Annotated in this window: 48 protein-coding genes, 1 tRNA gene and 1 pseudogene (1 of these 50 running past the window's edge); 37 read left to right on the top strand and 13 right to left on the bottom strand. The window is 62.2% G+C overall.

All coding sequences use genetic code 11. From position 1 onward, the window contains the following. From ACF8O8_RS20295 to ACF8O8_RS20275, 5 genes are all read left to right on the top strand, one after another. Positions 1 to 2,262, top strand: the 3' portion of a protein-coding gene (locus tag ACF8O8_RS20295) for a hypothetical protein (RefSeq protein ID WP_392510338.1). The gene continues 93 nt to the left of window position 1, outside the view; 2,262 of the gene's 2,355 nt are visible here — the last part of the coding sequence; its start codon lies off the left edge, out of view; the stop codon is at positions 2,260 to 2,262. 4 nt (positions 2,263 to 2,266) lie between these two features. After that, positions 2,267 to 5,158 carry a hypothetical protein gene (locus ACF8O8_RS20290; RefSeq protein WP_392510337.1) on the top strand — a complete coding sequence of 964 codons (2,892 nt, stop codon included), beginning with the start codon at positions 2,267 to 2,269 and terminating at the stop codon, positions 5,156 to 5,158. Then, positions 5,155 to 5,664 carry a hypothetical protein gene (locus ACF8O8_RS20285; RefSeq protein ID WP_392510336.1) on the top strand — a complete coding sequence of 170 codons (510 nt, stop codon included), beginning with the start codon at positions 5,155 to 5,157 and terminating at the stop codon, positions 5,662 to 5,664. The genes ACF8O8_RS20290 and ACF8O8_RS20285 overlap by 4 nt, the downstream gene beginning before the upstream one ends. 26 nt (positions 5,665 to 5,690) lie before the next feature. Then, positions 5,691 to 7,655, top strand: coding sequence for a hypothetical protein (locus ACF8O8_RS20280; protein WP_392510335.1), 1,965 nt, complete (start codon positions 5,691 to 5,693; stop codon positions 7,653 to 7,655). Positions 7,656 to 7,747: 92 nt separating this feature from the next. Next, positions 7,748 to 9,559, top strand: a complete 1,812-nt coding sequence (locus ACF8O8_RS20275; RefSeq protein WP_392510334.1) for an RHS repeat domain-containing protein — start codon at positions 7,748 to 7,750, stop codon at positions 9,557 to 9,559. Positions 9,560 to 9,607: 48 nt separating this feature from the next. Here the strand turns inward: ACF8O8_RS20275 and ACF8O8_RS20270 are convergent, their stop codons facing one another. The 6 genes from ACF8O8_RS20270 to ACF8O8_RS20245 form a co-directional block, all read right to left on the bottom strand. Next, positions 9,608 to 10,702: a fimbrial protein gene (locus tag ACF8O8_RS20270; protein ID WP_392510333.1), complete on the bottom strand. Its 1,095-nt coding sequence runs from the start codon at positions 10,700 to 10,702 to the stop codon at positions 9,608 to 9,610. A gap of 56 nt (positions 10,703 to 10,758) precedes the next feature. Continuing rightward, entirely contained in the window at positions 10,759 to 13,254 is a 2,496-nt protein-coding gene (locus ACF8O8_RS20265) for a fimbria/pilus outer membrane usher protein (protein ID WP_392510332.1), read from the bottom strand. Between the two features lie 33 nt (positions 13,255 to 13,287). Further along, positions 13,288 to 14,040 carry a molecular chaperone gene (locus tag ACF8O8_RS20260; protein WP_049586910.1) on the bottom strand — a complete coding sequence of 251 codons (753 nt, stop codon included), beginning with the start codon at positions 14,038 to 14,040 and terminating at the stop codon, positions 13,288 to 13,290. 80 nt (positions 14,041 to 14,120) lie between these two features. Further along, complete coding sequence (locus ACF8O8_RS20255) at positions 14,121 to 14,660, bottom strand: fimbrial protein (protein WP_010952918.1); 540 nt, start codon at positions 14,658 to 14,660, stop codon at positions 14,121 to 14,123. Between the two features lie 219 nt (positions 14,661 to 14,879). Further along, positions 14,880 to 15,290, bottom strand: a complete 411-nt coding sequence (locus tag ACF8O8_RS20250; protein WP_010952919.1) for a PA2817 family protein — start codon at positions 15,288 to 15,290, stop codon at positions 14,880 to 14,882. A gap of 68 nt (positions 15,291 to 15,358) precedes the next feature. Beyond that, positions 15,359 to 17,806, bottom strand: a complete 2,448-nt coding sequence (locus ACF8O8_RS20245) for an acyl-CoA dehydrogenase (RefSeq protein WP_392510331.1) — start codon at positions 17,804 to 17,806, stop codon at positions 15,359 to 15,361. A gap of 378 nt (positions 17,807 to 18,184) precedes the next feature. Between ACF8O8_RS20245 and ACF8O8_RS20240 the strand changes: the two genes are divergently transcribed. The 3 genes from ACF8O8_RS20240 (at position 18,185) to ACF8O8_RS20230 (ending at position 20,650) form a co-directional block, all read left to right on the top strand. Continuing rightward, entirely contained in the window at positions 18,185 to 18,808 is a 624-nt protein-coding gene (locus ACF8O8_RS20240; protein WP_003247126.1) for a glutathione S-transferase, read from the top strand. Between the two features lie 133 nt (positions 18,809 to 18,941). After that, complete coding sequence (locus tag ACF8O8_RS20235; protein WP_010952922.1) at positions 18,942 to 19,874, top strand: ABC transporter ATP-binding protein; 933 nt, start codon at positions 18,942 to 18,944, stop codon at positions 19,872 to 19,874. After that, entirely contained in the window at positions 19,871 to 20,650 is a 780-nt protein-coding gene (locus tag ACF8O8_RS20230; protein WP_010952923.1) for an ABC transporter permease, read from the top strand. The genes ACF8O8_RS20235 and ACF8O8_RS20230 overlap by 4 nt, the downstream gene beginning before the upstream one ends. A 9-nt stretch (positions 20,651 to 20,659) precedes the next feature. Here the strand turns inward: ACF8O8_RS20230 and ACF8O8_RS20225 are convergent. Further along, positions 20,660 to 21,166 (bottom strand): annotated as a pseudogene (locus tag ACF8O8_RS20225) (DUF2062 domain-containing protein); the annotation flags it as partial. A 142-nt stretch (positions 21,167 to 21,308) separates the two neighbouring features. On the opposite strand from ACF8O8_RS20225, the gene ACF8O8_RS20220 reads away from it, so the two are divergent. The 8 genes from ACF8O8_RS20220 (at position 21,309) to murB (ending at position 28,171) form a co-directional block, all read left to right on the top strand. After that, on the top strand, positions 21,309 to 23,522 hold the full coding sequence (locus ACF8O8_RS20220; RefSeq protein ID WP_392510330.1) for a DNA internalization-related competence protein ComEC/Rec2: 2,214 nt from the start codon (positions 21,309 to 21,311) through the stop codon (positions 23,520 to 23,522). A 110-nt stretch (positions 23,523 to 23,632) separates the two neighbouring features. Further along, positions 23,633 to 24,268 carry a MotA/TolQ/ExbB proton channel family protein gene (locus tag ACF8O8_RS20215; RefSeq protein ID WP_026031862.1) on the top strand — a complete coding sequence of 212 codons (636 nt, stop codon included), beginning with the start codon at positions 23,633 to 23,635 and terminating at the stop codon, positions 24,266 to 24,268. Then, positions 24,265 to 24,699 (top strand): biopolymer transporter ExbD, encoded by a 435-nt coding sequence (locus tag ACF8O8_RS20210; protein WP_010952926.1) that lies wholly within the window; start codon positions 24,265 to 24,267, stop codon positions 24,697 to 24,699. The genes ACF8O8_RS20215 and ACF8O8_RS20210 overlap by 4 nt, the downstream gene beginning before the upstream one ends. Further along, on the top strand, positions 24,699 to 25,700 hold the full coding sequence (gene lpxK, locus ACF8O8_RS20205) for a tetraacyldisaccharide 4'-kinase (protein WP_392510329.1): 1,002 nt from the start codon (positions 24,699 to 24,701) through the stop codon (positions 25,698 to 25,700). The genes ACF8O8_RS20210 and lpxK overlap by 1 nt, the downstream gene beginning before the upstream one ends. Before the next feature lie 44 nt (positions 25,701 to 25,744). Next, positions 25,745 to 25,930: a Trm112 family protein gene (locus tag ACF8O8_RS20200; RefSeq protein WP_003247142.1), complete on the top strand. Its 186-nt coding sequence runs from the start codon at positions 25,745 to 25,747 to the stop codon at positions 25,928 to 25,930. After that, complete coding sequence (kdsB, locus tag ACF8O8_RS20195; RefSeq protein ID WP_003247143.1) at positions 25,927 to 26,691, top strand: 3-deoxy-manno-octulosonate cytidylyltransferase; 765 nt, start codon at positions 25,927 to 25,929, stop codon at positions 26,689 to 26,691. The genes ACF8O8_RS20200 and kdsB overlap by 4 nt, the downstream gene beginning before the upstream one ends. Then, the gene (locus ACF8O8_RS20190; RefSeq protein WP_004575950.1) at positions 26,691 to 27,155 is read left to right on the top strand and encodes a low molecular weight protein-tyrosine-phosphatase; all 465 of its coding nucleotides are present in this window, start codon (positions 26,691 to 26,693) and stop codon (positions 27,153 to 27,155) included. Before kdsB ends, ACF8O8_RS20190 begins: the two co-directional genes overlap by 1 nt. Beyond that, positions 27,152 to 28,171 (top strand): UDP-N-acetylmuramate dehydrogenase, encoded by a 1,020-nt coding sequence (gene murB, locus ACF8O8_RS20185; protein WP_392510328.1) that lies wholly within the window; start codon positions 27,152 to 27,154, stop codon positions 28,169 to 28,171. Before ACF8O8_RS20190 ends, murB begins: the two co-directional genes overlap by 4 nt. Positions 28,172 to 28,287: 116 nt before the next feature. Here murB and rne read toward each other — a convergent pair whose 3' ends face one another. Next, complete coding sequence (gene rne / locus ACF8O8_RS20180; protein ID WP_392510327.1) at positions 28,288 to 31,581, bottom strand: ribonuclease E; 3,294 nt, start codon at positions 31,579 to 31,581, stop codon at positions 28,288 to 28,290. A 797-nt stretch (positions 31,582 to 32,378) separates the two neighbouring features. Here rne and rluC point away from each other — a divergent pair. The 3 genes from rluC to ACF8O8_RS20165 are packed head-to-tail and all read left to right on the top strand — an operon-like array spanning position 32,379 to position 35,009. After that, positions 32,379 to 33,335 carry a 23S rRNA pseudouridine(955/2504/2580) synthase RluC gene (rluC, locus tag ACF8O8_RS20175; protein WP_049586857.1) on the top strand — a complete coding sequence of 319 codons (957 nt, stop codon included), beginning with the start codon at positions 32,379 to 32,381 and terminating at the stop codon, positions 33,333 to 33,335. Between the two features lie 3 nt (positions 33,336 to 33,338). After that, positions 33,339 to 34,013 (top strand): HAD family hydrolase, encoded by a 675-nt coding sequence (locus tag ACF8O8_RS20170; protein ID WP_010952931.1) that lies wholly within the window; start codon positions 33,339 to 33,341, stop codon positions 34,011 to 34,013. 6 nt (positions 34,014 to 34,019) lie between these two features. After that, positions 34,020 to 35,009: a S49 family peptidase gene (locus ACF8O8_RS20165; RefSeq protein WP_010952932.1), complete on the top strand. Its 990-nt coding sequence runs from the start codon at positions 34,020 to 34,022 to the stop codon at positions 35,007 to 35,009. 281 nt (positions 35,010 to 35,290) lie between these two features. Here the strand turns inward: ACF8O8_RS20165 and ACF8O8_RS20160 are convergent, their stop codons facing one another. Continuing rightward, the gene (locus ACF8O8_RS20160) at positions 35,291 to 35,869 is read right to left on the bottom strand and encodes a Maf family protein (protein WP_392510326.1); all 579 of its coding nucleotides are present in this window, start codon (positions 35,867 to 35,869) and stop codon (positions 35,291 to 35,293) included. 96 nt (positions 35,870 to 35,965) lie between these two features. On the opposite strand from ACF8O8_RS20160, the gene ACF8O8_RS20155 reads away from it, so the two are divergent. From ACF8O8_RS20155 to ACF8O8_RS20080, 16 genes are all read left to right on the top strand, one after another. Beyond that, positions 35,966 to 36,493, top strand: coding sequence for a YceD family protein (locus ACF8O8_RS20155; protein ID WP_010952934.1), 528 nt, complete (start codon positions 35,966 to 35,968; stop codon positions 36,491 to 36,493). Between the two features lie 13 nt (positions 36,494 to 36,506). Beyond that, on the top strand, positions 36,507 to 36,689 hold the full coding sequence (rpmF, locus tag ACF8O8_RS20150; RefSeq protein WP_003247154.1) for a 50S ribosomal protein L32: 183 nt from the start codon (positions 36,507 to 36,509) through the stop codon (positions 36,687 to 36,689). Between the two features lie 3 nt (positions 36,690 to 36,692). Further along, entirely contained in the window at positions 36,693 to 37,703 is a 1,011-nt protein-coding gene (plsX, locus tag ACF8O8_RS20145; protein ID WP_010952935.1) for a phosphate acyltransferase PlsX, read from the top strand. 127 nt (positions 37,704 to 37,830) lie between these two features. Continuing rightward, positions 37,831 to 38,769 (top strand): ACP S-malonyltransferase, encoded by a 939-nt coding sequence (gene fabD, locus ACF8O8_RS20140; RefSeq protein ID WP_010952936.1) that lies wholly within the window; start codon positions 37,831 to 37,833, stop codon positions 38,767 to 38,769. A gap of 15 nt (positions 38,770 to 38,784) precedes the next feature. Then, the gene (fabG, locus tag ACF8O8_RS20135; RefSeq protein ID WP_003247160.1) at positions 38,785 to 39,525 is read left to right on the top strand and encodes a 3-oxoacyl-ACP reductase FabG; all 741 of its coding nucleotides are present in this window, start codon (positions 38,785 to 38,787) and stop codon (positions 39,523 to 39,525) included. A 203-nt stretch (positions 39,526 to 39,728) separates the two neighbouring features. Continuing rightward, complete coding sequence (gene acpP / locus ACF8O8_RS20130) at positions 39,729 to 39,965, top strand: acyl carrier protein (protein ID WP_010952937.1); 237 nt, start codon at positions 39,729 to 39,731, stop codon at positions 39,963 to 39,965. A gap of 187 nt (positions 39,966 to 40,152) precedes the next feature. Further along, positions 40,153 to 41,397, top strand: coding sequence for a beta-ketoacyl-ACP synthase II (gene fabF, locus ACF8O8_RS20125; protein ID WP_010952938.1), 1,245 nt, complete (start codon positions 40,153 to 40,155; stop codon positions 41,395 to 41,397). Beyond that, positions 41,397 to 42,212: an aminodeoxychorismate lyase gene (gene pabC, locus ACF8O8_RS20120; RefSeq protein WP_010952939.1), complete on the top strand. Its 816-nt coding sequence runs from the start codon at positions 41,397 to 41,399 to the stop codon at positions 42,210 to 42,212. Before fabF ends, pabC begins: the two co-directional genes overlap by 1 nt. 4 nt (positions 42,213 to 42,216) lie before the next feature. Further along, entirely contained in the window at positions 42,217 to 43,452 is a 1,236-nt protein-coding gene (mltG, locus tag ACF8O8_RS20115) for an endolytic transglycosylase MltG (RefSeq protein ID WP_392510325.1), read from the top strand. Between the two features lie 9 nt (positions 43,453 to 43,461). Next, entirely contained in the window at positions 43,462 to 44,094 is a 633-nt protein-coding gene (gene tmk, locus ACF8O8_RS20110) for a dTMP kinase (protein WP_012053289.1), read from the top strand. Next, positions 44,087 to 45,073, top strand: coding sequence for a DNA polymerase III subunit delta' (locus ACF8O8_RS20105; RefSeq protein ID WP_392510324.1), 987 nt, complete (start codon positions 44,087 to 44,089; stop codon positions 45,071 to 45,073). The genes tmk and ACF8O8_RS20105 overlap by 8 nt, the downstream gene beginning before the upstream one ends. 30 nt (positions 45,074 to 45,103) lie before the next feature. Further along, complete coding sequence (locus tag ACF8O8_RS20100; protein WP_010952986.1) at positions 45,104 to 45,886, top strand: TatD family hydrolase; 783 nt, start codon at positions 45,104 to 45,106, stop codon at positions 45,884 to 45,886. A gap of 389 nt (positions 45,887 to 46,275) precedes the next feature. Further along, on the top strand, positions 46,276 to 46,911 hold the full coding sequence (locus ACF8O8_RS20095; RefSeq protein ID WP_003247170.1) for a TetR/AcrR family transcriptional regulator: 636 nt from the start codon (positions 46,276 to 46,278) through the stop codon (positions 46,909 to 46,911). Positions 46,912 to 47,067: 156 nt separating this feature from the next. Next, on the top strand, positions 47,068 to 48,036 hold the full coding sequence (locus ACF8O8_RS20090; RefSeq protein ID WP_392510323.1) for a GTP 3',8-cyclase MoaA: 969 nt from the start codon (positions 47,068 to 47,070) through the stop codon (positions 48,034 to 48,036). Between the two features lie 66 nt (positions 48,037 to 48,102). Then, on the top strand, positions 48,103 to 48,708 hold the full coding sequence (locus ACF8O8_RS20085) for a DUF4823 domain-containing protein (RefSeq protein WP_010952988.1): 606 nt from the start codon (positions 48,103 to 48,105) through the stop codon (positions 48,706 to 48,708). Between the two features lie 10 nt (positions 48,709 to 48,718). Beyond that, positions 48,719 to 49,279 carry a DUF1285 domain-containing protein gene (locus ACF8O8_RS20080; protein WP_392510322.1) on the top strand — a complete coding sequence of 187 codons (561 nt, stop codon included), beginning with the start codon at positions 48,719 to 48,721 and terminating at the stop codon, positions 49,277 to 49,279. Between the two features lie 347 nt (positions 49,280 to 49,626). Here ACF8O8_RS20080 and ACF8O8_RS20075 read toward each other — a convergent pair. Together ACF8O8_RS20075 and ACF8O8_RS20070 are read right to left on the bottom strand one after the other, a co-directional pair. Then, a tRNA-Asn gene (locus ACF8O8_RS20075) sits at positions 49,627 to 49,702 on the bottom strand. A gap of 62 nt (positions 49,703 to 49,764) precedes the next feature. Next, positions 49,765 to 50,961 carry an amino acid aminotransferase gene (locus tag ACF8O8_RS20070; RefSeq protein WP_010952990.1) on the bottom strand — a complete coding sequence of 399 codons (1,197 nt, stop codon included), beginning with the start codon at positions 50,959 to 50,961 and terminating at the stop codon, positions 49,765 to 49,767. Positions 50,962 to 51,245: 284 nt separating this feature from the next. Between ACF8O8_RS20070 and uvrB the strand changes: the two genes are divergently transcribed. Further along, entirely contained in the window at positions 51,246 to 53,261 is a 2,016-nt protein-coding gene (gene uvrB / locus ACF8O8_RS20065) for an excinuclease ABC subunit UvrB (RefSeq protein WP_010952992.1), read from the top strand. 127 nt (positions 53,262 to 53,388) lie between these two features. On the opposite strand, the gene ACF8O8_RS20060 is transcribed toward uvrB, so the two are convergent. Together ACF8O8_RS20060 and ACF8O8_RS20055 are read right to left on the bottom strand one after the other, a co-directional pair. After that, entirely contained in the window at positions 53,389 to 54,879 is a 1,491-nt protein-coding gene (locus tag ACF8O8_RS20060; protein ID WP_172402858.1) for an MDR family MFS transporter, read from the bottom strand. A gap of 49 nt (positions 54,880 to 54,928) precedes the next feature. After that, entirely contained in the window at positions 54,929 to 55,984 is a 1,056-nt protein-coding gene (locus ACF8O8_RS20055) for an HlyD family secretion protein (protein WP_049586797.1), read from the bottom strand. A gap of 143 nt (positions 55,985 to 56,127) precedes the next feature. Here ACF8O8_RS20055 and gltX point away from each other — a divergent pair, with 143 nt between their 5' ends. Next, a complete protein-coding gene (gene gltX / locus ACF8O8_RS20050) occupies positions 56,128 to 57,609 on the top strand; it encodes a glutamate--tRNA ligase (RefSeq protein WP_010952995.1) in 1,482 nt (493 codons plus the stop codon). Positions 57,610 to 57,671: the final 62 nt, after the last annotated feature.

Below are 57,671 nucleotides of genomic sequence, written 5' to 3'. Positions count from 1 at the left end.
GCCATCAATGACCTGCTCGCGTTGGCACATTGCAGCCAACCAGACAGTGCCTTGGGCGATATCGAAGGTGAGATCGCCATGCCCGATTCCGATGTCACCCACATTCTGACGGGCTACCGCATGGGGCCGCCCGCACTGGTGGATATGCAAGCGAACTACACGTCGCCCAAGGTCCGGCAAAGCCTGGCATTGGAAGGCGGCAGCCATCTGGTCATGGACAAGACCGACGGGTTGCTCAGCCTGTCGGTTCATGACCTCCTCGACCCGTTGCCGGTCACTCAGACAGTGCCGCTGAGCGCCGATGCCCAGGGCGTGAGCGCCGACCTGCGTGAAGGCACGGACACCGAGCTGGACCTGGGCGGTGGTTTGCCACAGCGGCAGACCGCCGGGCGATTCTTCAAGGAGGTGCTCAGCGGATTGGGCAGCGCCCGGCAGGTCTATCCCTTGGCGGACTTCAAGGCGCTGTCTGGCAACCCCTACCTGGCGGTTCGGCACAGTGAAGTACGCACCCACGTCAGCAAAGCCGACGGCAAGTCCGCACTGGTGATATTCGCGGGTATCAACAATGGCTCTGTGGGCAACCTGCCCGCTGAGCAGTCCGATTACCCGTTCCTGCTCCCCGATGATCTTGCGCAACCGGTCGACAGCGCACTGTTGCTGACGTCGCGCTTCCTGCACCGTGCGGCTTACGCCACAGGCCTGGCGCAGATGCTCGAGGGGGGCGCGTTCGAGGCTCAGTTCGATGAAGACAATAACCTGCAGCGGCTGAATGCCACGGCCGGCCTGTTGGAGGTGTACCCCAGCACTTACGAGAGCGACAAGTATCAGTTTGCCTGCGAGGGTTTCAAAATTGCCGTGGACGCAGGAGCCCCGGCCAGCGATCAGGCGCGGGCTGCCCTGGCGGATTTTCAGCCCCTTCTGAGTGTCACCTTCGAACACGATGAGGTCCGCCAGCACTGGAAGTCCCATTGCACGCTGACCTTCACCTACAAGCCCAAGCCAACAGGTCCCCTGTACAGCCGAACCGCAACGTTCCAGTTCGACCTGCAAACGGTGTTCACCCTGAATGCACCTGCATCACCTGAGGAAAGCGCTGGTTGTATGTTGCTAGGGCAGGTTTTGTGGCCGTGGCAGGCGGCCGAAGTGACGGAAGTCAGTGGCCTGCCCAGCGACACGCCATCGGACCTGCGAGAGGAGATTTATGCGTTTGTCGCCTTCCTGGTCAAGCAGGCGGTACTTGAAGGGTTGGCCAGGGAGTTGACGGCGATGATCCCGGAACAGGTGATGGCCGGTCTGTCGCTGGCAGATGGCAAGCGCCTTGTACCGTTCGACTTCCAGTTACCCGATGGAATGGCCGTGTTCGCCAGCGGCTACGGCACGGCCGGCATGCGCATCGTCGATCGCCCCGTGACGCTGGCACCCGGGCAGCGGCATACGTTCAGCGTTGAACCGCCGCGTGAAGGGCTGACATGGTCCCTGGAGGCTTTGCCAGGCACTGTCGGTGATCTGGGGCGCATCGACCCCGCCAGCGGTGAATACCGGGCACCGCCTGCGCACGCCATGGCGGGGAAACCCGTGCGGGTGCGGATCACCGCCACCGACCCGGCTACCAACAAGCAGGCCATCAGCATGGCCTCTGTGGCGCCCGCGACATTGACGGTCAATCCACTGATCCGGGTCTGCTACTTCGACGACACATTGACCCTCACGGCGGGTGCGCAGACCGGAGACCTCGACTGGTCTGTGGTCGATGATGGCGAAGAAGGACGGGGCTCGGTCGTCGCTGAGGGCGATGGCAGGCGTTGCACCTATACCGCAGGCAGCAAGGTGGATGCCAACGTGGCCTACGTGCTCGATCAGGTCAGGGTACAGAGCCGGGAGACCAGCGAGTCGCGTTCAATCTATGTGCTGGTACGTCAGCGGCGGCCTGAACTGGTGATCGACGTCAAGCAGTTGCCCGATGGCGACCTGCAGTTGACAGGTATTTTCGATGGTGTGGGTCGGCCAGACACCCAGTGGGCATTGCCAATTGCAGGGACTGGCGAGATCAATGTGGCCACTGGCCGCTATTCCCCTGCATCTGCCGACGCCGATGCGCGTTTCGCGCTGATTACCGCCAAATGGGCGATTCCAGGTTCTGTCTTCATCCTGGAAGGTCACCTCATTCTGCCGCTGCCCCTTTCCTTGCACTTCGACGCTGCACGGCGCGCTGCCAGCCCGACAGGCCTGCGTGTGGCCACATCACCATCCATTGGAGGTTGAGACCATGTCCAATTCACTGGAAGAACTGCTTGAGCTCATGAAAAAGGGCTCAGTAACGCTAGGCTGGGGGGCGGTTGCTGTCTATAGCCGTGACCGGCTCAACCGCTTGCTGGAGCAGCAATACCTGACGCGCTTCAAGGAAAACCGCTACCTCCCGCCTTTCAGTCACACGTTCGCAGGCGTGGGGGTGAAGGAGGCCGTGAGCGTTGAGGCGCTGGAGTTCGGTACGCCCTTGCTGTCGTTCAGCAATGCGTCGACGAGCGATGCCAAAGCAACCCTGACCATGAACATCATCAAAGGTACGGTGAACAACAGTGGCAAGCTGGTCAGCAGCATCGAGATCAACGAGGCGTCGGGGTACTGGCTGCAGATGGAGGTCGACCTTGAGACCGTGCGCGGTGAGGTTCACCCGTACGGCCTCGTTGCGCTCAACCTTGCCAAGGGGGGGCGGTTCACCAGCAACCTGTTCGAGGATAAACCCGACCTCGCTCAGCAGTTGATCGACGCACTGCAAGCCTGGATGGGCGAGATGCCTGGCCGTTGCGCCAGGTTCGAGCTGGGCACCGTGGACTTTGCAGGTTATGGCCCGCTGACACCTACAGGCTTCATCCTGCGCACCCAGGCGGCACCTGGTGCGCGAGTACGCGATGCCGTCAACTACGGCGATGGCGCAGTGCTGGTGTTCATCCGCCTGCGCGATAGCCTGCTCGATGGTCAGCCGCCAGGTACAAGCTACCCGTATCTGTTGCCCGACGGCGATTACTCGGCGACGCTGGTGCTGAACAAGGACATGCTTGGCCATGCCTCCGACGACGGCCTGGAGCTGCTTGCCCGACTGCTGTTCCCTGAGCTCAATGCCTTTGTCAAGAAAGCGGACAGTACGCCGCTGGACCGCGTCATGTTCGGCAATATCGACCCGTTGCGCACGCAACTGACGGTGAAACCGACCATGGGCACCGTGGTGACGGCCGGCAAGACGCAGCAGTTTCGGCTGTACGACGGCAAGGATCAGCTGATCACTGCCAGCGCCTGGTCGGTGATCAACCCGCAAAGTCATGATGACGCAGGGCATGGTTCGATCGATGGAAATGGCCTTTTCACGGCCCCTTCACCTGAAGTGATCGGACAGGAAGTGCAGACATTCATCATCAAAGCTGAATACAAGCAGGGTGAGGAGACTTACCATGCCGCCGCCCGCGCGCTGGTGATTTCCGAGCCAGTGCTGGCGATGCCTGCCTTCGGCGCCTATCGCCCGCAAGAGAGTGCGAACGGGATCGACCTGTGGAATGCAGGTAAAGGCAACGTCAGCTTTGAAATGCTCGGGCAGCCGCTGGGCCAGATAGCCAGCCTGGGCAATGGGCGCTCGCGCTTTGTGCCTGATCAGCAAGCCGGCCGGCGGATTCTGGGCGTGCAACGATTGCAGGCCGGTTCAACGGCAAAGGGCTACAACGCGCTTGTCCTGGTGAACAGCCAGCCACTGGTTTCGGTTGACCCACCTTTCGTACCCAGGGTCGGCCACGGTGAGACCACCCAGCTGAGCGAGGTGAACCGCATCATGCCCAACGAAGCGCGGCGTTGGCGGATGCTGGCAGGGCCGGGCAGCGTCTCGCCATCGGGCCATTTCCGGGCTTCTGAGCTTGCTGTTTCGCAACCCAACGTAGTGACCTGTGAAGTGGTGCGCAACGGTGTCGTGTTCGCGGCGGGCTACAGCGTGGTGAAAGAGACCGCGGTCAAAGCCATCAGCGGCTGGGTGGATCTGCAGCGCTTTGCCCTCACGGTCGGCAAGAGCTCTGACGGTGTGACCGGCACTGTGGGTTCCAATGGTTACCAGCAACTGGAACTCGAGGTCACCGTCGAAACCATGCAGGCGAATGGCCAGGACTACAAACTGTGTCTGGACGAGATAGCCTCCATCGCGCTGTTCGACAGGTCGGGGATGAAGATTCCTTTTCTGTGCGGGGATGGGATTGACTCGGGCTCTGGCAATGTCTGGCGCACAAACCTGAAGCCGAACGATTTCATCCGCGCCAATGAAGGTCTCATGGCGACTGAAGGGCAGGGGCCGCAGCCCGCAGCGCCACGAGGTGCGGAGGACCGAACCATCCGCCTGCCGCTGTTCTTGCACCGCCGCGGAGCCTCTACGTCGGAAGTTTTTTACGCCGGTTTCCAGGCAAGGACCGGGCGATGGTTCTACTCGAACGACACCCGTGATCAGAATGCCGAGATCGAGGTCAAGGTACACACGCCGGACGCCTACAAATCCACAGACTACACATTTACCCGCACACGGGCGGCGGGTGGCGGTGGTAATTCGGGCTCGACAGATCCGGAGCACGAAGATTTCGACCTGCACCAGGAGACCGACGATTACTGGATGTTGAGCTACAACCACGGGACCTTCTATACCGCCGAATTCGTCAAGGCCAAGGAAAGTGATAACGATAGGGATGTGAATACCTCGATGGTGCGTTGGGAAAGTTCTTTTCCAGAAGAGTACTACCGCAGTTATACCGGGTATGTTTTTCAGGGCTACAACGAGCCGCTGCCGAAGTTTGTTTCCTTTGATCCCGATTCGAAGCCTTTGATCGATGGCGTCGAACGTGAAGTCAGCTCGGTGTACCAGCCCGGTCTTTTGGCAATTGTCAATTACCGTCGGCGGGATCTGCCTTTTAATCGTACAAGCGATCATAGGGCTCTCTTTGAGAAGCTGAGTAAACCGTTACGCGTTCAGTTGCGCGATGCTCACGCTAATTTGCATATTATCCAGATCGATTATCTGCCCGCTGACACCATCGGTGATCGTAATATTCTGGCCCACACGGTCCCCTCGCGACCGACGGGCAGACAAACTTCGATTACCCGGCTTAGTAATTACCAAGAAGGAGAGCACGTATGAAACGTTATTGCATGGCAGCCCTTGTGATCGGTATGTTTTCCGGCTTCCACAGTGTGGGCCAGGCAGCGACTGAGCCAGTTCGTCCAGGTACGATTCAGCTCGCCGAGAATATGGAAGCAGGGCTACCCAGTGGCAAGCAATGTACGGTCGTGGGGGTGGCGGGTATGCCTGCACCCTACAACATGTCAAACACCAACTGTAAGAATGATACGATTAGCTACTTCAAATTCAATAATGTACCCTCAACGACAACGGTGACGTTTAAGTCCGATGGCTGCAACGATAGTAACTATGACTGGAGGTTTGTCGTTAAAACAACAAAACAACCGACTACCACGGGTTGGATGAGTATCGAAGAGCTCAATGCGCATCGTGAAGGCGACCCGGTGACAGCGGGATTGGAGCTTATTAAGCATGTCTATAATCATGGCAATATCAAAGGCAAGCTATCTTGTGTGGTCATTCGTGTGCCGGCGGGCGAAGTAGGGTCTAGTGCGCGTAAATAGTCTCGATTCTTTGATGGAGCCAAGTGATGAGCACATCCACTTCAGTGCATTCCAATGCCTTTAATTTTTCTTCCTATATAGAAAGCGGCGTTGATCCTCGCACCGGGCAATACACCGTGTCGATCAGGCTGCCCGAACTGCAAGGCAATGATTTGCAAGGCCCAGGTTTCGAGCTGGCCTTGTTCTACAGCCCGTTGAATGGCGAGGACTCTGGATTCGGCAAGGGCTGGAACCTGCAACTGACACAAGTACGCAAGCACATCGTGACGCTGAGCAGTGGTGAAACGTACAAGATTACCGGTAAGTCTTCGGTTACCGGGCGGCTGGAAATGAAAGAACAGAAGCTGCGGCAGTTCGATCTGTATGAGGATCCCCCTGGGCCCGGTGGGGCCGCACGTTTTCGCGTGGAGCACCGCTCAGGGTTGGTCGAGGTGCTGGAAGTGATGGGCTCGGGAGAGGGCGAGGTCGCCTTGCCCGTGGAGCTGCATTCACCGCTGGGGCACAGGTTGCACCTGAGTTACCTGCCCTTCGGCCAGGGTCACATGCGTTTGAGCGAGGTCCAGGATGAAAGTGACGTGCTGCTGAGGCTGCAACGCAGCGACAATAGCCGTGTCGAACTGCTTTGCTACCCTTCCGGTGGTGATGATGGTGGCCCGCTGGCCCGGTATGCGATGACGTTGAGTGAAAGCGACAACCGGGTCAGTGAGATCATCCTGCCCACGGCCAACCAGGCCCGTTGGCGCTTCACTTATGAGGACGTGTTGGGGTACTTGTGCGTACGTGAATGCACAACACCCTATGGTGGGGTGGAGCGCGTGTTCTACCAGGACGCCGGGCATAAGTTCCCAAGCAGCGCAGCACGTGACAAAAATCTGCCCAGGGTTACCCGCCATGAAATCGATCCACGCTTTGGTCAGGCGGCGAAAGTGGTGCGGTATGAATACCCCGGCACGCACAACTTCATCGGCGGTGGCAGCAGCATCTCGTGGTCTGACGATGGCCTGGACAATCTCTATAAGGTGCCGGAGGACTATACCTACAAGTCGATTCAGATACAGGAAGTGCGGAGGCAGTCGGTGCGTACGATCACGCGTACATTCAACCGCTTCCATTTGCTTACCGAGCAGGCCACCGCTCAGGGTGACAAGCTGTTGCAAGCCTTCACCCGTTACGCTGACAACGCTGGCAACTTCGAGAGCCAGGAGCCTTATTTCCAGCTGCCCCATGACGAAACCCAGCGTTGGTCGCTGATCAGCAACCCCTCCCGGCAGCGAGAAGAAAAGCGAGTCACCCGCTATGATAGCCACGGCAACGTGTTGACTCGCCTGTTGCCGAATCAGGTACTGGAAACCAATGTCTGGTACTCGGCCGAGGAGGAGGGTGATGAGCACGGTTTCGTGCGCAACCTGAAGACCCGGACCGTGCAACCCGCAGCGACAGGACACGGGGCGGCCGCCACCTTGACCCAGGCGTTCCAGTACCGGGCGCTGACCCCGTTGGGTAGCTACCTGAAGCAGTCCTGGCGCTTGCTGGAAAGCGAGACCCTGAGCGAATCAGGTAGCGCGCCTGGTACGTTCCTGGAAAAAATCAGCAAGCTTTACCAGGAGAAATCGGCCGAGCGCTTCAGCTATGGGCGAGTCAGGCAGCAAACTGTCAGTTACCCCGGTGTCGATGGAGGCAGCCCGTTCGACACCCTGACCCATTATGGCTACTCCCTGCCGGACGATGAGCGTGCACTGCAGACGGTGGAAAAGCTGGTGGGTGTTGACGGTGAGTCCAAGACCATCACCTTGCGACATGCCCTGGACACGGGCGAGCCGCTGCTCAACCTGGACGACAACGGTGTCGAAATCCGCTACTACTACGACGCCTTGCGTCGGGTAACACGCGAGGTCGTGGCGCCAGGCAAGCCTTTCGAAGCGGAACGCAATTACAAGTACTTCCTCTGCGCATACGACAACGAGCAGGCCCAGCAATGGGCCTATGACTGAAGCAAGTCGAGACGCACACACTGCTCGACGGGCTCAGCCGACCCATCTTCGAAGAACGCGCAGACAAGGACAGCGCGACGTATGCTGGTGCTTTGAGGCCTATCTATCGCGCACGTTACGACGAACTGGACCAGCTGGTCGAGGAAACCGAAATCGACTGGCTGGGTGATGGTTTGCTGGAATTGACCAGCCACATCAGTTACGACGACTGGGGCCAGAGGTACGCTGTCCTGAATCCGGATGGCACGACTCAAGTCGAGGAAATCGACCAGGTGGCGAGCACGGACGGTCCGGTGCATCGCGCCTGGCGTGAGGTGGAGCACTCACGGGTCAGCGGCATCACCGAGACGTGGTACAACCTGTTCGAGAAGCCGGTGCGGGTCGAGCGATTTGCCCTGGATGGAAGCACCAGTATCAGCTTGCAGGTCAATGACTACGATGGGCTTGGCCGGTTGAGCAGGGAAGCCCAAGGAAGCGGTACAGGCCAGCGTGTGGTTGAGTATCGTTACGACGCTTTCGACCGTGTCCGTGAGGAACGGCTGGCCGATCGAGTCAACACGGTCTATCGCACCTATGCCGGGCACAGTCGCAATGACCTGCCAGTCAGCATCAAGGTGGGGAATACCGAAAGTGCCGCCGTGTTGTTGGGCGAACAGGTGTTCGATGGCCTTGAGCGGCGAACCGTGGCCAAAACCGGAGGGCGAGAGCAGACATTCGAATATGACCCAGGTGAGCGGCAACCGCATTGGGTGAAGGCGCCGGATGGTACCCGGATCGAGTACCAGTACCGGCCAGCGTTGGGTGAAGAGCCCGTCCTTCGGGTCCTCTCTGGCAAGGAAGCGAAATACGAGTATGACCTGAAAAATGCCAGGCTTACCCATTGCGAAGAGCCTGGGGATGACGAGAATTCCGGTTACACATTGGACCGTAGCCATTTCCTGAGCAACGGCGAGGTCAAGCGCGAGTCGCGAACGGTGGATGGTGAAGCGTTCAGCATGACTTACGACTACAGTTTTCGCAGTCGCTTGCGTGCCTATGTGGATGTGCTGGGGCAGACACAGCTCTACGATTTCGACGATGTCGGGCGCCTGGAAAAAACCACGCTGCACGCGCCTGAGCCCAAAAGGACTCGCTACCGGCTGCAGCGTGCGCCTGCCAGGCAACTGCTGCTGCTGGAGTCGACGTTCGGGTATGACCGCCAAGGACGCATGGCGTCCATTACCACCACCGATGCCAGCACCGGGCATGCTTTGGCAACTCTGCTCAAGTACGATGAATTCGACAGGGAGATCCTGCGGACCTTCGATTTTGGTGACACCGTGCAAACGTTGGCACAGGACTATGATGAGTTCGATTGTTTGAAGTCCCGCATTCTGAAAGAGCGCCCGAAGGGCAGCGACGAAAGCCAGGCCACGCTGTTGCGGCATGAGACTTACCAGTACGATCGGCGCGGGCGGCTGCAGATATACACCTGTGAGGGCCCTGAAGCGCCCGTGGACCCCTCCGGTCAAACCATTGCCAGGCAGATATTCGGCTTCGATGGCCTGGACAACATCCTCTCGGTGATCACCTACAGACCGGACGGGTCGTGGCAGCGGACCTTGTACGAATTCAAGAATAGCGATCCGGCACAAATGAGCCGGATCATTCCACCTGAAGCGCTACTGGAGACCTATGACGTCGATCACGACCTGGAGGAGTTGTTCAAGATCGTCAAATACGATCCGCAGCTGGCTATCGATTTGCAGTACGACGGCAATGGCAACCTGATCAGTGATGAGCAGGGGCGGGTACTGACGTATGACGGGCTCAACCGTTTGCTCAGGGTCGAGACCCCGGACGGTGAACGCTGTCGCTACAACTATGACCCAGAGAACATTCTGTCCGGCACGGCCCCTGGCTAAGGGCACGGGGGGGCGACGAGGCCGGTATAGGGACCGGCCTCGTCGCATTCAGCGGTAGCGAATGGTGAAGTTCAAGGCACCCTTGGCCAAGCCCGGGCGCAGGCTGCTGTTGGGTTCTGTCTGGTAGAAGCGAGCCTGAAAATTCAAAGGCACGTTATTGCTTGTCAGGGGTACCAGGTCGATCTCTTTGTTCAGGGGCATCGAGACCCCGTTGTACAGCATCTGAATACCTATGCCACGGGCTGCGGAGTCGTCGGTCAGGCTGAACACGTTTTCATCCGCAGGGCCAATCGGTCGAGAACCATTGATGCCATCGAGTTCGATGGTAGCGAGGGTCTCGTTACCCGGGTCAGGGTCCACCTGGCAGTTGCTCAAGCGGACCTGGAATGCTGCAGGGGGCGTGGTGAAGCCTGGGCCGGTGAAGTCGTTGACGCTCCATTCGCCGAGGTCCACCGGGTTGGCACTGACGTCTGCTGAAGCATCGCACTGGGTCTGGATGACCATTGCCCTGAGGGTGTATTCCAGAACTTTGCCAAAGCCTCCCCAGTCCAGATGGCCGGTCACCAGTACGCCATCCAGCTGATGCTCGCCGGGCGGCAGATCGCCGGTCTTGACCAGCGTGATCCTGTGCCTGAACGTGGCTAGCGTGGCCGGGCCCAACTGGGTCTGCTCGTAATAGGCCGTGAACGGCACCCTGGGCGGCCTGCTGTCGGGGATGAACTGGTCGGTGCCACCGAGAAAGGGGTGCAGCAACTCTACGATCGCACCGATGCCAGGGATGTTGGTCCTGAGGACGGGTGCGTCGAGGAAGCGCCCATCAACCGCAGGCAGGGGAGGATGTACCCCGCGGGCGGCCTGGAAGTTGAAATTTATCCGCTCGCCGTAGGTCCGGCACAGGAGGGCAAGGTTGTTCTGGTCGAGAGTGGCTTCGAACAGCTCTGGGGTGCCGATCGTTGTGCCGATCCGCGCATCGCGTGGCACATAAAGGGTGTTCAGGTCGCGGACATGGACCTTGAGGTTTGCGCTGGTCAGCTGTTCGAACTCGCAGCGGGTCTGGTCTACCGGCATGGCCATGGCGTTTGCAGCCGGCCATGCCAGAGTGGCGAGCAGCGCCTGGAAAAGGGTCTTGTTGATGTTTTTCATGGGGGTCCTGAAAGACGCGGTACGGCCGTGGGTAAGGCTGCACCGCGTGAAGGTTGCTAGATACAGGTCAGGGTTTGCTGGCGATAGCCGTCGACGACGGGAGCGTCCAGTTCATCGAGATGCACCTGGCAGCCGGCGTTGGGCTGTTCGCCCCAACTCACCTGCAGCGGTTGCTCCTGGCTGGGGTTGGTGAGCATTACCAGGCCCGCCTGCCCGACCATGCCCAGTTGGGTACCGTTCTCGGCCAGCACCTGGGCCCCAAAGGGCAGCGGTTGACCCTGGGTATCGTGCAGGGTCAGTACAAGGCGTGAAACGCGGCGTGCCTCGAAGCGGTGCTTGACCACTGCACCCTGGCGAGGCACTACCTGGGCGATGCCGTTGTCGATTTCCACATCAGGATCGAGACGGTCGGTTTCCAGGACGACCGAATTGGTCCGGTACGGTTGCAGGTAGGGCAAAAGTGCATAACCGCGTGAATTGGTGCGCGTACCCGTTGCGTTTTGCAGGCCCACATTGGCCACGCCAGGGACTTCGATCAAGGCCGCGGTATCTCCCAGGTATCGGCCGAACTCCAGCCCGTCAGCATGCAGCAGCACCGCGCCACTGGCATTCAATGACAGGCTGCGGTAGTTGTCGGCTTCGGTATAGCCAGCACTCACGCTGGCATAGGGGGCCTGATGGCCGAGCGACAGTGCCGCTGTCTTGCGGGCGTGTTCATCACGGCTCAGGCTGGTGCTGTAGCTCAGCGCGCGCGCGCTGTCGCTGCCGCTGAGCGTGGCACGCTGGCTGTAGCCGTTGGCGTTGTGCTGCAGGTCGAAGGTCGCATTGGCGCGGTGACCGAAATGCAAGGGTATCGTCACGCTCAGGCCGAACTGACGATCACTGCCGTAACGGTCGGTCAACGATTGTGAGGCGAAGAGGTTGTAGCCTACACCCCGATGCTGGGTATTGAAGTTGAACTGGTATTGCCGTTGGGTGGCATTGCTGCGCCAGTAGTCCTGTTGCGACAGCGTCAGGGTCAGCGAGCTGGTCCTGCCCAGGCTCTGGTGGACCGAGGCCTCCAGGCGGCTGCGGCGACTGCCGCTGAACGTAGTGTCCTGGCTGCGCTGGCGCACCACTTCATCGAAGTCACGGTAGCCTTGGGTCGAATAGCGATATCCGGCAAAGCGCAGGTTGGTTTGGGTGGTGAAGGCCTTGGCATACTTGAGGGCGTAACTGGAACCCTGCACCTCGCGCTCATGGGCATTGTCGATTGCGCTGGACGCCTGCGTTACATCGAAGGCCACTGCGCCCAAGTGGCCCAGGTCCTTGCTAAACCCCAGGTTGCCCGCGCGGTAGAATTCGCTGGCCATCAAGCCGCCGTAAACGGTGGTGTCCCAGTAGGAGCCTACGGCCAGCGTGCCTTGCCAGAGCAGCGGGGTCTCGAGGTCGCTGGAGGGGTTGTAGCGCCCGACCGTGGCACTGTAACGCCATACGCCTGGGCGCAGCAGATTGCTCATGGTCGAGTACGGCTGGATGAAGCGGCGGACCTGGCCATCGGCCTCGGTCACGACGACTTCCAGCTCGCCGCTGCCTGCGGTACTCAGGTCGTCGATGGCGTAGGGGCCGGCGCTGACGTACGTCGAGTAGATCGGATAACCATGCTGCCAGATCTCGACTTTCGCCCGGCTCTGGGCCACGCCGCGAATGATCGGGGCATAACCGCGCTGGTTGTCGGCCAGCATGCCCATGTCCGAGGCCACGCGCACGCCTGATATCGGCACCGAACGGAACACGTCCCTGTCCGTGAAGGTTTCGCCAATCGTCAGATTGGCGAGGGTACCCGGTATATCGCGCTGTGCGTAGGTCTGTGCCCGGGTCCATTCAGTCTTGCCCTGGCTGCCCTGGCGCCAGGACTGGGTACTGCGCAGGCGCCATTCGCCCAGGTTGATACCACTGTTCAGGTACAGGTCGTTGCTGGTGTAACGGCCAGAGGAGCGGTTGCGGCCGTTCAGGGTGGAGGCCTGATAGTTGATGAAAGCGGCATTGATACCACTGTCCCAGCGGGAAGGGTCGACCTGGTTAGCGGTGTTCCGGCGCATGGAGATCTGCGGAATCGAGATGGCCAGGTGCAGCTCCGTAGGGGTGAAGACGATTTGTGCACCAGGAACGACAGTCAGCAAGTCCAGGCAGGCACTCGCCTGATCCTCTGGATTGGCCAGTGCGTCCAGGCGCATTCCCCATTCGCCAAGCAGCCTGGCTGGCAGGCATGGCTGCAGCTCACCGTCCGGGCCTGGCTGGAAATCCAGCTCATGCTGGCCGGCAGGTTCAAGATTGACCTGTACCTCTACCCGGTAGCGGCCAGGCGCGAGCCCCTGATCGCTGGTCAACATGCTCAGCGACCAGGCACTCGCTGCTTGCGGTTGGCCAGGCACCTGGCGCAGGAAGCCGCTCTGGAACCCGGAGTCTGCCTGGGAGTAGGGCGCTGAGAGCAAGGTGGAGCTACCCAGCAGGCACAGCAATGCGCTGCGCTGGCGGCGCATAGTGCGCCAGCGTAGTGGGGGGAGGACCATGATGACGATTCCTGTTTGCGTGCGAGGCAGGCCCTAGTTGGCCAGTTGAATAGGCGCGCTCAGCGGTTCGGTGAAGCCACCGTAGTCATTGACGATGGAAAAACGGGCCTGCAGGCTGGAGGCGCGAGTGATGCCGGTCAGCGGGTAGGTTTTTTCGCCAAAGGGTTCCAGCATGGCGGTGTTTTTCAAGGTGTGTTGCTGGCCTTGGCCCTTCACCTCCAGGCGGTTGAAGGTGATGTGGAAAGGCGATGGGTTCTTGACCACCAACTGCTCCACCCCGTTACGTACGCTCAAGGAAAACGTCAGCGAGTTCAGGTGATCGGTCGGCGTACCCTTGAGTGTGGGCGGCCGATAGAACAGTTTGATGCGTGTGCGCAAGGCGATGTTGAGTTGATTGCCAGTGTCGCTGCTGACTTGCGGAATCTCCTGCACGTTGAAGAAGAACAGCGACTCGCGGTCGTGTGGCAGTGTATTGGGCAGTCCAATTATTTTTAGAAGTTGTTCACTGTTCGGGTTGATCTTGAACAGCGGTGGGGACGTTGCAAAGGGTACGCTGGTCGTATTGTCGTCGGCGTCCGTATTTATCCACGCCTGCACGGCATAGATGCTTTTCGATGGGTTTCGAACAACGACGGATGTACTGCGTTTGTCGCCGTTGAAAACGAGGCGCGTGTTGTTTAATGTCAAGGCGGCATGACTGTTTACCGAGAGGGTAAGCATCAATAAGGTCAGGCAGACGCAAACAACGACGCGGGCGGGTATCGTGAATGTTGACGGATTGGTCATCGGGTAACTCGCTGCATCCAGACGCACAACTACGCCTGGATGGTTTAACCGTGCAAGGACTGCACAGAATTTATGCGTAATTATTGATAGTCGACGGTGTAACGAACCTGGGCGGATGCAAGGCCGTGCGTCACGGTGCTGGCAGTGGAACGGTAGTAGGCGTCGAACCGGAGGTCGGTTGGGCCTGTCGCGTTGAGTGGGTAATCAACCGAGGTTCCACCGGGTTTGATCGATGCCTTGGACTTGTCCCTGATCACAATCGAGATGTTTTCTGCCGTGCCGGCACTGTTACCAATGCTGAAATAGTCGCCGCTGGCATCAGCGGCACCGTCAAACTTCACGAAGGCATTGTCTTCGCTGATGCTGCAGACTGTTTTGTCGGGTACGCGGATGTTAAAAGATGCGCCACGGACTTCAACGTTGGCAGCGGGGAATCGCCCCATGGGAATTTCGCCCATGGCGACGCGGTCACTGACATTGCCGTCACCGGGATTGACGATCTCGATAGGACACGTTTCGGGCGTGATGCGGCCTTCAAAGAATATCGAGCCGGAAGCGAATGCAGCATTGCTTGCCAGGCCAGTAAGCAGGCCGAGGGATAGAACTAAGGACTTCTTCATGACATAACCTGATTGGGTAAATGGGTCAAGTTTCAGTGCGGGGGTGGGCTGGGTCTTTCCCGTTTCCCGTTTTCGCCCCGGCGCTGATTCTATTTGTCATGAGATTTATCGGGCTGTAGGAATAAGCCGGACAACTTTGCGATCTTTCGCTTTGTTACAAGATCTTGAGGTGTAGGCTTCCACAGGTGCCCTGGCGTTACCAGGGCACCTGAAATCAGGTTAATGGGTACTGCTTGGGCCACTCTGGCTCAGCAGTTGCTTTTCCAGGTTCCAGTCGAATGGCTCTGCGTTCAACTCGGCCTCGTGGCGACGCTCTTCAAGCTGCTGATAAAGCGCCAGCTCCTCGTCTGGCATGAAGTGCAGGCAATCGCCAGCGAAGAACCACAGCAAGTCACGCGGCACCAGATGAGCGATCTGCGGGTAACGCTGGATCACCTGACACATCAGGTCCTGGCCCAGGTACTGGCTCTCAAGCGGATCCTGCGGCAATAGCGTCAGCAGTTCGTCGAAGCGTTCGAGGAACAGGGCGTGGCTTTCTTCTGGCACCTGCTCTGCTTCACCCAGCGCCACCAGAATGGTGCGCAGGTGCTGGAGCAGTTGCAGGTGATATTCCAGGTAGGGGTTGGCCATGGAATGGGTCCTCGGTATGGCTGAAACGGGGGGCGGAGTATACGCCGCCCCCCGTTTCTCGCGAAGGGTCAGCGCACCTTGCCCGGTACGGCGAGCAACTGCGCCTTGTCGAAGGCATCGACATCGATCACCTTGCGCCGAGCCTGTTCGGCCTCGTGCAGCCGCTGGCCATCGTCGGGTTGCAGCACGCCTGCCTTGACGGCGGCGTCGATACCGGACTGGCCGGGGGCTGGCTGGACTTTGCCTTCCTTGACGGCTTGGTACAGGGCCTTGCTCAACTGTGCCGTGTCTTCGAGCAGGTCACTGGCCCGTTGCAGATCCGCGACCGGGTCGTGTTCTGCCTGTGGGCGGTAGCAGCCGGCCAGCAGTTCCTCCAGTGCCGGATCGCCCTTGCGCCGGCCGATCAGCTCGGCCACCTCGGCATCCAGTTCATCACCGGGGCCCTTATGGCGGCGGCCGAAGGGGAACACCAGTACCCGCAGCGCGCAGCCGACGAAGCGGTTGGGGAAATTGTCGAGCAGGCGGTCCAGCGCACGCTCCGTCTGGCCCAGGCTTTCTTCCATGGCCCAGCGCAGCAGCGGCTGCAGGTATTCGGGCGAGCCCTGGTCGTGATAGCGCTTCAGGGCAGCGCTGGCGAGGTACAGATAGCTCAGCACATCGCCAAGCCGGGCGCTGAGGCGCTCGCGGCGCTTGAGCGCCCCACCCAGCAGCATCATCGAAAGGTCGGCCATCATGGCAAACGCCGCCGCCTGGCGGTTCAGGGCGCGGAAGTAGCCTTGGCTCAGGGCATCGCCCGGCACCCGCTCAAAGCGACCCAGCCCCAGGCCGTAGACCAAGGTACTGGCCGCATTGCCGGCGGCGAACAGGATGTGTTTCATCAGCAGGTCATCGAATTCCTTGAGTGCCTGATCGTGGTCTTCACGCCCGGCCAATGCCATTTCCTTGAGCACGAACGGATGGCAGCGAATGGCGCCCTGGCCGAAGATCATCAGGTTGCGCGAAAGGATGTTGGCACCTTCGACCGTGATGAAGATCGGCGCACCTTGCCAGTTGCGGCCCAGGTAGTTGTTCGGGCCCATGATGATGCCCTTGCCACCGTGCACGTCCATGGCGTGCTGGATGCACTCGCGGCCACGCTCGGTCAGGTGGTACTTGAGGATCGCCGACAGCACCGAGGGCTTTTCGCCCAGGTCCACGGCCTTGGCGGTCAGCAGGCGGGCACTGTCCATCAGCCAGGCGTTGCCGCCAATGCGTGCCAGCGATTCCTGGATGCCTTCGAAGGCCGCCAATGGCACGTTGAACTGCTCGCGGATATTGGCGTACTGGCCGGTCACCAGGCTGGTGTACTTGGCGGCACCGGTGCCGACCGCCGGCAGTGAGATGGAGCGGCCCACCGACAGGCAGTTCATCAACATCATCCAGCCCTTGCCGAGCATGGCCTGGCCACCGATCAGGAAGTCCAGCGGTACGAACACGTCTTTGCCGCTGTTGGGGCCGTTCATGAAGGCGGCGCCCAGCGGCAGGTGGCGTTTGCCGATCTCGACGCCGGGCGTGTCGGTGGGGATCAGGGCCAGGCTGATGCCGAGCTCCTCCTGTTCGCCCAACAGATGGTCGGGGTCGTAGGCTTTGAAGGCCAGGCCCAGCAGGGTGGCGACCGGGCCGAGGGTGATGTAGCGCTTTTCCCAGTTCAGGCGCAGGCCGATCACTTCTTCGCCTTGCCACTGGCCTTTGCAGATGATGCCGGTGTCGGGCATGGCGCCAGCGTCCGAACCGGCCAGCGGCCCGGTGAGGGCGAAACAGGGGATTTCCTCGCCACGGGCCAGGCGCGGCAGGTAGCGGTTGCGTTGTTCGTCGGTGCCGTAGTGCAGCAGCAGTTCGGCAGGGCCCAGGGAGTTGGGCACCATCACCGTGGAGGCCAGGTCGCCGCTCCGGGTGGCCAGCTTCATCGCCACCTGGGAGTGGGCGTAGGCGGAGAAGCCCTTGCCGCCGTATTCCTTGGGGATGATCAGGGCGAAAAAGCCATGTTGCTTGATATGTGCCCAGGCTTCGGGCGGCAGGTCCAGATCCTGGCCAATCTGCCAGTCGCTGACCATGGCGCACAGTGCTTCGGTCGGGCCATCGATGAAGGCCTGTTCTTCTTCGGTCAGTTTCGGTGCCGGGTAGGCCAGCAAGGTGCGCCAGTCGGGGCGGCCACTGAACAGTTCGCCGTCCCACCACACGGTACCGGCGTCGATGGCTTCGCGCTCGGTCTGCGACATGGGTGGCAGGGTGCGCTGGAACCAGCGGAATACCGGGGCGGTAAAGACTTTGCGTCGCCACTGCGGGAGCGCAACCAGGGCGATCTTCAGGGCCAGCACCACCCAGATCAGCGCCAGCAGCCAGCCGGGGGCACTGCTGAAAATGCCCATCAACAGCACATAGGCCGCCACGATGCTGAGAATCTGCAAGGGCGCCAGGCGCCGGTGCGTGAGGTACGCCGCGCCGATCACCAGCACCACCAACCACAACAGCAACATAATCGGTCCTCCTTGGAACCAGGGGCTTGAGCCATCCCAGACAGCTTAGACGCAATGCTGTGAACGGCATGTTCAGAACAGTGACAGGGTGTGGCGGTGGGAGTTTCAGTTCATGTGTTCGCCTGTACCGGCCTATTCGCGGGTAAACCCGCTCCTACAACGGAAGGTGGCGATGGCAGCGATTGGCGAATGTGGGGCGGCCGCGATGGTGAATGGCTGGCAGGCTCGGCCTATGTGTGGGTAAAAACCACGCAGGAATACCGGTGACTTGAAGACGGTGGTGAGCCTGTGGGAGCGGGCTTGCCCGCGAAGAGGCCCGTACAGGCGGCGAAGGTCTGGAGTAGACTGTGCCACCTCCGCACTCAAAAGGATGTTGCCATGCTGAAGATCTGGGGCCGCAAGAATTCGAGCAATGTGCGCAAGGCGCTGTGGATCGCCCACGAGCTGGGCCTGGACTTCGAGTCCATCGACGCCGGCGGCGCCTTCGGCGTGGTCAACGAGCCGCACTACCGCGCCCGCAACCCCAACGGCCTGGTGCCGATGCTCGAAGACGGCGACCTGACTTTGTGGGAATCCAACACCATCGTTCGCTACCTGTGCGCGGAGTACGGCACGGAGCAGGGCTGGTATCTGGCAGACCCACGGCAGCGCGCCCTGGCCGACAAATGGATGGACTGGACTACATCGTCCTTCGCCGCACCCTTCCGCCCGCTGTTCTGGGGCCTGCTGCGCACGCCGGAAGACCAGCGCGACTGGGTGGCGATCAACGCCGCGCACAAGCAGTGCGCGCAATTACTGGCCATTGCCGACGAAACCCTGGCCAATCAGCCGTACCTGTCCGGTGACCAGATCGGCATGGGCGACATCCCACTGGGTAGCTTCATCTATGCCTGGTTCGAACTGCCCATCGAGCGCCCGGACATGTACCACCTTCAAGCCTGGTATGAACGCCTGAAGCAACGCCCGGCCTACCAGGCCGCCGTGATGACCGCGCTCACTTGAACCCGCTTCGATAGTCATTATCAATAGATGTGACTGTACTTGTGCAGCCTGGCCTTGCACCATGGCTGCACTCACTGCGCCAGTGACTTTACCTGGCGTGTCCTGCACCTTTTTCTTCGGTAAGTGACCCGCTATGAGTTCCGCCCTGTCCATCCGACAGCTGACCAAGACCTACGGCAATGGCTTTCAGGCCCTCAAAGGCATCGACCTCGATGTTGCCGAAGGCGACTTCTTCGCCTTGCTCGGCCCCAACGGCGCCGGCAAATCCACCACCATCGGCATTCTCTCGACCCTGGTGAACAAGACCAGCGGCACAGTGAACGTGTTCGGTCACGACCTGGACCGCGAGCCCTCCGCGCTCAAGCGTTGCCTGGGCGTGGTGCCGCAAGAGTTCAACTTCAACCAGTTCGAAAAGACCTTCGACATCGTCGTGACCCAGGCCGGGTACTACGGCATCCCGCCCAAGCTGGCCAAGGAGCGCGCCGAGCAGTACCTGACTCAGCTGGGCCTGTGGGACAAACGTGATGTGCAGTCGCGTTCGTTGTCCGGCGGCATGAAGCGGCGCCTGATGATTGCCCGCGCATTGATCCACGAACCGCGCCTGCTGATCCTGGACGAACCCACCGCCGGGGTGGATATCGAGCTGCGCCGCTCGATGTGGAGCTTCCTCACCGAGCTGAACCAGAAGGGCATCACCATCATCCTCACCACCCACTATCTGGAAGAGGCTGAGCAGCTGTGCCGTAACATCGGCATCATCGACCATGGCACCATCGTCGAGAACACCAGCATGCGCCAGTTGCTGGGCAAGCTGCATGTCGAAACCTTCGTGCTCGACCTCAAGCAGGACCTGGCCGCGGCGCCGGTACTGCAGGGCTACCCGTGCCGGCTGCTGACCCCGCATACCCTGGAAGTGCAGGTGGAGAAGGACATCGGCATCACCGCGCTGTTCGGCCAGCTGGCGCTGCAGAACATCGAAGTGCAGAGCCTGCGCAACAAGACCAACCGACTCGAGGAGCTGTTCGTGTCCCTGGTGGAAAAAAACCTGTCGAAGGTGGCCGTATGAGTGTGGAACTGCGCACCAACTGGGTCGCCCTGAACACCATCGTCTACCGCGAAGTGCGGCGCTTCCTGCGCATCTGGCCGCAGACGTTGCTGCCGCCAGCGATCACCATGGTCCTGTACTTCGTCATCTTCGGTAACCTGATTGGCCGGCAGATCGGCGACATGGGTGGCTTCACCTACATGCAGTACATCGTGCCGGGGCTGATCATGATGTCGGTGATCACCAACTCCTACGGCAACGTGGTGTCGAGCTTTTTCGGCAGCAAGTTCCAGCGCTCGATCGAAGAGCTGATGGTGTCGCCGGTGTCGCCGCACACCATTCTCGTCGGCTATGTGCTGGGTGGGGTGCTGCGTGGTTTGGCGGTGGGTGTGATCGTGACCATCCTGTCGATGTTCTTCACCGACCTGCAGGTGCACCACCTGGGCGTGACCGTGGCGGTGGTGCTGCTGACGGCCACCATCTTTTCGCTGCTTGGCTTCGTCAACGCAGTGTTCGCGCGCAACTTCGACGATATCTCGATCATCCCGACCTTCGTGCTGACGCCGCTGACCTACCTGGGCGGGGTGTTCTACTCGATCAACCTGCTGCCGCCGTTCTGGCAGACCGTGTCGTTGGCCAACCCGGTGCTGCACATGGTCAACTCGTTCCGCTACGGCATTCTAGGGGTGTCGGATATCAGCATTGGCACGGCGATCACCTTCATGCTGGTGGCCACTGCGGTGCTCTACGTTGTTTGCGTTCGCTTGCTGGTCAGCGGCCGCGGCATGCGGGCCTGAAGCCTTGCACCGGCATTGGCGACGACGCCACTGCCGGCCCACCCACCAGCGCCAGTAGAACATGGTGGTGAAGTAGGCAAGGATGCCCAGCACCACGCCGCACACCACCGAGCCGAGCAGGAAGGGTTGCCACAGCGTCGACAGCTGGTCGGTGATCCACTGGAAGGTCAGCTCGTCGGGCAGGGTGCGCGGCGGTACCTGCATCAGCCAGGCACCGGTCATGTAGGTGACGAAGAACACCGGCGGCATGGTCAGCGGGTTGGTCAGCCACACCAGGCTGACGGCGACCGGCAGGTTGCCGCGCACCGGGATCGCCAGGGCCGCCGCCAGCAGCATCTGCATCGGGATGGGAATAAGCGCCGCGAACAGGCCCACACCCATGGCTCTGGCCACCGAATGGCGGTTCAGGTGCCAGAGGTTGGGATCGTGCAGCAACTTGCCGAAAAAGCGTAAGGACTTGTGTTCCCGAATGCTGGTCGGGTCCGGCATGTAGCGTTTGAAAAGTCGGCGCGGCATGTAGGCTCCCGGAGCGTTGACCCTGGCAGTATGCCCTTAATCCTGCTCCGACTCGTTTAGAGTTTGTGACAATTGTTGAGCAAGCGTTGCCGGCAATTGAGCTATGCCTCAGGAGGTGATTCGCCTTCTGGAGCTCTACCTCATGCGCACAGGGATGTTTGCGCTCGCGCTCGGGCTGTTGTGCCTGGGCTTTCTGCCCGCATTGCCATCGGTCGGATGGTTGATAACCCTGGCAGCCTGCGCTGTCGGCAGCCTGTTTACCCGGGTCTGGCCGCTGGGTTGGTTTCTGCTGGGCTTGTGTTGGGCGTGCGGGTCTGCTCAGCAGGCCCTTGATGATCGTCTGGCTGCCGGCCTGGAGGGGCGCACCTTGTGGCTGGAGGGGCGGGTGGCGGGTTTGCCGGCCCGCACTGCACACGGTGTGCGTTTCGAGCTGGAAGCGCCACGCTCGCGGCGGGCCGAACTGCCTCAGCGCCTGCAGCTGAGCTGGTTCGACGGCGCGCCGCTGCGGGCGGGCGAGCAGTGGCGGCTGGCCGTGACCTTGCAGCGCCCGAACGGGCTGCTGAACCCGCATGGGCCCGACCGTGAAGCGCAGTTGCTGGCGCGACGGGTGGGGGCTACGGGTACGGTCAAGGCGGGGCAGTTGCTGGCGCCAGTCGCCGGTGGTTGGCGCGATGCGCTGCGTCAGCGCTTGCTGATGGTCGAAGCCAATGGCCGGCAGGCAGCGCTGGTGGCACTGGTGCTTGGCGACGGTGCGGGCCTGGCCCGTGAGGACTGGCAGACGTTGCAGGCCACCGGCACGGTGCACCTGTTGGTGATTTCCGGCCAGCACATCGGCCTGGTCGCCGGTTTGCTCTATGGCCTGGTCGCCGGGCTGGCGCGTTGGGGGCTATGGCCGGCAAGGCTACCGTGGTTACCCTGGGCCTGCGGCCTGGCCATGGCCGCAGCGCTGGCCTACGGGTGGCTGGCTGGCGGTGGGGTGCCAGTGCAGCGGGCCTGCCTGATGCTGGCCGTGGTGTTGCTCTGGCGTCTGCGCTTTCGCCACCTTGGCGCGTTTTTTCCGTTGCTGCTTGCACTGGTCGCCGTGCTTGTCTTCGAGCCACTGGCGGCGTTGCTGCCTGGGTTCTGGCTGTCGTTCGCCGCCGTGGCCACGCTCATCTACTGCTTCAGTGCCCGGTTGGGTGGTTGGCGGCCCTGGCAGGCCTGGACACGAGCGCAATGGGTGATCGCTGTCGGCTTGCTGCCGGTGTTGCTGGCCACCGGCTTGCCGGTGAGCCTCAGTGCGCCGCTGGCCAACCTTGTGGCGGTGCCGTGGGTCAGCCTGGCGGTCTTGCCGTTGGCGTTGCTGGGCACGCTGATGTTGCCGCTGGCGGGTGTTGGCGAGGCGTTGCTCTGGCTGGCAGGTGGCCTGCTGGATGTGCTGTTCCGTGGGCTGGCGCTGGTGGCGCAGCAGCGCCCGGCATGGGTCCCGCCGGCCCTGCCGTTGTGGGCCTGGCTGCTGGTATGTCTGGGTGTGCTGTTGGTTTTGCTGCCCCGTGGTGTGCCGCTGCGCGGGTTGGGAGGGGTAATGCTGCTGGCGCTGTGGGTGCCCCGGGAGCCGGTGCCGTTCGGCCAGGTCGAGGTCTGGCAGCTGGATGTTGGCCAGGGGCTGGCGGTGCTCTTGCGTACGCGGCATCACAGCCTGCTCTACGATGCCGGGCCGGCCAGGGGGGAAAGCGACTTGGGGGAGCGAGTGGTGCTGCCAACCTTGCGCAAGCTGGGGGTGGGCGGCCTTGACGTGATGGTGATCAGCCATGCACATGCCGATCATGCGGGCGGGGCCGTGGCCATTGCGCGTGGTTTGCCGATCAAGCGGATAATCGGTGGGGAAGCGCTGGTTGATGTTCCGTTGCAGCCTTGTGCCAGTGGCGAGCAATGGGATTGGGATGGCGTGCGCTTTTCGCTGTGGCGCTGGGTGGACGGGCAGAGCAGTAATGACCGTTCCTGTGTCTTGTTGGTCGAAGCGCAGGGCGAGCGCTTGCTGCTGGCGGGGGATATGGAAGCTGCTGCCGAAAGGGCCTGGCTGGCGGACACTGAAGTGCCGCGTATCGACTGGCTGCAGGCGCCGCATCATGGCAGCCGCAGTTCGTCCACCGAGGCGTTCGTCCGGGCTACCGCACCGCGCGGGGTATTGATTTCGCGGGGGCGCAACAACAGCTTCGGGCACCCGCACGTGCAGGTGGTCGAGCGGTATGGGCGGCATGGGGTGGTGATGCATGATACGGCGGAGGAGGGGGCATTGCGGTTGGTGCTGGGGCGGCATGGGGTAGTCGAGGGGGTTAGGGGGCAGCGGCGGTTCTGGCGGGTTCGAGGGGAGTGAGGCAGAGGCAGGCATCTGCCAGCCCAGACCCCAATTCCCTGACCTTCGGCAGATGAGCCCTCGGCGCGCCTATGGTAGAGTGGCGGCCTTTTTCCGAAGGGGCGTTTATTGTGTGGGAATTGGTCAAGTCCGGTGGTTGGATGATGCTGCCGATCATTCTGAGCTCCATCGCTGCCATGGCTATCGTCGTCGAACGCCTGTGGACCTTGCGCGCCAGTCGCGTCACCCCGCCGCACCTGCTGGGCCAGGTATGGATGTGGATCAAGGACAAGCAACTGACCAGTGACAAGCTCAAGGCCCTGCGTGCCGATTCGCCACTGGGTGAAATCCTCGCGGCGGGCCTGGCCAATTCGCGTCACGGTCGGGAGATCATGAAAGAGTGCATCGAGGAGGCAGCCTCGCGCGTCATCCATGAACTGGAGCGCTACATCAGCACCCTCGGCACCATCGCCGCCATGGCGCCTCTGCTGGGTCTGCTGGGCACCGTGCTAGGCATGATCGACATTTTCAGCGCCTTCATGGGCTCGCAGATGACCGCCAACGCCGCCGTGCTGGCCAGTGGTATCTCCAAGGCCCTGGTCACCACTGCGGCTGGCCTGATGGTCGGTATTCCGGCAGTGTTCTTCCACCGTTTCCTGCTGCGCCGCATCGATGAACTGGTGATCGGCATGGAGCAGGAGGCGATCAAGCTGGTGGAAGTGATCCAGGGTGACCGTGAAGTGGAAGTGGCCGGAGGCAAGGCGTGAAGTTCCGGCGCAATCGCCAGCGGGAGAACGTCGACATCAACCTGGCGTCGCTGATTGACGTGGTGTTCGTCCTGCTGCTGTTCTTCGTGGTTACCACCACCTTCACCCGCGAAACGCAACTTCGCGTCGAGCTGCCCGAAGCCACCAGCGCCGAGCCGGCGCCGGCCGACCCGGGCAAGCTGGTGGAAATCACCATCAGCGCCGAAGGCGTGTATTCGGTGAACAACCACCTGCTGCCCAAAAGCGACCTGGCCACCCTGAGCGAGGCCATAGAGCGCGAGTCGGGCGGCGACAACAAGTTGCCGCTGGCCATCAGCGCCGACGGCAAGACCCCGCATCAGGCTGTGGTCACCGCAATGGATGCTGCCGGCAAGCTCGGTTTCAGCCAGTTGCGCATGACCACCGTCGAGGCGGCCCAGGGCACGCCTTGATGGCTTTCGCCGATCGCTTGCTCGCTGCCTGGTATGCCGGGCATCCGGCGCTGGCGCTGCTGCGTCCGCTGGAGGCCTTGTATCGCCGCGTGGTCACGCGCAAGCGGGCACGTTTTCTAAGGGGTGACAGTGCCAGCTACCGGGCACCGGTACCGGTCATTGTGGTGGGCAACATCACCGTCGGTGGCACCGGCAAGACGCCGATGATCCTCTGGCTGATCGAACACTGTCGCCGGCAGGGGCTGAAGGTGGGTGTGGTCAGCCGCGGTTATGGTGCCAAGCCTCCACAGCTGCCTTGGCGGGTGCAGGCCGATCAGGCGGCCGATCAGGCGGGCGACGAGCCGCTGCTGATCGTGCAACGCACCGGCGTGCCACTGATGATCGACCCCGATCGCTCCCGTGCCGTGCAGGCATTGCTGGCAAGCGAACTCCTAGACCTGATCCTGTGCGACGACGGTATGCAGCATTACCGCCTGGCCCGTGACCTGGAACTGGTGCTGATCGACGCTGCCCGCGGCCTGGGCAATGGCCGCTGCCTGCCGGCGGGGCCGTTGCGTGAGCCGGCCGACCGCTTGCGTGAGGCTGACGCGGTGCTGTTCAACGGCGCCAGCGAAGACCGCACCGATGGTTTCGGTTTCTGCCTGCAGCCGTCGGCCCTGGTCAACGTGCGCAGTGGCGAGCGCCGTGCGCTCGACCATTTCCCCGCCGGCCAGCGCCTGCATGCGGTGGCCGGTATAGGCAACCCGCAACGTTTCTTCAACACCCTGCTGGGGCTAAACTGGCAGCCGGTGCCGCATCCCTTCGCCGACCATGCGCAGTTCAGTGCCCGGAGCCTGGCCTTCAGCCCGCCACTGCCGCTGGTCATGACCGAGAAGGACGCGGTGAAATGCCGGGCCTTTGCCGCTGACGACTGGTGGTACCTGGCCGTCGAAGCGCAGCCTACGCCGGCTTTCAGCGCCTGGTTCGACAACCAGCTGCAACGCTTGTTGCGCAAACCCTGAGCCCGTTTTCAATTTCCGGCCACCTGGCCTAAAGGAAGCCTCCAATGGACACCAAACTGCTCGATATCCTGGCCTGCCCGATCACCAAGGGCCCGCTCAAGTTGAGCGCCGACAAGACCGAGCTGATCAGCAAGGGCGCTGGCCTGGCCTACCCGATTCGCGACGGTATCCCGGTCATGCTGGAAAGCGAGGCACGCACCCTGACCGACGACGAGCGTCTTGACAAATGAGCCTGGAATTTACGGTAGTAATCCCCGCCCGGCTGCGCTCCACCCGCCTGCCAGGCAAACCGCTGCTGCTGATTGCCGGCAAGCCGATGGTGCAACATGTGTGGGAGCAGGCCCGCAAGAGCGGTGCCAGCCGTGTGGTCATCGCCACCGACGACACCAGCATCCTTGAAGCCTGCCAGGCCTTCGGCGCCGAAGTGCTGATGACCCGTGCCGATCATGAATCGGGCACTGACCGCCTGGCCGAAGTGGCCGCGTACCTCGGTTTGCCGGCTGACGCCATCGTGGTCAACGTGCAGGGCGACGAGCCGCTGATCCCGCCGGTGATCATCGACCAGGTGGCGGCCAACCTGGCTGCGCATCCGGAAGCGGGCATCGCCACCTTGGCCGAGCCGATCCATGAGCCGGAAACCGTGTTCAACCCTAACGCGGTCAAGGTGGTGAGTGACAAGAACGGCCTGGCCCTGACGTTCAGCCGAGCGCCGCTGCCCTGGGCCCGCGATACCTTCGCCAAGGCCCGCGATGTGCTGCCGGAAGGGGTGCCCTATCGCCGCCATATTGGCATGTACGCCTACCGTGTCGGCTTCCTGCACGACTTCGTCAGCTGGGGCCCATGCTGGCTCGAGCAGGCTGAAGCGCTGGAGCAGCTGCGTGCCCTGTGGCACGGCGTACGCATTCACATTGAGGACGCCATCGAGGCGCCTGCCGTGGGTGTCGACACCCCTGAGGATCTGGAGCGCGTACGGCGCTTGCTGGAGGCCTGATGCGCGTCCTGTTCGTGTGCCTGGGCAACATCTGCCGCTCGCCCACCGCCGAAGGCGTGCTGCGCCATCAATTGCACGCCGCCGGGCTCGCTGACAAGGTGCAGGTGGCTTCTGCCGGCACCGGCGATTGGCATGTCGGCAAGGCGCCAGACAGCCGCACCTGCAAGGCGGCGCTGGCGCGTGGTTATGATCTGTCGCAGCAACGCGCCCAACAGGTCAAGGCATCGCACTTCGCCGAATACGACCTGGTGTTGGCCATGGATGAGCACAACCTGCGCGATTTGCGCGCCTTGCGCCCGTCCACGGCAGTGGGTGAACTCGACCTGTTCCTGCGCCGCTACGGTGCAGCCCTGGATGAAGTGCCAGACCCTTACTACGGTGGCGCCGACGGCTTCGAGCAGGTGCTGGATCTGGTGGAAGCGGCTTGCCAGGCGCTGGTACTGGAAATCAAGGGGCGTCTATGACAGTGCAGTGGCAGGAGCAGGTATCGCTCAAGCCGTACAATACCTTCGGCATCGACGTGAAGGCGCGCTATTTCAGTCAGGTGCAGGACGACCAGCAGGTGCGCCAGGCATTGGGCCAGGCACAGCAAAGGGGCCTGCCGGTACTGGTGATCGGGGGTGGCAGCAACCTGCTGCTGACCCGCGATATCGATGCACTGGTGCTGCACATGGCCAGCCGCGGTCGGCGTGTGCTCAGTGACGATGGCGAGCGTATCGTGGTCGAGGCCGAGGCCGGTGAGCCGTGGCACGCTTTTGTGCAGTGGACGCTGGCGCAGGGCTATTGCGGGCTGGAGAACCTCAGCCTGATCCCCGGCACCGTCGGTGCTGCGCCGATGCAGAACGTGGGCGCATACGGGGTGGAGATCAAGGACGTGTTCGCCGGGCTGACAGCCCTGGACCGTGAGACGGGCGCGCTGCGTGACTTCAGTTTGGCGGAATGTGCTTTCGGCTATCGTGACAGCCTTTTCAAGCGCAACCCTGGCCGCTGGTTGATCCTGCGTGTGCGCTTTGCCCTGACCCGCACCCTGCACGCTCATCTGGATTACGGCCCGGTGCGCCAACGCCTGTCTGAGCGGGGTGTGACCGAGCTGACCGCGCAAGCGATCAGTGATGCAATCTGCAGCATTCGCCGCGAGAAGCTGCCAGATCCGGCAGAGCTGGGCAATGCCGGGAGCTTCTTCAAGAACCCGGTGGTAACGGCTGATCTGGTCGAGCGAATTCGTGCGCAGTATCCCGGTGTCGTGGCATACCCACAGGCTGATGGTCAGGTGAAACTGGCGGCGGGCTGGTTGATTGAGCAGGCGGGCTGGAAGGGTCATCGTGAGGGTGATGCTGGCGTGCATCGCTTGCAGTCGCTGGTGCTGGTCAACTATGGCCAGGCGAGCGGGGCGCAGATGCAAGCGCTGGCGTGCAAGATTCAGGCGGATATCTTCGAGCGGTTTGGGGTTGAGCTGGAGATGGAGCCTAATCTTTACTGATTTGCCGGCTGTGAACCCCCGTAGGAGCGGGTTTACCCGCGAAGAGGCCCGTCAGGCAAACCAAAAAAAGCCCCGCCAGTTTGCACTGGCGGGGCTTTTTCATTCAGCTTTGGCTATCAGCCGTGATGAGGTTTGTGCTCATCGGCGGCTTCCAGGGCTGGTTCCTGGGAAGCTGCAGCAGCTTCCTGTGCCGCTTTGGCAGCAGCCTCGGCCTCCCGCTTGCGGCGACGCACTTCACGTGGGTCGTTCGGTGCACGGCCGTTGGCCAGCATGACAGTGGCAGGTTCGACCACTGCAGGTGCAGGTTCGACCACCGCAGGTGCAGGCTCGGCCACCACTTCTGGCTGGGCTTCGACAACCGGGGCAGGCTGTGCGGCAACCGGAGCGACTTCGACCACGGCCGGGGCCTGTTCGATTTCACCGGCTTCTACCACTGGGGCTTCTGCCGGGGTTTCAGTGACCGCGGTTTCTGCAACCACGACCGGCTCAACAGCAGGTGCATCTTCAGCGACAGGCTGCGGGGCCACTTCGACCACAGGCTCGGCAGTTGCCTCGGCTGCGGCCACTGGCTCGGTGACCGGCTGCTCGACCGCTGGGGCCACGGACGCTTCTTCAGCTTTGGTGGCCGCTTCGACCTGCTCGACCGGTTGGGCGGCTTCGCTGTTGTCGGTTTCTGCAACGGCAGCGACTTCGGCGGTAGCACGCTCGGCCTGCTGGTTGGCCTGGGCTTCTGCGTCGGAGCTGATGTTGCTGCTGGCGACAGCAGCCGTCACGGCAAGGCCGGCAGCCAGTTCGGCACCCAGCTCGGTGGCCTGGTGCTGTTGTGGCTGCTCTTCGCTGCCTTCTTCTTCACTGCCGTCGATCAGCTCGCCGTTGGCATTGCGCTGACGCTCACGACGGTTGCTGCGACGACGCTGGCCACGGGAGCGGCGGCGCGGGCGCTCGCCATCGGTGCCTTCCTGCTCGTCTTGCAGCAGCTCTTCGCCTGGCAGTTGCTCTTCGGCCAGCTCGGCTGCCTGTTCGGTTGCTTCTTCGGCAGCGCGTGGTTGGCGCTCTTCGCGTGGTGGGCGCGGGGCGCGTTCTTCGCGTGGAGCACGCTCTTCGCGCGGTGCGCGTTCTTCACGTGGAGCACGTTCTTCGCGAGGGGCGCGTTCTTCACGTGGGGCACGCTCTTCACGCGGTGCGCGTTCTTCACGTGGAGCACGCTCTTCACGCGGTGCGCGCTCTTCACGTGGCGCTCGCTCTTCGCGGGCTACACGTTCTTCACGCGGCTGGCGCTCTTCGCGTTCGGCTGGCGGGGTAGCGTCCAGCGGCTCGCGCAGTTCGCGAACGCGCTCTTCGCCGCGGTTGCCACGGCGGTCTTCGCGTGGCTGGCGCGGCGCACGTTCTTCACGCGGTGCACGCTCTTCACGTGGGGCACGTTCCTCGCGCGGTGCACGCTCTTCGCGTGGGGCGCGTTCCTCGCGCGGTGCACGCTCTTCGCGTGGGGCGCGTTCCTCGCGCGGTGCACGCTCTTCACGCGGTGCGCGCTCGGCACGCTCTTCACGCGGCTTGCGTTCTTCGTCGCGGCGGCCGTTGCGGTTGCGGCTTTGCTGGCGGCCGTTGCGGCGTTCTTCGTTGCGCGGGCTGCGCTCGGCAGCCGGTTTTTCGGCGGCGGGCACCACTGGCGCGGCGGCAGGCTCGTCCTTGCCGGCGAACAGGCTCACCAGCGACTTCACCAGGCCTTTGAACAGGCTTGGCTCCGGAGCGCTCGGGGCAGGGGCGACCGGCGCGGCAGCCTGGGGCTCTTCAGCGGCGGCCGGTACCGGTGCGTTGGCGCGGGCCGGGGCCGTCTTCACTGCGGCTTCCTGGCGTACCAGGGTGCGGGTGGCGGTCGGTTGCGGCGCTTCTTCGGCTTCGGCGGCGGCGATTTCGTAGCTGGACTGGTTGTTCAGCACTTCAGGGTTGTCGTCGCGCAGGCGCTGGACTTCGAAGTGAGGGGTTTCCAGGTGGTCGTTCGGCAGGATGATGATGCGCGCACGGGTGCGCAGCTCGATCTTGGTGATCGAGTTACGCTTTTCGTTCAGCAGGAACGCGGCTACCGGGATCGGCACTTGAGCACGTACTTCGGCGGTGCGGTCCTTCAGGGCTTCTTCTTCGATCAGGCGCAGGATGGCCAGCGACAGCGATTCGACGTCACGGATGATGCCGGTGCCGGAGCAGCGTGGGCAGACGATGCCGCTGCTTTCGCCCAGCGATGGGCGTAGACGCTGACGGGACATTTCCAGCAGGCCGAAGCGCGAGATGCGGCCAACCTGCACGCGGGCGCGGTCGGCTTCCAGGCATTCACGCACGCGCTCTTCAACAGCGCGCTGGTTCTTCGCCGGGGTCATGTCGATGAAGTCGATGACGATCAGGCCGCCGATGTCACGCAGGCGCAGCTGGCGGGCGATTTCCTCGGCCGCTTCCAGGTTGGTCTGCAGGGCGGTTTCTTCGATGTCGCTGCCTTTGGTGGCGCGCGCCGAGTTGATGTCGATCGACACCAGGGCTTCGGTCGGGTCGATCACGATCGAACCGCCGGACGGCAGGTCGACCACGCGCTGGAAGGCGGTCTCGATCTGGCTTTCGATCTGGAAGCGGTTGAACAGCGGTACGCTGTCTTCGTACAGCTTGACCTTGCTGGCGTACTGCGGCATCACCTGGCGGATGAAGGTCAGCGCTTCTTCCTGGGCGTCGATGCTGTCGATCAGTACTTCGCCGATGTCCTGACGCAGGTAGTCGCGGATGGCGCGGATGATGACGTTGCTTTCCTGGTAGATCAGGAATGGCGCGGCGCGGTCCAGGGACGCTTCCTTGATGGCGGTCCACAGCTGCAGCAGGTAGTCCAGGTCCCACTGCATTTCTTCGCTGCTGCGGCCAAGGCCGGCGGTGCGCACGATCAGGCCCATGTCGCCCGGTACGGTCAGGCCGTTCAGGGCTTCGCGCAGTTCGTTGCGCTCTTCGCCTTCGATGCGGCGGGAGATGCCACCGGCACGCGGGTTGTTGGGCATCAGCACCAGGTAGCGGCCGGCCAGGCTGATGAAGGTGGTGAGGGCGGCGCCTTTGTTGCCGCGCTCTTCCTTCTCGACCTGAACGATGACTTCCTGGCCTTCGCTGAGCACTTCCTTGATGTTGACCCGGCCTTCCGGGGCCTTCTTGAAGTACTCGCGGGAGATTTCTTTCAGCGGCAGGAAGCCGTGACGTTCGGAGCCGAAGTCGACGAAGGCGGCTTCGAGGCTGGGTTCGATGCGGGTGATCTTGCCTTTGTAGATGTTGGCCTTTTTCTGCTCGCGCGCGCCGGACTCGATGTCCAGGTCGTAGAGACGTTGGCCGTCCACCAGGGCTACACGCAACTCTTCGGGTTGAGTCGCGTTAATCAGCATTCTTTTCATGTTGTACCGTCGGTTTCCGGGCTGCCGGAAACGGCGTTCGGCACACACGACGTCTCATGGTCGGTGCCAAGGTGCGCAAAGGGTGGCCGGGCCACCCCCGTGTCGAGCGACGTTCGGCACCAGCCGGTTGCCCAGCCTGCCGTTGTCGCGACGACGCGTCCTGTTTGCTGCGGTGCCAACAAGGCCCCGGTGGCTTCGAATAGGTATCCGAATCAACCAAGCGGGCCTTGTGCACTCAGTCAGGAGGAGGAATCAACCGTCAGCCGTGGACGCCCGGAGGGCATCTGTTCAGGACCTTATCCGCTCACCAGCCGTCAGTGGGCTGGTGGCCGGACGCGGTGCTACACGGTCCGAGGGCTGTGCATCTCCACCCTGCACGTATCCCTGATAATTCGGGTGCTGCCGCGCGCTGAATCCGCAACGGGTTGCATTTTTCGCCAGCGCTGGTTCTGCGCTGGCGCCATTCATGTCCAAGGCAGGTATTTCCGAAGCATTCGCCGGGCGATGCGTGGAAGCGACTCGCGGGCAGAGGTGCAGCGAAAAGAATCGGGTAAGCAGGTGAAACACCGCACTTGTCGTTTTTTTTCGGTCTTCTCTACACGGCGCTGGTGGCGATTCCAGGCATTTCGGTAAACTGGCGAAAACCCCGTAGGACGGCCTCGCGTCCTGGAGAATTGCGAAGGTCAGGGACCGGCAAAGAGCCTGGTGCCGCTGGCCTGCCGCTTTTGGCGGCGTTCGCGACTATAGCAGCAATGATTAAGTGCTTCAATTCCATAAAAAATTGTTATGATCCCGTAATGACGACCAATACCCCTCCGACTTCCGGCGTTCAGCTGATCGAAGTCGCGCCGGAGCTTGCCGGCCAACGCATCGATAATTTCCTCATCACGGCCCTCAAGGGCGTGCCCAAGACACTGGTCTACCGCATCCTGCGCAAGGGTGAGGTGAGGGTCAACAAGGGCCGCGTCAAGCCGGAGTACAAGATCCAGGCCGGCGACATCGTGCGGGTCCCGCCCGTCCGCTTGCCGGAACGAGACGAACCGGCTCCGGTGGCCCAAGGCCTGCTGCAGCGTCTGGAAGCCGCCATTGTCTACGAGGACAAAGCGCTTATCGTGATGAACAAGCCGGCCGGCATCGCCGTGCACGGCGGCAGTGGCCTGAGCTTCGGGGTGATCGAGGCGCTGCGCCAGTTGCGCCCGGACGCCAAGGAGCTGGAGCTGGTGCACCGCCTGGATCGCGACACGTCTGGTCTGTTGATGATCGCCAAGAAGCGCAGCATGCTGCGTCACCTGCATGCCGCCCTGCGCGGTGATGGTGTCGATAAGCGCTACATGGCGCTGGTGCGCGGCCATTGGCCAACCTCGAAAAAGCAGGTCAACGCGCCGTTGCTCAAGAGCAACCTGCGTTCCGGCGAGCGCATGGTCGAAGTGAACGAGGAAGGCAAGGAGGCGCTGACCCTGTTTCGCGTCCTGCGCCGTTTTGGTGACTTTGCCACCATCGTCGAGGCGCGCCCGATCACCGGTCGTACCCATCAGATCCGCGTGCACACCCTGCATGCCGGGCACATGATCGCTGGCGACAGCAAATACGGCGACGAAGACTTCAGCCGGGAAATTCGCGAGTTGGGCGGCAAACGCCTGTTCCTGCATGCCTACGCGTTGACTGTACCGCTGCCGGACGGCGGTGAATTGAAGCTCGAGGCGCCTGTGGATGAGGTCTGGGCGAAAACCGTTGAACGTCTGAGTGCGCCCTGATCCATGAAAAAAGGCTATGAGCTACTGATCTTCGACTGGGACGGCACCCTGGCCGATTCCATTGGGCGTATCGTCGAGGCCATGAATGTCGCCGCAGAGCGTGCCGGCGAGGCGCAGAGCAGCGACGCTGCGGTCAAGGGTATCATCGGTCTGGCCTTGGACGAGGCGATCCACACCCTGTACCCGCACCTGGCGCCTGCAGAGGTTGCCAGCTTCCGCCAGCACTATGCCGATGTCTACGTTGCGCTGGATCAGCAACCTTCGCCGTTGTTCGATGGCGTGGTCGAGTCGCTGGATGCCTTCCGCGCCGAGGGTTACCGCCTGGCGGTGGCCACCGGCAAGGCCCGTCGCGGGCTGGATCGGGTGCTCAAGGCCAATGGCTGGGAGCGGTTCTTCGATATCACCCGCGCCGCTGACGAGACCCGTGGCAAGCCACACCCGCTGATGCTTGAGGAAATCCTCGGGCATTGTGGCGTCGAACCGTCGCGTGCGCTGATGGTCGGAGATTCGGCATTCGACCTGCAGATGGCCAGCAATGCCGGCATGCATTCGGTGGCGGTTGGCTATGGTGCCATGTCGCTGCAGGCGCTGGCCGAGTTTGGCCCGCAGGTATGCATCGATCACTTTTCCCAGTTGCGCGAGTGGCTGGGTGGTTCCGCAATTCCACTTCCAAGGTAGGTAAGCATGGCAGACGAATGGAAAGCCCCTGAGGCCGAGCCCGGGGAGCGCGAAGAGCGCAACAGCTGGAAGCTGCTGGAAAAGACCTTGCTGGCCAGCGTGCAGGAGCAGCGACGGTCGCGGCGCTGGGGGATCTTCTTCAAGCTGCTGACCTTCGTCTACCTGTTCGGCATTCTGGCGTTGTTCTCGCCGCTGATGGACATGGACAAGGCCGCTTCGCGCAGTGCCAGCCATACCGCGCTGGTCGAGGTGCGCGGGGTGATTGCCGATCAGGAGGCTGCCAGCGCCGATAACATCGTCAAGAGCCTGCGCGAAGCGTTCAAGGACGACAAGACCAAGGCTGTGGTGATGCGCATCAACAGCCCGGGTGGCAGCCCGGTGCAGGCGGGTTACGTGTATGACGAAATCCGTCGCCTGCGTGCCGAATATCCCGCCATCAAGCTGTATGCGGTGATCGCTGATCTTGGTGCTTCCGGTGCCTATTACATCGCCAGTGCGGCAGACGAGATCTATGCCGACAAGGCCAGTCTGGTGGGGTCCATTGGGGTGACGGCGGCGGGTTATGGCTTTGTTGGCACCATGGAGAAGCTAGGGGTCGAGCGCCGTGCCTATACATCGGGTGAGCACAAGGCGTTCCTTGATCCGTTTTCGCCGGAAAAACCAGAAGAGACCCGTTTCTGGCAGGGTGTGCTGGATACCACGCACCGGCAGTTCATCGCCATGGTCAAGCAGGGGCGGGGTGAGCGCCTGAAGGATAAGGAGCACCCGGAGTTGTTCAGCGGCCTGATCTGGTCGGGTGAGCAGGCCAAGGCGCTGGGGCTGGTGGATGGCTTGGGCAGTGCCAGCTATGTGGCGCGTGAGATCGTGGGCGAGAAGGAGTTGGTTGACTTCACCGTTCAGGAGTCGCCTTTCGATCGCTTCTCCAAGCGCGTGGGTGCCAGCGTGGCTGAGCACCTGGCGATGTGGATGGGGTTCCAGGGGCCGCAGTTGCGTTGAACGCCCTGTCGCACGTTTTGTGGTGTTTGTGAGATCGAGCGCCGCCCGCGCGGCGCATCGCGAGCAAGCTCGCTCCTACATTTGTTTCGGGCCAATCCATCCTGTGTCAGGCGCACGCGACCGCCTTGTTTGTACGGCGCGATATCGCGCCATGCGCCAAAGCGTTCGCGCCCAAATCCCACAGGCATAATTGGCCCGAAACAAATGTAGGAGCGAGCTTGCTCGCGATGCGCCGCGCGGGCGGCGCTCGATCTCATAGGCGCCAAAAGCCTCAAGTCGGACTACGGAACCACAACCCCTTCCTTGGTCAGCATATCCACCAGCCGAATCAGTGGCAGCCCGATCAGGCTGGTTGCATCGCACCCGTGGGTGCTCTGGAACAGGCTCACCCCCAACCCCTCCGCCTTGAAGCTCCCTGCGCAATCCAGCGGCTGTTCCGTCGCGACGTAGCGCTCCACGCGCTCGCGGCTCAATTCGCGCAGCGTGACGGTAAAAGGCACGCAATCCACCTGGCATTGCCCGGTGGCGCTGTTCAGCAGTGCCAGCCCGGTAAGAAAGCTCACCTGCTGCCCGCTACACTCCAGCAGTTGCTCGCAAGCGCGCTCGAACGTATGCGGCTTGCCCAGCACCTGCTCGCCCAATACCGCAACCTGGTCCGAGCCTATGATCAAGTGTCGGGGGTGGCTGCCTGCCAATGCCTCGGCCTTTTGCCTGGCCAGCCGGCGCACCAGCTCTACGGGCGGTTCGCCATCCAGGCGTTGCTCGTCTATATCGGGGCTTGCCCAGGTGAAGGGCAGGTGCAGGCGTGCGAGCAGTTCGCGGCGATAGGCAGAGCTGGAAGCCAGTAACAAAGGAAGCATGGTAGACTCCGGGTTCGGTTGAACCAATTCTATCACGCACGATGCCGCCTAATTTCCTTTGACAGGGGCGGGGGGCATCCCTAGAATGCTGCGCCTATGTTGAATGACCCGATTCCACCTCACGTTGACCCGCGCAAATTAGCCGATCGTGGCGTAACCCTTAACGGTTCGCTGCAACTCGCTGATTTGGAAAGACTCTGCGACCCGCTTTCCGACAATGTCGGTACGGTGCAGGCGAAGTTCGATTTTGAACGAGATGAACAGCACGTGGTGGTTATCCACAGCGAGCTGGACGTCGAAGTCAAGATGGTTTGCCAGCGTTGTCTTGAGCTGGTCACCCTACCGATCCACAGCGAATGTACATACGCCGTGGTGAAGGAGGGTGCGAATACCCAGTCGTTGCCGAAAGGCTATGACGTGCTGGAACTGGGCGAAGATCCTTTGGATCTGCAGGCATTGGTCGAGGAGGAGCTTTTGCTCGCCTTGCCAATCGTGCCTGCTCATCATCCGGAAGAATGCCAGCAGCCGGCGGGCGCAGACGAGCCCGAATCGAGCAAGGACGAGGTATCGCGGTCCAACCCGTTCAGTGTTTTGGCGCAGTTAAAGCGTGACCCAAACGTTTAGGAGTTAATCAATTATGGCTGTTCAGCAGAACAAAAAATCCCGCTCTGCCCGTGACATGCGCCGTTCGCACGACGCCCTGTCGGAAAACGCGCTGTCGGTAGAGAAAACCACCGGTGAAGTTCACCTGCGTCACCACGTTTCGCCAGAAGGCGTATACCGTGGTCGTAAAGTGGTCGACAAGGGCGCTGACGAGTAATCCTTGTCCGCTCAGGTCATCGCGATCGACGCAATGGGCGGGGACTTCGGTCCCCGCAGCATTGTCCAGGCTAGCATTGCCTGCCTTTCGGCTACCCCCTCGCTTCATCTGACCCTCGTCGGTCAACCCTCCCTCCTTGAAGATCTCATCAGTGGCTTGCCAGCTGCGGATCGCGCGCGCCTGCAGGTTGTGGCCGCCAGTGAGGTAGTCGGCATGGACGAGCGGCCATCCCAGGCGTTGCGCGGCAAGCCGGATTCGTCGATGCGCATCGCCCTCGAACTGGTGCGCGACGGAAAAGCCCAGGCCTGTGTCAGTGCCGGCAATACCGGGGCGCTGATGGCGTTGTCGCGCTTCGTGCTCAAGACCTTGCCGGGTATCGACCGGCCGGCCATGGTGGCGGCGATCCCGACCCAGACAGGTTACTGTCAACTGCTCGATCTGGGCGCCAATGTCGACTGCAGTGCCGAAAACCTCTATCAGTTCGCGGTAATGGGCTCGGTGGCCGCTCAGGCCCTGGGTGTGCATCGGCCACGCGTGGCGCTGTTGAACATCGGTACCGAGGACATCAAGGGTAACCAGCAGGTCAAGCTGGCTGCCACGCTGTTGCAGAGCGCCCGCGGCCTCAACTATGTCGGTTTCGTCGAAGGGGATGGCCTGTACCGGGGTGAGGCAGACGTGGTGGTGTGCGACGGTTTTGTCGGCAACATACTGCTCAAGTCCAGCGAGGGCTTGGCGACGATGATCGGTGCGCGCATCGAAAAACTGTTCAAGGGCGGTGCTTTTGCCCGCGTTGCCGGGGCCGTTGCCATGCCGCTGCTCAAGCGTCTGCAGGCTGACCTGGCGCCGGCGCGGCATAATGGGGCGAGCTTTCTGGGGCTACAGGGTATCGTCATCAAGAGTCATGGCTCGGCGGGCGTGCAGGGGTTTCAGAGTGCCATCCAGCGGGCGCTGATCGAAATTCAGGAAAACCTGCCGCAGCGGCTGCATGGCCGCCTTGAAGACCTGTTGCCTTAGGCATTTCGCCGATGAAGTGCTTAAATGTGACCGCTTGGTCTGTGTTTCCATCCAAGTTTTCAGATTCCGCGCCTGGCCTCGGGCCTGGCGCACACTATCCGACGACAAGATCATAAGGGCTTGTTCAATGTCTGCATCCCTCGCATTCGTCTTTCCCGGTCAAGGTTCCCAGTCGCTGGGCATGCTCGCCGAGCTCGGCGCCGAGAAGCCAGTGATCATCGAAACCTTCAAGGAAGCGTCCGAAGCGCTCGGCTACGACCTGTGGAAGCTGGTCCAGGACGGCCCGGAAGAGCAACTTAACCAGACCGACAAGACCCAGCCGGCGATCCTTACTGCGTCCATCGCACTGTGGCGCCTGTGGCTGGAAGAGGGCGGTGCCAAGCCGGCCTTCGTTTCCGGTCACAGCCTGGGCGAATACAGCGCCCTGGTCGCCGCCGGCAGCATCAGCCTGAAAGATGCCGTTCGCCTGGTCGAGCGCCGCGGTCAGCTGATGCAGGAAGCCGTACCGGCCGGTCACGGCGCCATGGCTGCCATTCTCGGCCTGGACGATGCTGTGGTCGTGGAACTCTGCGCCGAAGCCGCTGAAGATGAAGTGGTCAGCGCCGTGAACTTCAACTCGCCTGGTCAGGTGGTCATCGCCGGTAACAAGGCGGCGGTAGACCGCGCCATGGAGCTGTGCAAGGCCAAAGGTGCCAAGCGCGCCCTACCACTGGCGGTGAGCGTCCCGTCGCACTGCGCCCTGATGAAGCCAGCCGCCGAGCGCTTTGCCGAATCGGTCAATGCCATCGAATGGAAGGCCCCGCAGATTCCGGTGGTGCAGAACGTCACTGCAGCCGTCGCCGCCGACCTCGATGCCCTCAAGCACGACCTGCTGGCACAGCTGTACCAGCCGGTACGCTGGGTCGAGTGCGTGCAGACCCTGGCCGCCAACGGTGCGGTCAACCTGGTCGAGTGTGGCCCGGGCAAGGTGCTGGCTGGCCTTAACAAGCGTTGCGCCGACGGCGTGACCACCTACAACCTCAACACCCCTGACGCCGTTGCTGCCACCCGCGCGGCACTGGCCTGATTTGGAGAAGCTTGCATGAGCCTGCAAGGTAAAGTTGCACTGGTTACCGGCGCCAGCCGTGGCATTGGCCAGGCCATCGCCCTCGAGCTGGGCCGCCAGGGCGCGACCGTGATCGGTACCGCCACTTCGGCGTCCGGCGCCGAGCGCATCGCTGCCACCCTGAAAGAACACGGCATCACCGGCACCGGCATGGAGCTGAATGTGACCAGCGCCGAATCGGTTGAAGCCGTACTGGCCGCCATTGGCGAGCAGTTCGGTGCGCCGGCCATCCTGGTCAACAACGCCGGTATCACCCGCGACAACCTCATGCTGCGCATGAAAGACGACGAGTGGTTCGATGTCATCGACACCAACCTCAACAGCCTCTACCGTCTGTCCAAGGGCGTGCTGCGTGGCATGACCAAGGCGCGTTGGGGTCGTATCATCAGCATCGGCTCGGTCGTTGGTGCCATGGGTAACGCAGGTCAGGCCAACTACGCGGCTGCCAAGGCCGGTCTGGAAGGTTTCAGCCGCGCCCTGGCGCGTGAAGTGGGTTCGCGTGGTATCACCGTCAACTCGGTGACCCCAGGCTTCATCGATACCGACATGACCCGCGAGCTGCCAGAAGCTCAGCGCGAAGCCCTGCAGACCCAGATTCCGCTGGGCCGCCTGGGCCAGGCTGACGAAATTGCCAAGGTGGTTTCGTTCCTGGCGTCCGACGGCGCCGCCTACGTGACCGGCGCTACCGTGCCGGTCAACGGCGGGATGTACATGTAATACTGCAACTCAATGTGACGGGTTTCGTAAAAAAAGAGTCATACTGCGAGCCTAAAATCCGTTATAAAGCTGCAACCAGATTCCAGGCAGCGGGTGTGGTGACTAGCCTGAAGGTGCGTTTTGCTTGAAAAGCGAACGTCTTTCTATAAAATTAGCCACCGGCCAGCTGCCTGACATATATCCATTAGGAGTGAAAACTAGGTATGAGCACCATCGAAGAACGCGTCAAGAAAATCGTCGCCGAGCAACTGGGCGTCAAGGAAGAAGAAGTGACTGTTGAGAAGTCCTTCGTCGATGACCTGGGTGCCGATTCGCTTGACACCGTTGAACTGGTGATGGCTCTGGAAGAGGAATTCGAGACCGAAATCCCTGACGAAGAAGCCGAGAAGATCACTACCGTTCAAGCTGCCATCGACTACGTCAAAGCCCACCAGGCCTAAGACGCTACAGTCGACGTTTCTTGTCGGGGAAAACCGCACTGCCTTCGCTGGCGTGCGGTTTTTTCTTTGCGAGCGCCTCGCATTTTTCAGGCGGCTTCGTTCACCGAGCACCAAGAGCCTGTTGCCATTTCATTCCAGCACTTGAATGCAATGGCAAGAGACTCTGTTATTAGAAAAGGAGAGTACTGTGTCGCGTAGACGCGTCGTGGTCACCGGTATGGGTATGCTGTCGCCACTGGGTACCGATGTACCGAGCACCTGGCAGGGCATTCTGGCTGGCCGCAGTGGCATCGGTCCGATCGAACACACGGACCTGTCTGCCTACTCCACCCGTTTTGGCGGCTCGGTGAAAGGCTTCGAGGTTGAGCAGTACCTGTCGGCCAAAGAGGCCCGCAAGCTCGACCTGTTCATCCAGTACGGCCTGGCGGCTGGTTTCCAGGCCGTGCGTAATGCCGGCCTGGAGGTCACCGATGCCAACCGCGAGCGTATTGGCGTGGCCATGGGCTCGGGTATCGGTGGTCTGACCAACATCGAAGAAACCAGCCGCACCCTGCACGATTCAGGGCCGCGCCGCATTTCGCCGTTCTTCGTGCCGGGTTCGATCATCAACATGATCTCCGGTTTCCTGTCGATCCACCTGGGTCTGCAAGGGCCGAACTATGCCATCGCCACTGCGTGCACCACTGGCACCCATTGCATCGGCATGGCCGCGCGCAATATCGCCTACGGTGAGGCTGACGTGATGATCGCCGGTGGCGCCGAAATGGCCGCTTGTGGTCTGGGCATGGGCGGTTTTGGCGCTTCGCGCGCACTGTCTACCCGCAACGATGAACCCAGCCGGGCCAGCCGCCCGTGGGACAAGGGTCGTGACGGCTTTGTATTGTCCGACGGTGCCGGAGCCCTGGTGCTCGAGGAGCTGGAGCACGCCAAGGCCCGCGGTGCGACTATCTATGCCGAGCTGGTTGGCTTTGGCATGAGCGGCGACGCCTACCACATGACCTCGCCACCCGACTCTGGCGAGGGCGCTGCCCGCTGCATGGCCAACGCTTTGCGCGATGCCGGTATCCAGCCGGAAGAAGTCAGCTACATCAACGCCCACGGCACTTCTACCCCGGCGGGCGATGTGGCCGAAGTGGCGGCGATCAAGCGCGTGTTCGGCGAGCATGCCTACAAGCTGGCGGTCAGCTCGACCAAGTCGATGACCGGTCACTTGCTGGGCGCCGCGGGCGCGGTGGAGGCGATCTTCAGCGTGCTGGCCATCAATAGCCAGATGGCCCCGCCGACCATCAACCTGGACGAGCCGGACGAGGGGTGTGACCTCGACTTCGTTCCCCACCAGGCGCGCAGCATGCCGATCGACGTGGTGCTGTCCAACTCGTTCGGCTTTGGCGGCACCAACGGCTCGCTGGTATTCCGCCGGTTTGCCGGCTGATGCACAGCTGGATCGACGGCCAGCCGGCGACTGCACTCAACCTGCAGAACCGCGGCCTGGCCTATGGCGATGGCCTGTTCGAAACCATCGCTGTGCGAGGCGCCCGGCCCAGCTTGCTGGACGGCCACCTCGCACGCCTGGCACTGGGCTGCCAGCGCCTGGCGATCAACGCCGATCTGGCGCTGGTGCGCGACGAGCTGCTGCGCTACGCCAGCCAGCTGGGTGAGGGTGTCGTCAAACTCATCCTTACCCGTGGCGATAGCCAGCGTGGCTATGCGCCAGCTGTCGATGCAGCGCCGCGGCGTATCCTGCAAGGCAGCCCATTACCCCGTTATCCTGTCGAGCATGCTGAGCATGGCGTGCGTTTGTTCCCTTGCCATACCCGGCTTGGGGAACAACCACTGCTGGCCGGCCTCAAACACCTTAACCGCCTGGAGCAGGTGCTGGCCCGTGCCGAATGGCAGGACAGCGACCATGCCGAAGGCCTGATGCGTGACGCGCAGGGCAGGGTGATCGAAGGGGTATACAGCAATCTGTTTCTGGTGCGCGATGGCGTGCTGCTTACCGCCGACCTTAGCCGTTGTGGCGTGGCGGGCGTGATGCGTGCCGCACTGCTGGAACAGGCCCCGCTGCTGGGTATTGCGGTACAGGTCTGCGACCTGTCGTTCGAGGCGCTGGAGCAAGCGAATGAAGTATTTGTTTGCAATAGCGTTTACGGCATTTGGCCCGTGCGTGGCGTAGCCGCGCTAAACTGGTCGCCGGGCCCGCTCACTCGTAAACTGCAGGCCGTTGCCCGTACGTTACTGGAAACCTGAATTCGTGAGACGTAAATTCCTGCTGTTGCTGGAAATGGGCTTGATCCTTGCCGGCCTGGTGTTTGGCTGGTCGGCCTGGAAGGTCAACTCGGTCCTGGAGCAGCCCCTGCACATCACGCAGGAACGCCTGCTGGATGTGCCCAATGGCACTAACCCCAACCGCATGTTCTACAGCATGCAAAGGGAAGGGTTGCTCGACGACGCTGTCTGGTTGCGTTTGTACTGGCGCTTCAACATGGCCGGCACCCCCCTGCACACCGGCGAGTACCGTCTTACCCCTGGCATGACCGTCGAGCAATTGTTCGACGCCTGGCGCCGTGCCGACGTGGTGCAGTACAACCTCACCCTGGTCGAAGGCTGGACCTTCCGCCAGGTGCGTGCGGCCGTGGCCAAGCATGAAAAGATCAAGCATACCCTGGAGGGCTTGTCGGATGCCGAGGTCATGGACAAGCTCGGCCATACCGGTGTGTTCCCCGAAGGCCGCTTCTTCCCCGACACCTACCGCTTCGTGCGGGGTATGAGCGATGTCGAGTTGCTGCAGCAGGCCTACATGCGTCTGGACGAGGTGCTGGCCAAGGAGTGGGCCGAGCGTTCCACCGACCTGCCGTATCGTGACCCGTACCAGGCGCTGATCATGGCCTCCCTGGTAGAAAAGGAAACCGGCATTCCGCAGGAGCGCGGGCAGATCGCCGGCGTGTTCGTGCGGCGCATGCGCCTGGGTATGATGCTGCAGACCGACCCGACGGTTATCTATGGCATGGGTGAGCGCTACAACGGCAGGATCACCCGCGCGGACCTGCGCGAGCCTACGCCTTACAACACCTACACCATGACCGGCCTGCCGCCGACCCCGATCGCCATGGTCGGCCGCGAGGCGATTCACGCGGCGCTGAACCCGTCCAATGGCACCAGTCTTTACTTCGTCGCCCGCGGCGATGGCAGCCATGTGTTTTCCGACGACCTCGACGACCACAATTCGGCAGTGCGCGAGTTCCAGCTCAAGCGCCGGTCGGACTACCGCTCCAGCCCCGCGCCGCAGCAAGAGGCCAAGCCAGGTGCCGATGATGCCGAACAGGCATCGGGCGCCGACGATGCGCAGCGCCCTGAGCCCCCAGCAGCGGACCCGTCAGCAGCGGATGAGCCAACTGCGCAGCCAGCCCCCGATGAAGCGCCCGCGCAGGATGCCCCTGCCGGCGGTGCGCAAGCGGCCGAGCGGCCGACGCCTGACGAACAACATTAAGGACTGCCTGTGAGCGGCTTGTTTATTACTTTGGAAGGCCCCGAAGGCGCGGGCAAGAGCACCAATCGCGACTACCTGGCCGCGCGCCTGCGCGAGCACGGCCTGGACGTGGTGCTGACCCGTGAGCCAGGCGGTACGCCGCTGGCGGAAAAGGTGCGTGAACTGTTGCTGACGCCCAGCGACGAAGGCATGGCGGCCGACACCGAGCTGCTGCTGGTGTTCGCCGCCCGCGCCCAGCACCTGGCGCAGGTCATCCGCCCGGCGCTGGCCCGCGGGGCTGTGGTGCTGTGTGACCGTTTCACGGACGCCACCTATGCCTATCAGGGCGGCGGTCGTGGTTTGTCGGTCGAGCGTATCGCGGTTCTGGAACAATTCGTCCAGGGCGACCTGCGCCCGGACCTGACCCTGGTCTTCGACCTGCCGGTGGAAGTGGGCCTTGCGCGCGCCGCCGCCCGTGGTCGCCTGGACCGATTCGAGCAGGAAGGGCAGGCGTTCTTCGAGGCGGTGCGTCAGGCGTACCTGCAGCGCGCCCAGGGCGCGCCACAGCGCTACAGCCTGCTTGATGCGGCACAATCCCTGGAGGCGGTGCAGCGTGACATCGACGCTCTGCTGCCAGGCATTCTGGAGCGTTGCCGTGGCTGAGGCCTACCCTTGGCAGCAGGCGCTGTGGCAGCAACTGGCCGGTCGCAGCCGCCACGCCCACGCTTACCTGCTGCATGGGCCGCAGGGTATTGGCAAGCGAGCCATGGCCGAGCGTCTGATGGCGCGCCTGTTGTGCCAGCAGCCGCAGGGCCTGGACGCTTGTGGGGCGTGTAAGTCGTGCCTGTTGCTCAAGGCCGGCAGCCACCCGGACAACTTCGTCCTCGAGCCGGAGGAGGCTGACAAGCCGATCAAGGTCGACCAGGTACGCGAGCTGGTGGCCTTTGTGGTGCAGACCGCGCAGTTGGGCGGGCGCAAGGTGGTGTTGATCGAGCCGGTGGAGGCGATGAATGTCAACGCCTCCAACGCCCTGCTCAAAAGCCTTGAAGAACCTTCCGGTGATACCGTGTTGTTGCTGGTGACGCACCAGCCCAGCCGTCTGTTGCCGACGATCAAGAGCCGCTGCCAGCAGGTGGCCTGTCCGCAGCCCAGTCTGGCCCAGAGCCAGGCATGGCTGGCTGGCGCGTTACCCGACTGCGACGAGGTCGAGCGCGATGAGCTGCTGACGCTGGCGGCAGGTTCGCCATTGATGGCGGTCAGCCTGCAGGCGCAGGGCGTGCGCGAGCAACGCGCGCTGGTGGCCGATGGGGTGAAGAAGCTGCTCAAGCAGCAGCAATCGCCCAGCCAGCTGGCCGATGCCTGGAGCGGTGTGCCGTTGTTGCTGCTGTTCGACTGGTTCTGCGATTGGACGCACCTGATCCTGCGCTACCAGTTGACCCAGGACGAAGAAGGGTTAGGCTTGGCCGATATGCGCAAGGTCGTGCAATACCTGGCGCAGAAGAGCCGCCAGGCCAAGGTGCTGGAGGTGCAGGCATGGATCCTCGAACAGCGCCAGAAGGTACTGGGCAAGGCCAACCTCAACCGCGCCTTGTTGCTTGAATCGCTGCTGGCTCACTGGCTGCAACTGCCGGGTGCCCGCTGATTTTCCATTTTTCATGTGTGCCGTTATCCCATGCTCGTAGATTCCCATTGCCACCTCGACCGTCTTGACCTCACTGCTCACCAGGGCTCCCTCGACGCTGCCCTGCAGGCGGCGCGTGAGCGTGGGGTCGGGCATTTTCTGTGCATTGGCGTCAGTGCCGAGAATGCGGGTGCAGTGAAGGCGCTGAGCGAGCAGTACGCTGACGTCGACTGCTCGGTGGGCGTGCACCCGCTGGACCTGGCCCCTGGCGAAACCCCGGCGTTGGAATGGTTGTTGCGCGAACTGGCCCACCCGCATGTGGTGGCGATTGGTGAAACCGGGCTGGATTACCACTACGAGCCGGAGGCTGCCGAGCTGCAGCAGGCCTCGTTCCGTCTGCACCTGGAGGCTTCCAGGCAGACCGGCAAGCCGGTGATCGTGCATACCCGGGCGGCGCGCGCCGATACCCTGGCGCTGCTGCGTGAGGCCAACCTGCCGCAGGCTGGCGTGCTGCACTGCTTTACCGAGGACTGGGACATGGCCAAGGCCGCGCTGGACCTGGGTTATTACATTTCGCTGTCGGGCATCGTTACCTTCCGCAATGCCGATGCCTTGCGGGAAGTGGCGCGGCAGGTGCCGGTCGATCGCTTGTTGGTGGAGACCGATTCGCCCTACCTGGCGCCGATTCCGCACCGGGGCAAGCCGAACCTGCCGCAGTATGTGCGGGAGGTGGCGGAGTATGTGGCTTCGCTGCGTGGGGCCAGTTATGAGCAGTTGGCGGAGCAGACCACGGCAAATTTCAAGCGATTGTTCCCATTGGCGCGGGTGGCTTGATTTACCGGGGTTAGAGATTGTGTGAGGCACGCACCTGACAGCCGTCACACCATCCTCCCCACAAAAACACAAAAAAAACCCGGGTTCTGGGGGAGGAATCCGGGTTAAGACCATTAGGAGTAAAACAAAGGTACGCGGTCCCTGAGCACCTTTATCGGCGCGCCACTGGGGGGGATGCGCCGCGCCAACACTTCAAGTATTGGTCAGGTTTGGCGCAGTGCCAGTGCATATTGGACGTTTTTTAAACAGATTTGGAATACGCCAACGTTTCGTTCCTCCCGCAGCGCATGGCCGTATGCATCGTGAAACACAGACATGCGTGGATGATCCGTGCAATTTCCCGCAAGTTAGGCATAATAAACCGCTTCGATTGTCATCCAGTCCTTCCCATGCAGAAAGAACCTCGTAAGGTCCGTGAGTTTCGCCGTCGCGAACAGGAAATCCTCGATACCGCGCTCAAGCTGTTTCTCGAGCAAGGTGAAGACAGCGTCACCGTCGAGATGATCGCCGACGCCGTGGGCATCGGCAAAGGCACGATCTACAAGCACTTCAAGTCCAAGGCGGAGATCTACCTGCGCCTGATGCTCGATTACGAGCGTGACCTGAACGAGCTGTTGCACTCGGCCGACGTTGACCGTGACAAGGAAGCGCTGTCGCGCGCCTACTTCGAGTTCCGCATGCGCGACCCGCAACGCTACCGGCTGTTCGACCGCCTTGAAGAAAAGGTGGTCAAGGGCAATCAGGTGCCGGAAATGGTCGAGCAGCTGCACAGCATCCGTGCCTCCAATTTCGACCGCCTGACCCAGCTGATCAAGGGCCGTATCAGCGAAGGCAAGCTCGAAGACGTGCCGCCGTATTTCCACTACTGCGCTGCCTGGGCGCTGGTGCACGGCGCTGTGGCGCTGTACCACTCGCCGTTCTGGAGCAACGTACTGGAAGACCAGGAAGGCTTCTTCCAGTTCCTGATGGACATTGGCGTGCGTATGGGCAACAAGCGCAAGCGCGACCCGGAACCCTCGAACTGAGCATTTAGCGAAACGGCGTCGTGCTTTCGCTGCGCGGCAGTGCAGCCCGAAGCGTTTGGCTATCGTTTGGAAATTCGGCATTGCGCATTGGGGCTTGCAAAAACCTGATTTATGAGTCAGGTTTTGCCGGCCCCTTCATCCATGCCGGAGTCATTCATGATTGTCGATCGTCAAGGCAGGCGCTTTCGCAACCTGCGCGTCAGCCTGACGGCTGCCTGCAACTACGCCTGCACCTACTGCGTACCCGACGGCAAGCGGCTGGTGGCGGCGCAGGACGAGTTGTCTGCGGATGCCCTGGCCCGTGGCGTGGCCTACCTGATCGAAGCCGCCGGCATCGAGCGCCTGCGGATTACTGGCGGTGAGCCACTGGTCAGCCCGCGCCTGGATGCCTTTCTGGCTGCCGTGGCCAAACTCGACCTTGACGACGTCTCGCTGACCACCAACGGCCAGTTGCTGGCGCGCAAGTTGCCGCAACTGCAGGCGGCCGGGATTCGTCGGCTGAACGTTTCCCTCGACACCCTCGACCCGCTGGCTTTCCGCCAGATTGCCCGTGGCGGCGACCTGAGCACTGTGCTGGATGGAATGGAGCAGGCCAGCGCCCTGGGTATGCGAATCAAGGTCAACATGGTGCCGATGCGCGGGAAAAACCTTGATCAGGTACTGCCCCTGCTGGATTACTGCCTCGCGCGCGGCTTCGAGCTGCGCTTCATCGAACTGATGCGCATGGGCCACCTCTCTCACGATCGCAACGCCTTCCTCCAGCAGTTTGTAGGCCTCGACCAGCTGCTTGCGCTGATCGGCGGCCAGCATGCCTACGCCCAGGTGAATGCGCCGCTGGACGCCACTGCCATGCGTTACCACATCCCCGGCAGGGGCCACTTCGGCGTCATTGCCAACGAAAGCGTGCCGTTTTGCCGTACCTGCTCGCGGTTGCGCCTGTCTTCTACGGGCTGGCTGCATGGCTGCCTGTCGTCAGGTAACCGGCACTTCGTCGGCGACCTGCTGGAAAAACCGCGTCATCAGGCGCTGCCGGCCTTGCAGCGGTTGTTGGTCAAGGCTTTGGCTGACAAGCAGGACGTGGCCTTTTCCGGCGGCGTGACCGTCATGAAAGTGATCGGTGGCTGAAGCTGGCGCAAAAGCTGCATCCGCCGGCTATTCGCCGGTTTTTCGTCGCCGGCCACTGGAGGAAAGATGCGTAGCCTGGTCTTGCTGCTGGCGCTGATGGCGCTGGGCGGCTGCATGAATGTCAGCGATATGGGCGAAGGCGTCCGCTATCACATGAGCGATGCCGGTCTGCTGGACCACAGCGAAACTCGTCGCACCTTGTCGATCCGCCTGCAGCCTGATTCGTTCATCTTCATTGGCCAGGGTGCATTCGTGCCGCCGGGCGAGGGGCCGGTGCCTCGGCAGAATGCAGTGGCCCAGCAGGCCTTCAAGAGCTTCGTCGAATACTTCCCGATGGTACGGCGCGCCCAGGGCCCGCTGGGCCTCGAAGAGGCCATCGCCCAGGCGCGCTCGGTAGGTGCGGACTACGTGTTGTACACGCGCTTCGCACGTACCGACGATCGCATCGGCAATGGTGACGAGTGGTATGACGAGCAGGCCGTCGACCGCTTGGGCTGGGACACTGGCGTGGTGCAGATGATGCTGATCGAAACCAGTACCCGCTATCTGATCGACACCGCACGCATCAAGAGCCGTGGCGGTTTGTTGACGTTCCACGACAACACCCCGGAGGATTTGCTTGGTGCGCCGATGCGCGAGTACGCTCGTAGCCTTCTGGGCATGAGTGAATGAGGCAAGCGTGATGAGCAACTCCGGCAAGGCCAATGACCTTCTGGCGCAGATCCCCAAGGCCAAGGGGCTGCCGCCGGTGCACCTGTGGAACCCGGAATTCTGTGGTGACATCGACATGCGCATCGCCCGCGATGGCACCTGGTACTACCTGGGCACGCCGATCGGGCGCAAGCCGATGGTGCGGCTGTTCTCTACCATCATTCGCCGCGACGGAGATGACTACTTCCTGATTACCCCGGTAGAGAAGGTCGGCATTCGTGTCGACGATGCGCCGTTCGTGGCCGTGTTGCTGGAAGTGCAGGGCGAAGGCGAGCAGCAGGTGCTGCGTTTTACCAGCAATGTCGAGGACCAGGTCGAGGCGGGGCCGGATAACCCCCTGCGGGTGGTGATCGACCCGCTGACGCAGGAGCCATCACCGTATGTGCTGATGCGCAGCAACCTGGAGGCGCTGATACATCGCAATGTGTTTTACCAACTGGTGGAGCTGGCGGTGCCGCATGTGATCGACGGGGAGGAATGGCTTGGGGTGTGGAGCCGGGGGGCGTTTTACCCGATTGGGCGCAGTGGTTGAGGGGGGTGGGGCTGCAAGAGGCATGTCTTGAGGGGTGTGCTGCCTGGTAGATCGAGCGCCGCCCGCGCGGCGCATCGCGAGCAAGCTCGCTCCTACATTTGTTTCGGGCCAGTATTCCTGTAGCGGACACGCGCGACCGCCTTGTTTGTACTGCGCGACATCGAGCCATGCACTGAGACGTTCGCGCGCAAATCCCACAGGAATAATTGGCCCGAAACAAATGTAGGAGCGAGCTTGCTCGCGATGCGCCGCGCGGGCGGCGCTCGATCTACCAGGCGCTGACATACTTCCGCTGAACAACGAAAAAGCCCCCGGTTGCTTGCGCATCCGGGGGCTTCTTCAATGTCTGGCTCCGCGACCTGGACTCGAACCAGGGACCCAATGATTAACAGTCATTTGCTCTACCGACTGAGCTATCGCGGAATCTGCGCGTATCTTACTGATTGCCCGGGAGAAGTCAACCCACCCCCAGGCAAAACAATGAGTTACAGCACTTCCACGATCGCTTTGGTCACCACGTGGATGTTGCTCTGGTTCAGCGCGGCCACCGCGATACGGCCGGTGTCCAGGGCATAGATGCCGAAGTCGTTCTTCAGGCGGGTGACCTGTTCAACGGTCAGGCCCGAGTAGGAGAACATGCCGACCTGGCGGCCAACGAAGCTGAAGTCGCGGTTTGCACCGTATTCGGCCAGCAGCGATACCATCTGCTTGCGCATGCCGTGGATGCGCTCGCGCATTTCGGCCAGTTCGGTTTCCCACATCTGGCGCAGTTCTGCGCTGTTCAGCACGGTGGCAACAATGGTTGCGCCGTGGGTTGGCGGGTTGGAGTAGGTGGTGCGGATCACGCGCTTGACCTGCGACAGCACGCGGGTGCTCTCGTCCTTGGAGGCGGTGACGATCGACAGTGCGCCGACGCGCTCGCCGTACAGCGAGAACGATTTGGAGAACGAGCTGGAAACGAAGAACTCCAGGCCCGACTCGGCGAACAGGCGCACGGCGAAGGCGTCTTCGGCGATACCGTCACCAAAGCCCTGGTAGGCCATGTCGAGGAACGGCACGTGGCCCTTGGCCTTGACCACTTCCAGGACGTTCTTCCAGTCGTCCAGGTTCAGGTCGACACCGGTCGGGTTGTGGCAGCAGGCGTGCAGCACCACGATCGAACCGGATGGCAGGGCGTTGAGGTCTTCGAGCATGCCAGCGCGGTTGACGTCGTTGGTCGGCGCATCGTAGTAGCGGTAGGTCTGCACCGGGAAGCCGGCCGATTCGAACAGCGCACGGTGGTTTTCCCAGCTAGGGTCGCTGATGGCAACCACGGCATTGGGCGAGAGGCGCTTGAGGAAGTCGGCACCGATCTTCAGCGCGCCGGTACCACCGACGGCCTGCACGGTGACCACGCGGCCGGCGGCCAGCAGTGGCGACTCGGCGCCGAACAGCAGCTTCTGCACAGCCTGGTCGTAGGTGGCGATGCCGTCGATCGGCAGGTAGCCGCGCGAAGCGTGCTGGGCGGCACGCTGGGTTTCGGCTTCGATCACGGCGCGCAGCAGCGGAATGCGGCCTTCCTCATTGCAATACACGCCTACGCCCAGGTTGACCTTGTCGGTACGTGGGTCGGCGTTGAATGCTTCGTTGAGGCCCAGAATAGGGTCGCGGGGTGCCAGCTCGACAGCGGAAAACAGGCTCATTGTTACCTTGGCTCTGATTGGAGTGTGATAGGGCGTACACGCTCCAGCCGAATGCACTGAAGCGGTGCACAAACGGGGAGTCAGTATAGTGATACCGACCGGTCACCGCGACACTCTGGCGCAGCTTTTGGGGCTATTTGCGCAAATATTTTTCGACCATTGGTCTAAATGCCGTGTCCACCGTTGCAGGCGCCCACACCTGTGCCTTGAAAGCGCTCCCGAACGGGCGCATTTGGGTATAGACTACTGGCTAAATTTACAGCTGCTGCACCGCGAGGTCCTTCATGTCCGAGTTCCAGCTCGTCACACGTTTCCAGCCGGCTGGCGACCAGCCCGAGGCTATCCGCCAGTTGGTCGAAGGCATCGAGGCGGGGCTGTCGCACCAGACGTTGCTCGGGGTGACCGGTTCGGGCAAGACCTTCAGCATTGCCAACGTCATCCAGCAGGTGCAGCGCCCGACGCTGGTGCTGGCGCCCAACAAGACGCTGGCCGCCCAGTTGTACGGGGAGTTCAAGGCATTCTTCCCCAACAACGCGGTGGAGTACTTCGTTTCCTATTACGACTACTACCAGCCGGAAGCCTACGTGCCGTCGTCGGACACCTTCATCGAGAAGGACGCCTCGATCAACGACCACATCGAGCAGATGCGCCTGTCGGCCACCAAGGCGCTGCTGGAGCGGCGTGACGCGATCATCGTGACCACTGTGTCGTGCATCTACGGCCTGGGCAGCCCCGAGACCTACCTGAAAATGGTCCTGCACGTGGACCGTGGCGACAAGCTCGACCAGCGCGCGCTGCTGCGCCGCCTGGCCGACCTGCAGTACACCCGCAACGAAATGGACTTTGCCCGCGCCACCTTCCGGGTACGCGGCGACGTGATCGACATCTTCCCGGCCGAATCGGATCTGGAAGCCATCCGCATCGAGCTGTTCGATGATGAAGTGGAGAACATCGCCGCCTTCGATCCGTTGACCGGCGAGGTTTTCCGCAAGCTGCCACGTTTCACGTTCTACCCCAAGAGCCACTACGTGACCCCGCGGGAAACCCTGCTGGAAGCGGTGGAGGGCATCAAGGAAGAACTGAAGGAGCGTCTGGAGTACCTGCACAAGGCCAACAAGCTGGTCGAAGCGCAGCGTCTGGAGCAACGCACCCGCTTCGATCTGGAGATGATCCTCGAGCTGGGCTACTGCAACGGCATCGAAAACTACTCGCGTTACCTGTCCGGGCGCCCGGCCGGGGCGCCGCCGCCCACCCTGTACGATTACCTGCCGCCCGATGCGCTGCTGGTGATCGACGAATCACACGTCAGCGTTCCGCAGGTCGGCGCCATGTACAAGGGCGACCGTTCACGCAAGGAGACCCTGGTCGAGTACGGCTTCCGCATGCCTTCCGCGCTGGACAACCGGCCGATGCGTTTCGACGAGTGGGAGGATGTCAGCCCGCAGACCATTTTCGTTTCGGCCACTCCGGGGCCTTACGAGGCTGAGCATGCCGGGCGCGTGGTGGAGCAGGTGGTGCGCCCGACCGGGCTGGTCGACCCGCAGGTAGAGGTGCGCCCGGCGCTGACCCAGGTCGACGACCTGCTGTCCGAGATCCGCAAGCGTGTCGCGGCAGGCGAGCGAGTGCTGGCGACCACGTTGACCAAACGCATGGCCGAGGACCTCAGCGATTACCTGGCCGACCACGACGTGCGGGTGCGCTACCTGCACTCGGACATCGATACGGTGGAACGGGTGGAGATTATCCGCGACCTGCGCCTGGGCACCTTCGACGTGCTGGTGGGCATCAACCTGCTGCGCGAGGGCCTGGACATGCCCGAGGTGTCGCTGGTGGCCATCCTCGATGCGGACAAGGAAGGTTTTCTGCGTTCCGAGCGCTCCCTGATCCAGACCATTGGCCGCGCGGCACGTAACCTCAATGGCCGGGCCATTCTGTACGCCGATAACGTAACAGGCTCCATGCAGCGAGCCATCGACGAAACCGAGCGCCGCCGCGAGAAGCAGATCGCCTTCAACGAAGCCAACGGCATCGTGCCCAAGGGCGTGGTCAAGGACATCACCGACATCATGGAAGGTGCCACCGTGCCCGGTGCGCGCAGCAAGAAGCGCAAGGGCATGGCCAAGGCGGCGGAGGAGAGCGCCCGTTACGAGGCCGAACTGCGTACGCCGGGCGAGATCACCAAGCGCATCAAGCAGTTGGAAGAGAAAATGATGCAGTTCGCCCGCGACCTGGAGTTCGAAGCTGCGGCGCAGTTGCGTGACGAGATTGCGCAGCTGCGGGAGCGGTTGATCAGCAGCTGAAGCCGGGCGCGGGCCCTGTGGGAGCGGGCGTGCCCGCGAAGAATTCAACGCGGTGGCTGGCACCGGCTGCGCCGGTGTTCGCGGGCATGCCCGCTCCCACAGGGACCGCATCTGATCTGTAATAGCCTCAATGGGCTTCCCCAGCCTTCAACCCTTCCGGCAACTTGCGGGTCAGCAGCACCGCCACCATGCTCACCGCCAACCCGATCCCGACAAAGTGGAAGGCATCGTTGTAAGCCATGATCAGCGCCTGCTGGTGGGTAATTTCGCTAAGTTTGCCCAGCGCTGCATTGTCATTGCCCAAGCGCTCCGCCAATTGCGCCAGCCGCTCAGCCACCTGTGGGTTGCTCGGCACCACCGATTCGCGCAGGTAGTCGAAGTACACCTTGGTGCGCGCATCCAGCAGGGTGGCCAGCAAGGCAATACCGATGGCCCCGCCCAGGTTACGCAGAATATTGAACAGGCTCGACGCGGACCCGGCATCCTGTTGTTGGATATACGCGGTGGCAATCAGCGAGATGGTCACCATGATCATCGGCTGGCCCAGGGCGCGGATGATCTGGATATGGTTGAACTGCGGCCCGGCAAAGTCCGGGTTGAGCACCCCCGAACCGAAACTGGCAGCGCCGAACAGGCAAAACCCCAGCGCGCATAGTACCTTGGGCGATATCACCTTCATCAGTTGCGGCACCAGCGGGATCAGGAACAACTGCGGAATACCCATCCACATGATCACCTCGCCAATCTGCAAGGCGTTGTAACCCTGTACCTGCGCCAGGTACAGCGGTAGCAGATAGATCGAGCCGTACAGGCCCACACCCATGCCCAGGCTGGCGATGCTCGACAGGCCAAAGTTGCGGTTGCCGAGGATACGCAGGTTGATCAGCGGGTGAGGCTTGGAAAACTGCAGGATGACGAAGGTGATCAGGCTGACCAGTGCAACGCTGCCCAGGCCGACGATCAGGTGCGACTCCAGCCAGTCCTTGCGATGGCCTTCCTCGAGAAACACCTGCAGGCAGCCCAACCCAAGGCCGAGCGTGACGATGCCGGCATAATCGGTACTTTTCAGCAGCTCCCAGTGCGCCTCCTTCTTCTCAAGCCCGTATAACAAGCCGGCGATCATTAGCAGGCCCGGTGGGATATTGATGTAGAAGATGTATTCCCAGCCCCAGTTCTCGGTCAGCCAGCCGCCCAGGGTGGGGCCGATGGAGGGGGCAAAAGTGGCGGTCATGGCGAACATCGCCATGCCTTTGGCGCGGTGGTGCTCGGGCAGCTTGATCAGCGTCAGGGTGAAGGCCAGCGGGATCAGCGCGCCACCGGTGAAACCCTGCAAGGCACGGAACAGGATCATGCTCTCCAGGTTCCAGGCCATCGAGCACAGCAGCGACGACAGCAGGAAACCGCCGGATACCCACACCGCCAGGCGCCGCGCTGACAACAGCTGCACCAGCCAGGCCGTCAGCGGGATCATGATGATTTCCGCCACCAGGTACGAGGTGGAAATCCATGAGCCTTCTTCCAGGGTCGCCGACAGAGCGCCCTGGATGTCCTTCAGCGAGGAGTTGGTGATCTGGATATCCAGCACTGCCATGAAGGCACCGAGCATCACGCTCATCACCGCGATCCAGTCGCGTCGGGTTGGCTCCGCTGTGGGGCGCAGCAGCTGGTCACCGGCCATTGTGGCCTTCGTCTTCGCTGCGCAGGTCGACGGTGGCGGTCACCGACATGCCGGGGCGAATACGCCCATGCAATGGGTTGTCGGCGTGGAACGTGAGTTTTATCGGGATGCGCTGCACAACTTTGGTGAAGTTGCCGGTGGCGTTGTCCGGTGGCAGCAGGCTGAACTGCGCACCGGACGCGGCGAACAGGCTGTCCACCCGGCCTTCGATCGGTGTGTCGGGGTAGCTGTCGAACAACAGTTCCGCGCGCTGGCCGGGGTGCATGCGGCCGATCTGGGTTTCCTTGAAGTTGGCCTGCACCCAGATGTCTTCATCCGGCACGATCGACAGCAGGTAGGCGCCGGCCTGCACCACCTGGCCATTGCGCGCATTGCGCTGGCCGATGGTGCCGCTGATCGGGGCATGGATTTCGCAGCGGGTCAGGTTCAGTTCGGCCTGGGCCAGGTCGGTGCGGGCATTGGCGATTTGCGCATCGAGGCGCTTGAGTTCGGCGTTCAGGGCGGTGACCTGCTGGCGCTGGCTTTGCAGGTCGGCGCGGGCCTTGTCGACCTGGGAGCCGGCGACATGGCTGTCCGCCGACAGGGTAGTGACCCGCTCCTCAGAGACAAAACCCGGCTTGCGCAGCTTCTCGGCACGGCTCAGGTCCAGCCGTGAACGGTCGAATGTGGCCTGGGTCGCCGCCAACTGGGCCTGGCCGGCGGCAATCAGGCTGCCTTGTTGGGTGAGGCGGCTTTGCGCTTGTGCGTACTCGGCTTCGCGGGTGGCCAGGGCGGCACGGGCGCGTTCGACCGCCAGCTCAAAGTCGGCGGCTTCCAGGCGCACCAGCAGGTCGCCCTTGCTGACGTGCTGGTTGTCCTCGACCGGCACCGTTTCGATACGTGCGCCAAGCTGGCTGGAGATACGGGTGATCTCACCCTGCACGTAAGCGTTGTCGGTGCTCTCGTAGAAGCGGCCCTTGAAGTACCAGTGGCCCAGGAAGGCGAGGGCGATGATGGCCACCAGGGCGAAGAAGAGCGTCAGGCGGCGTTTGAGTTGGGCAGGCATGGGGACTATCGTTCCAGAAATGTAAACAAATTTAACAGCGGCGCAGGGCCCGTCGACAAGTGACGTTCGCGCCATTGCTGGAACCCGGTGCCCGCCTCCTGCTAACATCCCGCCTTTGTTTCATCTTTCGTTCGAGACTCTCCATGACCACCGTACGCACGCGTATTGCGCCATCGCCTACCGGCGACCCCCATGTCGGCACTGCCTACATCGCCCTGTTCAACTACTGCTTTGCCAAGCAGCACGGCGGTGAGTTCATCCTGCGCATCGAAGACACCGATCAGCTGCGCTCCACGCGTGAGTCGGAGCAACAGATCTTCGACGCCCTGCGCTGGCTTGGCATCGAATGGAACGAAGGCCCGGATGTCGGCGGCCCGCACGGCCCTTACCGGCAGAGCGAGCGTGGCGAAATCTACGCCAAATACGCCAAGGAACTGGTAGACGCCGGCCACGCTTTCTACTGCTTCTGCACTGCCGAAGAGCTGGAGCAGATGCGTGCCGAGCAGCAGGCTCGCGGCGAAACCCCGCGTTACGATGGCCGTGCGTTGCTGATGAGCGCCGAAGAAGTGCAGCGCCGCCTGGACGCTGGCGAGCCGCACGTGATCCGCATGAAGGTGCCGAGCGAAGGGATCTGCGTGGTGCCGGACATGCTGCGCGGCGATGTCGAGATCCCCTGGGACCGCATGGACATGCAGGTGCTGATGAAGAACGACGGCCTGCCGACGTACTTCCTGGCCAACGTGGTCGACGACCACCTGATGGGCATCACCCACGTGCTGCGTGGGGAAGAGTGGCTGCCATCGGCGCCCAAGCTGATCAAACTGTACGAGTACTTCGGCTGGGAGCAGCCCAAGCTGTGCTACATGCCGCTGCTGCGCAACCCGGACAAATCGAAACTGTCCAAGCGCAAGAACCCGACCTCGGTCACCTTCTACGAGCGCATGGGCTTCATGCCTGAAGCGATGCTCAACTACCTTGGCCGCATGGGCTGGTCGATGCCTGACGAGCGCGAGAAGTTCTCGCTGGCCGAAATGGTCGAGCACTTCGACCTGTCACGTATCTCGCTGGGCGGCCCGATCTTCGACATCGAGAAGCTGTCCTGGCTCAACGGCCAGTGGCTGCGCGAGCTGCCGGTAGAGGAGTTTGCCGCACGCCTGCAGAAGTGGGCGTTCAACAGCGACTACATGATGAAGATTGCCCCGCACGTGCAAGGCAGGGTCGAAACCTTCAGCCAGGTTGCCCCGTTGGGCGGGTTCTTCTTCGAAGGCGCGCTCAAGCTGGACGCCAAGCTGTTCGAAAGCAAGAAACTGTCGGCCGACCAGGTGCGCCAGGTGATCCAGCTGATCCTGTGGAAGCTTGAAAGCCTGCGTCAGTGGGAAAAAGAGCGCATCACCGGTTGCATCCAGGCCGTGGTCGAAGCGCTGGAGCTGAAGCTGCGCGACGCCATGCCGCTGATGTTCGCCGCCATCACGGGCCAGGCCAGCTCGGTTTCGGTGCTGGACGCCATGGAAATCCTCGGTCCCGACCTGACGCGCTACCGCCTGCGCCAGGCCCTGGACCTGCTGGGTGGGGTGTCGAAGAAAGAAAACAAAGAGTGGGAAAAGCTGTTGGCTTCCATCGCCTGATTCAGCTTTGCACCTAACTTGTGGGAGCGGGCGTGCCCGCGAATGCAATGGTAAATTCAATA

Source organism: Pseudomonas sp. TYF_14, from assembly GCF_043105275.1.
Lineage (GTDB): Bacteria > Pseudomonadota > Gammaproteobacteria > Pseudomonadales > Pseudomonadaceae > Aquipseudomonas > Aquipseudomonas alloputida.
Note: the sequence above shows the minus strand (reverse complement) of the source record. Positions and strands in the feature narration are given on the sequence as shown.

What these genes read in the sequence shown, in the direction of transcription:
- ACF8O8_RS20265 (WP_392510332.1), bottom strand. Translation starts at nt 13,254, where the DNA reads ATGGTCCTCCCCCCACTACGCTGGCGCACTATGCGCCGCCAGCGCAGC.
- ACF8O8_RS20070 (WP_010952990.1), bottom strand. Translation starts at nt 50,961, where the DNA reads ATGAGCCTGTTTTCCGCTGTCGAGCTGGCACCCCGCGACCCTATTCTG.
- ACF8O8_RS20285 (WP_392510336.1), top strand. Translation starts at nt 5,155, where the DNA reads ATGAAACGTTATTGCATGGCAGCCCTTGTGATCGGTATGTTTTCCGGC.
- ACF8O8_RS20095 (WP_003247170.1), top strand. Translation starts at nt 46,276, where the DNA reads ATGCAGAAAGAACCTCGTAAGGTCCGTGAGTTTCGCCGTCGCGAACAG.
- uvrB (WP_010952992.1), top strand. Translation starts at nt 51,246, where the DNA reads ATGTCCGAGTTCCAGCTCGTCACACGTTTCCAGCCGGCTGGCGACCAG.
- pabC (WP_010952939.1), top strand. Translation starts at nt 41,397, where the DNA reads ATGCACAGCTGGATCGACGGCCAGCCGGCGACTGCACTCAACCTGCAG.
- ACF8O8_RS20270 (WP_392510333.1), bottom strand. Translation starts at nt 10,702, where the DNA reads ATGAAAAACATCAACAAGACCCTTTTCCAGGCGCTGCTCGCCACTCTG.
- ACF8O8_RS20235 (WP_010952922.1), top strand. Translation starts at nt 18,942, where the DNA reads ATGAGTTCCGCCCTGTCCATCCGACAGCTGACCAAGACCTACGGCAAT.
- ACF8O8_RS20055 (WP_049586797.1), bottom strand. Translation starts at nt 55,984, where the DNA reads ATGCCTGCCCAACTCAAACGCCGCCTGACGCTCTTCTTCGCCCTGGTG.
- ACF8O8_RS20160 (WP_392510326.1), bottom strand. Translation starts at nt 35,869, where the DNA reads ATGCTTCCTTTGTTACTGGCTTCCAGCTCTGCCTATCGCCGCGAACTG.
- ACF8O8_RS20290 (WP_392510337.1), top strand. Translation starts at nt 2,267, where the DNA reads ATGTCCAATTCACTGGAAGAACTGCTTGAGCTCATGAAAAAGGGCTCA.
- rne (WP_392510327.1), bottom strand. Translation starts at nt 31,581, where the DNA reads ATGAAAAGAATGCTGATTAACGCGACTCAACCCGAAGAGTTGCGTGTA.
- lpxK (WP_392510329.1), top strand. Translation starts at nt 24,699, where the DNA reads ATGGCTTTCGCCGATCGCTTGCTCGCTGCCTGGTATGCCGGGCATCCG.
- ACF8O8_RS20255 (WP_010952918.1), bottom strand. Translation starts at nt 14,660, where the DNA reads ATGAAGAAGTCCTTAGTTCTATCCCTCGGCCTGCTTACTGGCCTGGCA.
- gltX (WP_010952995.1), top strand. Translation starts at nt 56,128, where the DNA reads ATGACCACCGTACGCACGCGTATTGCGCCATCGCCTACCGGCGACCCC.
- ACF8O8_RS20155 (WP_010952934.1), top strand. Translation starts at nt 35,966, where the DNA reads ATGTTGAATGACCCGATTCCACCTCACGTTGACCCGCGCAAATTAGCC.
- fabG (WP_003247160.1), top strand. Translation starts at nt 38,785, where the DNA reads ATGAGCCTGCAAGGTAAAGTTGCACTGGTTACCGGCGCCAGCCGTGGC.
- ACF8O8_RS20100 (WP_010952986.1), top strand. Translation starts at nt 45,104, where the DNA reads ATGCTCGTAGATTCCCATTGCCACCTCGACCGTCTTGACCTCACTGCT.
- ACF8O8_RS20240 (WP_003247126.1), top strand. Translation starts at nt 18,185, where the DNA reads ATGCTGAAGATCTGGGGCCGCAAGAATTCGAGCAATGTGCGCAAGGCG.
- ACF8O8_RS20245 (WP_392510331.1), bottom strand. Translation starts at nt 17,806, where the DNA reads ATGTTGCTGTTGTGGTTGGTGGTGCTGGTGATCGGCGCGGCGTACCTC.
- rluC (WP_049586857.1), top strand. Translation starts at nt 32,379, where the DNA reads ATGACGACCAATACCCCTCCGACTTCCGGCGTTCAGCTGATCGAAGTC.
- ACF8O8_RS20170 (WP_010952931.1), top strand. Translation starts at nt 33,339, where the DNA reads ATGAAAAAAGGCTATGAGCTACTGATCTTCGACTGGGACGGCACCCTG.
- rpmF (WP_003247154.1), top strand. Translation starts at nt 36,507, where the DNA reads ATGGCTGTTCAGCAGAACAAAAAATCCCGCTCTGCCCGTGACATGCGC.
- fabD (WP_010952936.1), top strand. Translation starts at nt 37,831, where the DNA reads ATGTCTGCATCCCTCGCATTCGTCTTTCCCGGTCAAGGTTCCCAGTCG.
- ACF8O8_RS20250 (WP_010952919.1), bottom strand. Translation starts at nt 15,290, where the DNA reads ATGGCCAACCCCTACCTGGAATATCACCTGCAACTGCTCCAGCACCTG.
- ACF8O8_RS20190 (WP_004575950.1), top strand. Translation starts at nt 26,691, where the DNA reads ATGCGCGTCCTGTTCGTGTGCCTGGGCAACATCTGCCGCTCGCCCACC.
- acpP (WP_010952937.1), top strand. Translation starts at nt 39,729, where the DNA reads ATGAGCACCATCGAAGAACGCGTCAAGAAAATCGTCGCCGAGCAACTG.
- ACF8O8_RS20260 (WP_049586910.1), bottom strand. Translation starts at nt 14,040, where the DNA reads ATGACCAATCCGTCAACATTCACGATACCCGCCCGCGTCGTTGTTTGC.
- ACF8O8_RS20165 (WP_010952932.1), top strand. Translation starts at nt 34,020, where the DNA reads ATGGCAGACGAATGGAAAGCCCCTGAGGCCGAGCCCGGGGAGCGCGAA.
- kdsB (WP_003247143.1), top strand. Translation starts at nt 25,927, where the DNA reads ATGAGCCTGGAATTTACGGTAGTAATCCCCGCCCGGCTGCGCTCCACC.
- ACF8O8_RS20080 (WP_392510322.1), top strand. Translation starts at nt 48,719, where the DNA reads ATGAGCAACTCCGGCAAGGCCAATGACCTTCTGGCGCAGATCCCCAAG.
- ACF8O8_RS20220 (WP_392510330.1), top strand. Translation starts at nt 21,309, where the DNA reads ATGCGCACAGGGATGTTTGCGCTCGCGCTCGGGCTGTTGTGCCTGGGC.
- ACF8O8_RS20280 (WP_392510335.1), top strand. Translation starts at nt 5,691, where the DNA reads ATGAGCACATCCACTTCAGTGCATTCCAATGCCTTTAATTTTTCTTCC.
- ACF8O8_RS20085 (WP_010952988.1), top strand. Translation starts at nt 48,103, where the DNA reads ATGCGTAGCCTGGTCTTGCTGCTGGCGCTGATGGCGCTGGGCGGCTGC.
- ACF8O8_RS20230 (WP_010952923.1), top strand. Translation starts at nt 19,871, where the DNA reads ATGAGTGTGGAACTGCGCACCAACTGGGTCGCCCTGAACACCATCGTC.
- murB (WP_392510328.1), top strand. Translation starts at nt 27,152, where the DNA reads ATGACAGTGCAGTGGCAGGAGCAGGTATCGCTCAAGCCGTACAATACC.
- ACF8O8_RS20090 (WP_392510323.1), top strand. Translation starts at nt 47,068, where the DNA reads ATGATTGTCGATCGTCAAGGCAGGCGCTTTCGCAACCTGCGCGTCAGC.
- ACF8O8_RS20200 (WP_003247142.1), top strand. Translation starts at nt 25,745, where the DNA reads ATGGACACCAAACTGCTCGATATCCTGGCCTGCCCGATCACCAAGGGC.